41 protein-coding genes, 2 pseudogenes and 1 CRISPR repeat array are annotated in these 52,686 nt (G+C 67.4%); of the genes and pseudogenes, 28 read left to right on the top strand and 15 right to left on the bottom strand.

Annotated elements, in window-relative coordinates; translation table 11 throughout:
* Positions 1-126 precede the first annotated feature (126 nt).
* Positions 127-487 (bottom strand): annotated as a pseudogene (locus tag DFR69_RS35455) (IS3-like element ISAar24 family transposase); the annotation flags it as partial.
* 223 nt (positions 488-710) lie between these two features.
* Here DFR69_RS35455 and DFR69_RS33205 point away from each other — a divergent pair.
* From DFR69_RS33205 to DFR69_RS33180, 6 genes are all read left to right on the top strand, one after another.
* A complete protein-coding gene (locus tag DFR69_RS33205; RefSeq protein ID WP_110041661.1) occupies positions 711-1,496 on the top strand; it encodes an N-acyl homoserine lactonase family protein in 786 nt (261 codons plus the stop codon).
* A 290-nt stretch (positions 1,497-1,786) separates the two neighbouring features.
* Entirely contained in the window at positions 1,787-2,896 is a 1,110-nt protein-coding gene (locus DFR69_RS33200; protein ID WP_110041660.1) for a lactonase family protein, read from the top strand.
* Positions 2,897-3,183: 287 nt separating this feature from the next.
* Positions 3,184-4,341: a lactonase family protein gene (locus tag DFR69_RS33195; RefSeq protein WP_110041659.1), complete on the top strand. Its 1,158-nt coding sequence runs from the start codon at positions 3,184-3,186 to the stop codon at positions 4,339-4,341.
* Between the two features lie 146 nt (positions 4,342-4,487).
* Entirely contained in the window at positions 4,488-4,907 is a 420-nt protein-coding gene (locus DFR69_RS33190; RefSeq protein WP_110041658.1) for an ester cyclase, read from the top strand.
* Between the two features lie 306 nt (positions 4,908-5,213).
* The gene (locus DFR69_RS33185) at positions 5,214-6,680 is read left to right on the top strand and encodes an aldehyde dehydrogenase (protein ID WP_110041657.1); all 1,467 of its coding nucleotides are present in this window, start codon (positions 5,214-5,216) and stop codon (positions 6,678-6,680) included.
* Between the two features lie 36 nt (positions 6,681-6,716).
* Positions 6,717-7,475, top strand: coding sequence for an SDR family NAD(P)-dependent oxidoreductase (locus DFR69_RS33180; protein WP_110041656.1), 759 nt, complete (start codon positions 6,717-6,719; stop codon positions 7,473-7,475).
* 106 nt (positions 7,476-7,581) lie between these two features.
* Here the strand turns inward: DFR69_RS33180 and DFR69_RS33175 are convergent, their stop codons facing one another.
* A complete protein-coding gene (locus DFR69_RS33175) occupies positions 7,582-8,211 on the bottom strand; it encodes a TetR/AcrR family transcriptional regulator (protein WP_167456497.1) in 630 nt (209 codons plus the stop codon).
* A 183-nt stretch (positions 8,212-8,394) separates the two neighbouring features.
* On the opposite strand from DFR69_RS33175, the gene DFR69_RS33170 reads away from it, so the two are divergent.
* The 5 genes from DFR69_RS33170 (at position 8,395) to DFR69_RS33150 (ending at position 13,353) form a co-directional block, all read left to right on the top strand.
* The gene (locus DFR69_RS33170) at positions 8,395-9,480 is read left to right on the top strand and encodes an NAD(P)H-dependent flavin oxidoreductase (RefSeq protein ID WP_110041654.1); all 1,086 of its coding nucleotides are present in this window, start codon (positions 8,395-8,397) and stop codon (positions 9,478-9,480) included.
* Positions 9,481-9,513: 33 nt separating this feature from the next.
* Entirely contained in the window at positions 9,514-10,404 is an 891-nt protein-coding gene (locus tag DFR69_RS33165) for an HpcH/HpaI aldolase/citrate lyase family protein (protein WP_110041653.1), read from the top strand.
* Between the two features lie 176 nt (positions 10,405-10,580).
* Entirely contained in the window at positions 10,581-10,922 is a 342-nt protein-coding gene (locus DFR69_RS33160) for a DUF4286 family protein (RefSeq protein WP_110041652.1), read from the top strand.
* A 163-nt stretch (positions 10,923-11,085) separates the two neighbouring features.
* Complete coding sequence (locus tag DFR69_RS33155) at positions 11,086-12,021, top strand: alpha/beta hydrolase (protein ID WP_110041651.1); 936 nt, start codon at positions 11,086-11,088, stop codon at positions 12,019-12,021.
* A gap of 153 nt (positions 12,022-12,174) precedes the next feature.
* Positions 12,175-13,353 (top strand): lactonase family protein, encoded by a 1,179-nt coding sequence (locus tag DFR69_RS33150; RefSeq protein ID WP_146229486.1) that lies wholly within the window; start codon positions 12,175-12,177, stop codon positions 13,351-13,353.
* A 175-nt stretch (positions 13,354-13,528) separates the two neighbouring features.
* Here the strand turns inward: DFR69_RS33150 and DFR69_RS33145 are convergent, their stop codons facing one another.
* On the bottom strand, positions 13,529-14,725 hold the full coding sequence (locus DFR69_RS33145) for a CaiB/BaiF CoA transferase family protein (RefSeq protein WP_110041649.1): 1,197 nt from the start codon (positions 14,723-14,725) through the stop codon (positions 13,529-13,531).
* A gap of 437 nt (positions 14,726-15,162) precedes the next feature.
* On the opposite strand from DFR69_RS33145, the gene DFR69_RS33140 reads away from it, so the two are divergent.
* Entirely contained in the window at positions 15,163-16,512 is a 1,350-nt protein-coding gene (locus tag DFR69_RS33140; protein ID WP_110041648.1) for an MFS transporter, read from the top strand.
* 52 nt (positions 16,513-16,564) lie between these two features.
* Here the strand turns inward: DFR69_RS33140 and DFR69_RS33135 are convergent, their stop codons facing one another.
* On the bottom strand, positions 16,565-17,995 hold the full coding sequence (locus DFR69_RS33135) for an aldehyde dehydrogenase (RefSeq protein WP_110041647.1): 1,431 nt from the start codon (positions 17,993-17,995) through the stop codon (positions 16,565-16,567).
* A 254-nt stretch (positions 17,996-18,249) separates the two neighbouring features.
* On the opposite strand from DFR69_RS33135, the gene DFR69_RS33130 reads away from it, so the two are divergent.
* Positions 18,250-19,821, top strand: coding sequence for an aldehyde dehydrogenase family protein (locus tag DFR69_RS33130; RefSeq protein ID WP_244198584.1), 1,572 nt, complete (start codon positions 18,250-18,252; stop codon positions 19,819-19,821).
* Between the two features lie 52 nt (positions 19,822-19,873).
* Here the strand turns inward: DFR69_RS33130 and DFR69_RS33125 are convergent, their stop codons facing one another.
* From DFR69_RS33125 to DFR69_RS33115, 3 genes are all read right to left on the bottom strand, one after another.
* Entirely contained in the window at positions 19,874-20,974 is a 1,101-nt protein-coding gene (locus DFR69_RS33125; RefSeq protein WP_110041646.1) for a lactonase family protein, read from the bottom strand.
* A gap of 84 nt (positions 20,975-21,058) precedes the next feature.
* Positions 21,059-21,877, bottom strand: coding sequence for an acyl-CoA thioesterase domain-containing protein (locus DFR69_RS33120; RefSeq protein WP_110041645.1), 819 nt, complete (start codon positions 21,875-21,877; stop codon positions 21,059-21,061).
* A 21-nt stretch (positions 21,878-21,898) separates the two neighbouring features.
* Complete coding sequence (locus DFR69_RS33115) at positions 21,899-23,950, bottom strand: acetate--CoA ligase family protein (RefSeq protein ID WP_110041644.1); 2,052 nt, start codon at positions 23,948-23,950, stop codon at positions 21,899-21,901.
* 103 nt (positions 23,951-24,053) lie between these two features.
* Here DFR69_RS33115 and DFR69_RS33110 point away from each other — a divergent pair, with 103 nt between their 5' ends.
* From DFR69_RS33110 to DFR69_RS33100, 3 genes are all read left to right on the top strand, one after another.
* On the top strand, positions 24,054-25,208 hold the full coding sequence (locus DFR69_RS33110) for a CaiB/BaiF CoA transferase family protein (protein WP_110041643.1): 1,155 nt from the start codon (positions 24,054-24,056) through the stop codon (positions 25,206-25,208).
* Between the two features lie 90 nt (positions 25,209-25,298).
* Positions 25,299-25,778, top strand: coding sequence for a MaoC family dehydratase (locus DFR69_RS33105; RefSeq protein ID WP_110041642.1), 480 nt, complete (start codon positions 25,299-25,301; stop codon positions 25,776-25,778).
* Between the two features lie 31 nt (positions 25,779-25,809).
* On the top strand, positions 25,810-27,762 hold the full coding sequence (locus tag DFR69_RS33100) for an AMP-binding protein (RefSeq protein WP_110041641.1): 1,953 nt from the start codon (positions 25,810-25,812) through the stop codon (positions 27,760-27,762).
* A gap of 137 nt (positions 27,763-27,899) precedes the next feature.
* On the opposite strand, the gene DFR69_RS33095 is transcribed toward DFR69_RS33100, so the two are convergent.
* The 4 genes from DFR69_RS33095 to DFR69_RS33080 are packed head-to-tail and all read right to left on the bottom strand — an operon-like array spanning position 27,900 to position 31,975.
* Entirely contained in the window at positions 27,900-29,096 is a 1,197-nt protein-coding gene (locus DFR69_RS33095; RefSeq protein ID WP_110041640.1) for an acyl-CoA dehydrogenase family protein, read from the bottom strand.
* 20 nt (positions 29,097-29,116) lie between these two features.
* Positions 29,117-29,569, bottom strand: a complete 453-nt coding sequence (locus tag DFR69_RS33090) for a MaoC family dehydratase (protein ID WP_110041639.1) — start codon at positions 29,567-29,569, stop codon at positions 29,117-29,119.
* Complete coding sequence (locus tag DFR69_RS33085) at positions 29,566-30,780, bottom strand: acetyl-CoA C-acetyltransferase (protein WP_110041638.1); 1,215 nt, start codon at positions 30,778-30,780, stop codon at positions 29,566-29,568. The genes DFR69_RS33090 and DFR69_RS33085 overlap by 4 nt, the downstream gene beginning before the upstream one ends.
* A 34-nt stretch (positions 30,781-30,814) precedes the next feature.
* Positions 30,815-31,975: an acyl-CoA dehydrogenase family protein gene (locus tag DFR69_RS33080; protein ID WP_110041637.1), complete on the bottom strand. Its 1,161-nt coding sequence runs from the start codon at positions 31,973-31,975 to the stop codon at positions 30,815-30,817.
* Between the two features lie 177 nt (positions 31,976-32,152).
* Between DFR69_RS33080 and DFR69_RS33075 the strand changes: the two genes are divergently transcribed.
* Complete coding sequence (locus tag DFR69_RS33075; RefSeq protein WP_110041636.1) at positions 32,153-32,947, top strand: enoyl-CoA hydratase/isomerase family protein; 795 nt, start codon at positions 32,153-32,155, stop codon at positions 32,945-32,947.
* Positions 32,948-33,009: 62 nt separating this feature from the next.
* Here the strand turns inward: DFR69_RS33075 and DFR69_RS33070 are convergent, their stop codons facing one another.
* Complete coding sequence (locus tag DFR69_RS33070; RefSeq protein WP_110041635.1) at positions 33,010-33,705, bottom strand: GntR family transcriptional regulator; 696 nt, start codon at positions 33,703-33,705, stop codon at positions 33,010-33,012.
* Between the two features lie 281 nt (positions 33,706-33,986).
* Between DFR69_RS33070 and DFR69_RS33065 the strand changes: the two genes are divergently transcribed.
* The 3 genes from DFR69_RS33065 to DFR69_RS33055 are packed head-to-tail and all read left to right on the top strand — an operon-like array spanning position 33,987 to position 38,152.
* Positions 33,987-35,462, top strand: coding sequence for an aldehyde dehydrogenase family protein (locus tag DFR69_RS33065; RefSeq protein ID WP_167456496.1), 1,476 nt, complete (start codon positions 33,987-33,989; stop codon positions 35,460-35,462).
* 54 nt (positions 35,463-35,516) lie between these two features.
* Positions 35,517-36,395, top strand: coding sequence for an SDR family NAD(P)-dependent oxidoreductase (locus DFR69_RS33060; protein WP_110041633.1), 879 nt, complete (start codon positions 35,517-35,519; stop codon positions 36,393-36,395).
* Positions 36,392-38,152 (top strand): class I adenylate-forming enzyme family protein, encoded by a 1,761-nt coding sequence (locus tag DFR69_RS33055; protein WP_110041632.1) that lies wholly within the window; start codon positions 36,392-36,394, stop codon positions 38,150-38,152. The genes DFR69_RS33060 and DFR69_RS33055 overlap by 4 nt, the downstream gene beginning before the upstream one ends.
* Here the strand turns inward: DFR69_RS33055 and DFR69_RS33050 are convergent.
* Positions 38,137-38,778: a TetR/AcrR family transcriptional regulator gene (locus tag DFR69_RS33050; RefSeq protein ID WP_110041631.1), complete on the bottom strand. Its 642-nt coding sequence runs from the start codon at positions 38,776-38,778 to the stop codon at positions 38,137-38,139. The genes DFR69_RS33055 and DFR69_RS33050 overlap by 16 nt on opposite strands.
* Positions 38,779-39,092: 314 nt before the next feature.
* Here DFR69_RS33050 and DFR69_RS33045 point away from each other — a divergent pair, with 314 nt between their 5' ends.
* The 6 genes from DFR69_RS33045 (at position 39,093) to DFR69_RS33020 (ending at position 48,109) form a co-directional block, all read left to right on the top strand.
* Positions 39,093-39,317: a hypothetical protein gene (locus DFR69_RS33045; protein WP_110041630.1), complete on the top strand. Its 225-nt coding sequence runs from the start codon at positions 39,093-39,095 to the stop codon at positions 39,315-39,317.
* 39 nt (positions 39,318-39,356) lie between these two features.
* On the top strand, positions 39,357-41,411 hold the full coding sequence (locus tag DFR69_RS33040; RefSeq protein WP_244198583.1) for a hydantoinase/oxoprolinase family protein: 2,055 nt from the start codon (positions 39,357-39,359) through the stop codon (positions 41,409-41,411).
* A 2-nt stretch (positions 41,412-41,413) separates the two neighbouring features.
* Complete coding sequence (locus DFR69_RS33035) at positions 41,414-43,381, top strand: hydantoinase B/oxoprolinase family protein (RefSeq protein WP_110041628.1); 1,968 nt, start codon at positions 41,414-41,416, stop codon at positions 43,379-43,381.
* Positions 43,382-43,539: 158 nt separating this feature from the next.
* The gene (locus DFR69_RS33030) at positions 43,540-44,793 is read left to right on the top strand and encodes a CaiB/BaiF CoA transferase family protein (protein ID WP_110041627.1); all 1,254 of its coding nucleotides are present in this window, start codon (positions 43,540-43,542) and stop codon (positions 44,791-44,793) included.
* A 136-nt stretch (positions 44,794-44,929) separates the two neighbouring features.
* On the top strand, positions 44,930-46,543 hold the full coding sequence (locus tag DFR69_RS33025; RefSeq protein WP_110041626.1) for a sigma-54-dependent Fis family transcriptional regulator: 1,614 nt from the start codon (positions 44,930-44,932) through the stop codon (positions 46,541-46,543).
* Between the two features lie 51 nt (positions 46,544-46,594).
* The gene (locus DFR69_RS33020) at positions 46,595-48,109 is read left to right on the top strand and encodes an aldehyde dehydrogenase family protein (RefSeq protein ID WP_110041625.1); all 1,515 of its coding nucleotides are present in this window, start codon (positions 46,595-46,597) and stop codon (positions 48,107-48,109) included.
* A 44-nt stretch (positions 48,110-48,153) separates the two neighbouring features.
* On the opposite strand, the gene DFR69_RS33015 is transcribed toward DFR69_RS33020, so the two are convergent.
* Positions 48,154-49,077: a LysR substrate-binding domain-containing protein gene (locus tag DFR69_RS33015; protein WP_208644086.1), complete on the bottom strand. Its 924-nt coding sequence runs from the start codon at positions 49,075-49,077 to the stop codon at positions 48,154-48,156.
* A gap of 23 nt (positions 49,078-49,100) precedes the next feature.
* Here DFR69_RS33015 and DFR69_RS33010 point away from each other — a divergent pair, with 23 nt between their 5' ends.
* On the top strand, positions 49,101-49,829 hold the full coding sequence (locus tag DFR69_RS33010; protein ID WP_110041623.1) for a GntR family transcriptional regulator: 729 nt from the start codon (positions 49,101-49,103) through the stop codon (positions 49,827-49,829).
* 407 nt (positions 49,830-50,236) lie between these two features.
* Here the strand turns inward: DFR69_RS33010 and DFR69_RS33005 are convergent, their stop codons facing one another.
* Complete coding sequence (locus DFR69_RS33005) at positions 50,237-50,584, bottom strand: histone-like nucleoid-structuring protein Lsr2 (protein ID WP_110041622.1); 348 nt, start codon at positions 50,582-50,584, stop codon at positions 50,237-50,239.
* A gap of 425 nt (positions 50,585-51,009) precedes the next feature.
* On the opposite strand from DFR69_RS33005, the pseudogene DFR69_RS33000 reads away from it, so the two are divergent.
* A pseudogene (locus DFR69_RS33000) lies at positions 51,010-51,445 on the top strand (DUF6283 family protein).
* A gap of 522 nt (positions 51,446-51,967) precedes the next feature.
* Positions 51,968-52,548: direct repeats of the CRISPR family, unit length 29 nt; unit sequence GTGCTCCCCGCGCGAGCGGGGATGAGCCC.
* Positions 52,549-52,686 lie beyond the last annotated feature (138 nt).

Below are 52,686 nucleotides of genomic sequence, written 5' to 3'. Positions count from 1 at the left end.
GCTGTCGATCACCGGTCGGATCTGCCCCCGAGCGACGGCCGGGATCACCTCGGGCAGGAGCGCGGCGATGACCTCGGCCATCTCCTGGTCGCGGGCGGAGCCGAAAGCGACTCCATGAATCGTCAGGGCCACCCCAAGTACTCGGCAGCATCGGTCTACCGGTGCTCCGGCGGCGACGAGGTGGTCGATGATCGGGGAGAACCGGCTTTTGGGCCGGCAGCGTCCTCCCCGAGGAACTCGCGGCGTGACGGATGATCGCCAGCTCGGTTTCCAGCTCGCGGATTCGGCGGCGAGCAGCACGCAATTCTGCCGACTCCGCCGAGGGTTTGCCTGGACGTAGTCCGTTGTCGATGTCGTCCTGGCGCAAATATTTCGACACCGTGACCTGATGGATGCCGAGCTCGATCGCGGGCTGTTTGGCGGGTTTATCTGCCCGGACCAGAGCGATCGCTCGGGTCCGGAACTCGGTGGGGTAAGCGCGTGGCACGCGGGACAGCCTTTCGGTAGGGCTGTCAGTTAGCAACCGGAGTTGGAACCCAACCGGTGGGGCAGGTCACCGGCGTCGCGAGGTAGCGGCGGATGACAGCTGGTGTGGTCGTGTGGCGAGGTGTCCGGTATCCGGACAGTCACGCGACGGGTGTGGCACCTAGCCTGTGCCGCGAGCTCGGCAGCTCGTCCGAAGTACTGACTACAACCAAGGGAGCACCGCCATGTCGGCAGACACCGTGGCGAACAAATTGTGGGCGCTCGACGGCGCCTACTTCACCTTGCCGCTGAACCTCATCGTCCTTGGCGGCCAGGGCGATATCACCGTGCCGATCCCGGTCTACGTGATCGAGCACCCGAAGGGGCTGATCGTGTTCGATACGGGGGTAGCTCCGGAGGCGTGGGATGATCCGCGGGCGGTGTACGGGCCGTTGGTCGATGTCTTCGAACTGACCTGCCCGCCGGAGAATCTGCTGGAGAGACAGTTCGCCAAAACCGGTCACCGGCTCGCGGATGTGACCCACGTGATCGTGTCGCACAGCCACTTCGATCACACCGGTGGGATGGGGTTGTTCCCGCAGGCCAAGTTCTACATGTCGACCGAGGATCTGCGCTACGCGTTCTGGCCGGACGACTTCTGCGCCGGATTCTTCCGGCACGAGGACATCGACCGAACCCGCGGATGGGACTGGAATCCGATCGGATCCGACCTGGATCTGTTCGGCGACGGCAGCATTCGGATCTTGCGCACGCCGGGACACACCCATGGCCAGCTGAGTCTGCTGGTCCGGCTGCCGCACCGAAAGATATTGCTGACCGCCGATGCGGTTCACGTCCGAGCCAACATCGATCAGCGGGTGCCTTGCCCGGTGGACCTGGACACCACGACGGCGATCGCGTCGATCGAACGAATCCGCCAGGTCGCGGCCGCCGAAGGCGCGGACATCTGGGTGATGCACGATCCCGGCGACTGGGAGTCGTTCAAGACTCCGGCGGGATACCTGCACTGAGGACATGGAGCGGGTCGTGGTTCACAACGGCGGACCGGGGCCTTGCTGGTTTGGTCGGGCCACCACCAACATCACCTTCTCGGAGGTGTCCGATTGTTGGACATTTTCCGGGTCACTGTTCTCACTAGCTTGATTGCTCGGAGCACGGCCTCGGTGCTGTTCCCAGTGAAGAATGGAGACATGCTGTGAGAAACCGCTGTTCGCGAGGGCATCTGTCGAGCTTTCAGGCACCGGGCGGCCGTCGGCGATTTGCCGCAGCCGCTGCCGTGTCCGGGGGAGCGGCTGCGCTGATGATCGTGCAGTCGGTGTTCGCCGGGCCGGTGACGGCAGAACCAGCCGCAGCCCGGGTGGATCACCTCTACGTGACGACAGCCGTGTCCGATCAGCTGCTGGGATACGACCTGGTACCCGGTGCGGCGCCGCGGCCCAATATGGGGGCGACGGAGACGACGGGGTTCGGGGCGCTGTCGGTCAAAGCGACGGCTGATGGACGATTCCTCTACGCGCTCGCGGTGGTACCGACCCCGGCGATCTTCGTCTACGCGATCGCCTCCGACGGCGGGCTGGACCCTGTGCCGGGCTCGCCGGTCGTGGTTCCGCAGGCGCCCCTGGGAATGAACGTCTCACCCGACGGCCGCCATCTCGTCGTGGTCAGCGGTCCCGACGGTGGTGGAAATGCTTCTGTACAAGGATATTCGGTGTCTTCCGAGGGGGTTCCCGCTCCGCAGGGATCGCCGGTGTTCGTGGGTTCGCTGGCGTCGAGCGGGCCGGTACCGATGGCGGCCGTGTCACCCGACAACCGGCACGTCTATGTCACGGACTATCTGGCTGGAACCGTGACGATGTTCGACCTGCACGCGGACAGTACGTTGTCGCCGGCACGGGAAAGAGTCGGCGTCGGTGGGGGACCGGTCAGCCCGACCGTGTCGCCGGACGGCCGGTTCCTGTTTGCCGCGTGCGAGCACGCAGGAGGCGTGGCGGTGCTCGGAATCGATCCCGTCACCGGCCGATTGAATCCGGTTGTGGGGTCACCGTTTCCCGCTTCTGGACTGGTGCCGCACGGCATCGGGCTCAGTCCCGACGGCCGGCTTCTGTACACACCCAATGCCTTGACCAACGATGTGACCGGCTACGAAGTGCGCCCCGACGGTTCGCTGCGGGAACTCGCCGGCTCCCCATATCCGGGCGGGGCGCTCGGTTCGCTGCCTGGCCAGGTGCTCGTCTCCGCGGACGGGCGGACCTTGTACGCCGTGGATCTCGCCGGTGGGTCGACCGGAGGGATGGCCGCGTTGCGGTCCTACCGGATCGGGGACGACGGTGCGCTGACCGCGAATCTTGCGACGCCGGTGAACACCGGCAAGGTCTTCTCGGCGGCCTCGGTACTGGTTCCCGGGCGATAGTTCCGCCGAGGAATCCATGCGCGGTGCCGAAATGCGCCGTGTCCCAGGATACAGGTGCCGGGATCGATCGGCACGATCTGCGAAATTGCGTGCTGCTCTTATTAATCCGCCACTTTCGCCCGAGGGGAGAGTGTCCGTATTCCTGAACATTTCGCGGGCCGAACGGTCCGTACGGTCGATCTGACTTCGCACGGCCAGACAATTGAACGCCGCCCACGGAGAAGTCGTGGCGGTTGCGGTGCGGAGGGGATAGGGAGCTCGTTGCTCCGCAATGAAAGGCAAGGTCGATGACGACATCCATGGTCCGCCGGTCCGGTTTCCACACTCGTTATAGGCGCCGCGCGGCGATCGCGCTGGCCACCGTGCTGCTCAGCTCGGTCAGCTGGACGGCCGCCGCGCCCGCCACAGCGGCACCTGCGGCGACGCCCCAATTCATGCTGGTCGGTGGTACTGCGAGTGGGACTGTGTCGGTGCTGCGTATGAACAGGGACGGATCGCTGACCGCGGTGTCCGGTTCGCCATTCGGTGTCGACATCGGGCTGTTCTCGCTGGCGATGGCACCGCAGGGGCGCATCGTCTACGCGACGCAGGCAGGTACCCGGAAAATCACCGGATACCGTATCGACGACAACGGTGCACTCCACCAGTTGCCGGGCGCCGAGGTCGCCACCGACGGCATTCCGATCACCTCGGTCGTCTCGCCCGACGGAAAGCGCCTCTACGCGGCGTTCGGCGGGCTGCCCGGGCGGATCGGCACCTACGCGATCTCTGCGTCGGGCGCACTCACGGAAGTGGGTTCGCTGGCCGTGCCGGGGTTGGACTTCGGCGTCCTGTCCATGGTGACCGTCGATCCCGGCGGCCGATTCCTGCGCTTCGTCGGGCCGGTGGACGGGAAGGTGGCGAGCTTCGCGATCGGTGCCGACGGCGGGCTCACCTCCCTGGGCGCACCCCTGGCCGCTGGCACCATGCCGGTCAATCCTGGCTATACCCCTGATGGCCGGTTCGTCTACATCAGTCAAGAGCAGGGCAACGCGGTCAACGGATACTCGATCGGGGCGGATGGCTCGCTGACCCCGACACCGGGTTCGCCGTACGCGGTGCCCGCCCTGCCGCACAATGCCGAGGTCAGCGCCGACGGTCGGCGGGTCTACATCCCGTCGGTGTTCGCCGGCAAGATCAACGGTTTCTCGATCGGTGCCGACGGTGCGCTGACACCGCTGCCGAACTCGCCGTACAGCACTCCGCTGGGAAGCGGGCCCGGCTGGGTCCTGCTCGGCGACGACCAGAAGCACCTCTACGCGACAGAGACCCTGACGACGGGCATCACCAGCAAGGTACTCATCTACGACGTCGCCGCCGACGGCAGTCTCACGCCCTCTTCCTTGCCTTCGGTCGACACCGGCGCGATCTTCGCCGACGGCCCGGTGATGGTGAAGACGAACTAGTTCATGGGCGCGAGTGTCCGAATACCGGACATTCGCGCGCCGAATTCCCGCGCATCATGATCTCGGGCGGGTCGACCGCCTCACAGTATCCGAATTCATCTGTCGCGCTGGATTATCCGGCGTGATCGAGCGAAAGGCTATCGCCCATGAGCGATCTGCGTGATCTCGTCGAAACGCATTACCAGGGTTTGGAGAAGGGAGATATCGATCTGGCCGCGAGCCCGTTCGGCGACGATGTCGTATCGGTGTTCCCGTCCGGCCCCCTCGAAGGCATCGATGGACTGCGCGGCATGATCACCGCCTTCGTCACCGCTTTCCCTGGCATGAAGATCGAACGTCGCAACGTCTGGGTCGACGGGGACACCGTCATCGCCGAACTCGTATTCCACGGTGTTCACACCGGCCCGCTGGCGACCCCGCAGGGCGAGGTACCGCCGTCGGGGAACACGCTGACCTTCCCGCTGATCGATACCTTCACCTTGCGCGACGGCAAGGTCGTCGAGCATCGGGGCTACTGGGACAACGTCACCTTCCTGACCCAGTTGGGCCTGATGCCCGAAGCCTGATCGCACGTACACCCGGCGAACCCCGGCTCCGTGCGTGCAGGGGTTCGCCGGGTGCTGACTCACCGAATACGAAGGGACTCCGGGCGGGAAAGTTCACGAGTTCGGACATGTCCACCGGGCGGTCGACTGTTCACGGCGACGGCGGTGCTGGTAGGAGCGGGGTCGGACGCCGCTCTGGGCACAGACGACGAACAGCCCAACACTTTGTACTTGATATATTTTCTAACATTTATTTAGAATCTGGTCGTGGGATGGATCACTCCGAGCCCGGTGGTGATCCGCGAAGCACGAGGAACGAGGGATGGAATGACCCCGCAAGGCGAGTATCGCCGGCTGTACATCGACGGTGCGTGGACCGAACCGGCGACGTCGGAGCTGATCACGGTGATCTCGCCGTACACCGAGCAGCCGCTGGCCCAGGTGCCCGCCGGTTCGATCGCCGATATCGACCGCGCTGTCGGCGCGGCCCGCCGGGCCTTCGACGCCGGGCCGTGGCCGCGCATCTCGCTCGACGAGCGCATCGCCGTCGTGCGCCGGCTGCGAGACGCGGTGGTGAAGCGGCACGACACCATCGCCGAATTGGTGACCGCGGAGATGGGGTGCGTCATCACCCAGTCGCGGGCGATGCAGGCGCCGGGCGCCACGGCTCTGTTGGACATGTTCCTCGAGCACGCGCCGACCCATCCCTGGTCCCAGGTCCGACCGGGGCCGGTGATCAACGCGCTGGTGACCAGAGAGCCGGTCGGCGTCGTCGCTGCCATCGTTCCGTGGAATTCGCCGTTCGTGCTGTCCGTCCTGAAGATCGCGCCCGCGCTCATCGCGGGCTGCACGGTGGTGCTCAAGCCGCCGCCGGAGGCGCCGCTCGACTCCTACGTGCTGGCCGAGGCGATCATCGAAGCCGGGATTCCGGCCGGGGTGGTCAATATCGTGCCTGCGGATCGGGAGCCCAGTGAGTACCTGGTCAAACATCCTGGTGTGGACAAGGTGTCGTTCACCGGTTCGACCGCGGCCGGTCGCCGCATTGCCGAATTGTGTGGCGCCGACCTGCGCCGGGTCGGTCTCGAGCTCGGCGGGAAGTCCGCGGCGATCGTGCTCGACGACGCCGACCTCGACGTCGTGATCGCCTCGGTGCGTGCGCTGTCGCTGCGCTACAACGGCCAGGCGTGCAACAACAAGACCCGCATCGTGGTCTCGCCCCGGCGTCGTGGTGAGCTGCTCGACCGGCTCGAGGCGATGGCGGCCGCGATGCCGGTGGGGGATCCGGCCGATCCCGAGACCGCCATCGGCCCCTTGGCCACTGCCCGGCAGCGCGACCGTGTGGAGGGCTACATCGCCTCGGGCCTGGCGGAGGGCGCGAAGCTGGTCGTCGGGGGTGGTCGTCCTACACACCTCGACCACGGCTGGTTCGTCGAGACGACAGTCTTCACCGACGTCGAACCAGCGATGGCGATCGCTCGGGAGGAGATTTTCGGGCCGGTCCTCTCCGTCCTCACCGCACAGGACGAGGACGATGCGGTGGCCATCGCCAACGACTCGGACTACGGGCTGAATGGATCGGTGTTCTCGGCCGACGAAGAACACGCGCTCGCGGTGGCCCGCCGGATCCGCACCGGCACCGTCGAGGTGAACGGCCGCAGTGCGGGCTTCGGCACGCCCATCGGCGGTTTCAAAGCGAGCGGAATCGGCCGTGAGGCAGGCCCGGAAGGTTTCGACGAATACATCGAATTCAAAGCGTTCGGGATCTCTGCCGCGCTGGCGGAGAAGCTCGGTTGACCCGACAGACACCGACTCAACGGACAGGGAAGAATCATGGACAGGTTGAAGGATAAAGTCGCCCTCATCACCGGCGCCGCCTCCGGTATGGGCGCCGCGGACGCGCGCCGATTCGCCGCGGAAGGCGCGTCGGTCGTGGTCTCGGACCTGCGGGTCGACGCGGCCGCCGAAGTCGCGGACGAGATCAAGGCCGCGGGCGGATCTGCGGTGGCGGTCGGGCTCGATGTCACCGATCCGGAGCAGTGGCAGGCGGCGACCGCGCGGACCGTCGAAGAATTCGGCGGCCTCGACATCCTGATCAGCAACGCCGGTCTGCCCGGGGCGCCGTGCACGTGGGACGAGGCGTCACTTGACGATTTCAAGAAGGCTATCGACATCAATGTGTACGCGCACTTCCACGGCATCCAGGCTGTGCTGCCGCACCTGCGTGCGCGCGGTGGTGGCTCGATCGTCGTGTTGTCCTCGATCGCGGGTCTGATCATCTGGCCGAATCTGCACCCGTCGTACTCGGCATCCAAGGGCGCGAGCCGCCTGCTCGCCAAGAATGCGGGCGTTGACCTGGCCAAGGAAGGGATCCGGGTCAACTCGGTGCATCCCGGCATCATCCACACCCCGCAGAGCGACTACCTGGTGTCGGATCCCGACGTGCTGCCCGCGCTGCTCGCCGGCATCCCGCTCGGCCGTGTCGGGCAGCCGGAAGAGGTCGCGAACCTGGTGCTGTTCCTGGCCAGCGACGAGGCCTCCTACATCACCGGTCAGGAGTTCGTGATCGACGGCGGCTACACCGCCATGTGAGTGTGTCTGCCGACGATGGCGGGACGCCCCTGGGGTGTCCCGCCACCATCGGTGTGGCTTCCTGGGCCGCTTGGGGCCCGGAGCGATTCGGCATCCGGGACCGGGCTCAGCCGCCGGGCGGTCCGGCAAGTCCGTTGAGCATCAGTCGGAACATGACGTCGACGGTATCGCCGGTGGACTTGGCCGAGTGCGGCCATTTGGCGATCTGCTCGGAGGTGTGCACCGCGAACAAGTGCAGGGTGCGCGGGTCGATGTCGTCGCGGATCTCGCCGGATGCCACCGCGTCTCCGACGACCTCGTCCCACAGCGCGGAGAAGGCCTCGAGCTCCGGCCGGAGCCGTTCGCGCATGTCCGGCGGCAGTTCGCGGTAGTTGCGGATATGCGCGGTGGAGACGGCGCCGATCTCGAGCCGGACGGCGATGAACGCCCGCAACGCGGCCGACAGGCGTTCGCCGGCCGTGGCTTCCGGCCGGTGCGCCACGGCGGCGCGGACTCGCTCGTGCGCGGTCCGGACGCCGCCGTCGAGTACTTCCTCGACCAATTCTTCCTTGGAGTCGAAGTAGTAGTACAGGCTGCCGGTCTGCATACCGGCCTCGGCGGCAATCGTGGATAGCCGAGTGTGCTGGTAGCCGGCCTCGGCGAGCACTTTGCCCGCGGCGGCGATGATGCGGGCGCGGGTGGCCGCCGACTTCGACATGGGCGCTCCCTCGGCGCTGTCGTGCTCGGTCGCCGTCATATCGCTCGCTCCTCGATGCTCGGGGTCGGCCGCCGAAGCCGCCGATTCTGATTCTGGCATCCGGCAGGTTCCCCGGGCGCCGGCGCCACAAGGCGCACTTGTGATCATGGATAATATAATCTAAGGTTCCGTTAGAAAATAGGTCCGGGCGACGCGCGTGGACAACCATCCGAGGAGAACATCGTGGCCATACTGAAGACCGACCTGTGCGATCTGCTGAACATCGAGTACCCGATCCTGCAGGCGGGCATGGGTGGCGTCGCCTTCGGCCCGCTGGCCGCTGCCGTCTCGAAGGCCGGTGGGCTCGGGACCATCGCGGCCATCTCGCCCTCGCCCGAGCGGGTCGAGGAGGAGATCAAATTCGTCCGCAGTGTCACCGACAAGCCGCTGTGCGTCGACATCGGTTTCCCGCCGCGGGCGCCACAGAACCCGGAGCCGGTTCCCGCCGACGAGGTGCCGGATCCGATCAAGGAACTGGAAGCCGAGATGCGCGCGCTCGGCGTGGATCCGAGGCCGGTCGACGACAAGGCGATGGGCATCGAGGACGCCAAGCGCAAGATGGAGATCTGCCGTGAGTACGGCGTCGAGGTCATCGCGTGCGCGCTCGGCACCCCGGAATGGGCGGTCGAGCAGGCGCACAGCTGGGGTGCGAAGACCATCTCTATGGTGGGCCGGGCCTCGCATGCCAAGCGGGCGATCGCCAACGGCACCGACATCGTCGTGGTGCAGGGCACCGAGGGCGGCGGCCACACCGGTGACGTCGGTCTGATCACCCTGCTCCAAGAAGTCCTCGACTTCGCCACGGTCCCCGTCGTCGCGGCGGGCGGCATCGTGACCGGCGACCAGATCGCCGCCGTGCTCACCCAGGGCGCGCAGGGTGCGTGGATCGGTACACGGTTCATCAACACCGTGGAGTCGAGCGTCGGCCCGAACTACAAGCAGTCGATCGTCGAAGCCGATCACGACACCACGATCCGCTCGTTGATCTTCGACGGCCTGTACGTGCGCCAGTTGCAGAATCGCTTCACCGACGTATGGAAGGGCCGCGAGTCCCAGTTGCTGCCCTACCCGCATCAGCGCGTGGCGATCAGTCCGGCCCGCTTCGCCGCTGCCGCTGCCGATCTCAAGGACCAGCAGGCTCTGCCCGCCGGCCAGGGCTCGGGCCTGATCCGAGATGTCGCACCCGCGGCCGAGGTGCTCGAGCGCTTGGTCGCGGAGACCGCGGCCGCCCTCGACGCCGCCAAGGGGCGAATCCGCTACGGCAGCTGACCGGACAACGACGGAAACTGGAGATCACTGAGAATGAAGCCCTACCGTTCCATGCTCTTCGTCCCAGGCCACAAGGCGGCCTGGGCGGACAAGGGCATCGCCTCGGGCGCCGACGCCCTCATCCTCGACCTCGAGGACTCGGTCCCGCCCGCGGACAAGGTCGCGGCGCGTGATGTCGTCGCGGCGACCATCGACCGGCTTGCGGCCGAGGGGGCGCGCCCTGACCTGTGGGTGCGCGCCAACCCGGACGAGACCGGTCTGCTGTCCGGCGACCTCGAGGCCGTGGTGCGGCCCGGCCTGACCGGGCTGTTCCTGGCCAAGATCTACTATGCCCGCGACATCGTCCGTCTCGACGCGGTCCTCAGCCACATCGAGCGCCTCCGCGGCATCCCGGACGGGGCAGTCCAGCTGTTCGTGTGCTTCGAGACCGCTCAGTCGATGGCTGACTGCGAGGCCATCGCGGCGGCGAGTCCGCGCGTGGCCTCACTGCTGGGTGCGACCGGACCGAACGCCGACGCCGGTCGTGAGCTCGGGATCGAGTTCACCGAGGAGGGGTTGGAGACGCTGTACATGCGCAGCCGGATCGTGCTGGCGGCCCGCTCCAACGGCCTGGACCATCCGATGGTCGGTGTGTGGCAGGACATCCGGAACATCGATGGTTGCCGTCGGTTCTGTGAAGACAATCGACGCCTCGGCTACCGCGGCCTGGTCGCCATACATCCGCTGCACGTCGCGGTCGCCAACGAGGTCTTCGCGCCTTCGAACGAGGCCGTCGACGAGGCCCGGCGGCTGATCGCCGCCTTCGAGGAAGCGCAGGCAGGCGGCAGTGCCGCGGTCGATTTCGAGGGCCAGCACGTCGATATCGCGCATGTGAAGACCGCTCGCGCGCTGATTGCGCTCGCGGAATCGGTCCGGGTCGCCTGACCGGTCGGATCGGCCAAACACAACCGCCCTGCCCGCGAAACCCTCGCGGCTGGGGCGGTTTGCGTCGGCGCGATCACCCGACCGCTCAGCCATTCGGTGACGGGGCCGCCGCGCCTACGGCCTGGCCCCGAGTATGTCTGCCGGTTACGAACTGACGCCACAGTGACAGGAGCACAATGACCCGTTACCAATATGCCGTCCTCACCAATCCCGTCGAGGGTCGCGAGGACGAATTCAACGAGTGGTACACCAACACCCACGTGCGTGATGTCTTGCGTATTCCCGGATTCGTATCCGCGCAACGCTTCGAACTCAGTAGCGACGGGCAACGGGCTGCCGGGCCGCACCCGTGGCGCTACTTCGCGCTCTACGAGATCGAAACCGATGACCTGCCCGCGGTTCTCGACGAACTCGCGCGTCGTTACGACACCGCGGACATGGTCATGAGTTCGGCGCTGGCGCCCGAACGACTCGGGCTGATCTACGAGGCGATCACCGAACGCCTCTCCTCGGTGTAGCCGCCACCGGTCGATTGTTGCTGACGGGTCGGCCACCCCGCGTGCTCGGCCCGATTCCTGGGAAAGATCCTTCCCAGGCACTGTTCGTCCCTTCTTTTCCTGCTGGAACGACCGTAAATGTGTGTCGTAGCCAGTGAATAGCTAGAGAGTGGGAGAGCAGGTCATGGCAGACAACATCACGACTGTGCGGGTCAAGGGCTGGGCCTGGGATATCGCGACCGATATCTACTTCCCGCCGGGGTTCGACGAGTCGAAGGCGTATCCCATCATCATTTCCGCGCATCCGACCGGCAGTTGCAAGGCGCAGACCTCGGGCAATATCTACGGTAAGGCGCTGGCCGAGGCGGGATTCGTGGTGGCGGCGTTCGACGCGAGCTTCCAGGGTGACAGTGGTGGGGATCCGTGTTCGGTCGAGGACCCGGGTTTCCGGACCAGCGATTTCAGCTTTGTGATCGATCACGTGGTGACCCTGCCGTACGTCGACGCGGACAAGATCGGTGTGCTCGCGATCTGTGGTGGCGCGGGTTACGCCGTGGCGGCTACCAAGATCGACCGCCGGATCAAGGCGCTCGGCACCGTCGTTGGCAGCAATGTGGGCCGGTTGATGCGGGAGGGTTTCTCGGAGTACAACGCGATGGGCATGCTTGAGGCCATCGCCGCCCAGCGCACCGCGGAGGCGCGCGGTCAGGCTCAGGTGATCAACGATCTGCTGCCACCGTCGGTGGAGGCGGCGAAGCAGGCCGGTGTCACCGATATCGATGTTCTCGAGGCCACCGACTACTACAAGACCGATCGTGGTCAGGCCGCGGGCGGCAAGACCAGCTTCAACTTCGCCCGGCAGGCCGCGCTGGCCGATTGGGATGCCTACGACCGTGTCGAGGTGTTCCTGACCCAGCCGCTGTGTGTCGTGATCGGTGACAAGCCGGGCGCTTTCGGTTCGCAGCGGTTGAGCATGGAGCTGTTCGGTCGGGCAGCGTCGAAGGACAAGCAGCTCGTGGTGGTCGAGGGTGCCTCGCACTACGACCTCTACGACCAGCCGGGCCCGACGGGTGAAGCACTGGCGAACCTGGTGCCGTTCTATCGCAAGCACCTCGGCTGATCGGCGAGCTACACCTCGACCGGTCCCACCCGTACCGCCCAGCCCGCAAACCCCGCGGTCGGAGGTAGCGCTCGTCGCGCCGTTACCTATTCGGTTCGCAGTGTCCTGATCTTGGACAGTTCGACAGCGATCACCGGACGTACGGTCCTGATCATGGCATCTGATTCAACGACGACAGGTGACGCGGTGACACCCTTTCCGCTGTCCTGCGGCCGCAGTGCCCGCAGGCGAGCCGGCTGGGCGATTACGGTCGCCGCGGCCGTCCTGCCCGGTTTCGCGGTGGCCACACCCGCGGTAGCCGACGACACCGGGTACTTCATCTACGCGCACGGCTTCCTCAGCAACGGCATTGTCGGTTACAGCGCGAGTGACACCGGTCAGCCGGTGCCGGTCCCGGGCCGTGCCGAGTCCGGCGTCCCGAACTGGCCTCAGGCGGCCACTCCGGACGGCCGGTTCCTTTTCGTCGCGCCGACCACCGAACAGCGGCTGCTCACCTATGCCATCGGCCCGCACGGCGAGCTGACCCCGGGTGCGTCGCTGGCACTGCCCGACATCCCCATCGATATCGCCTTCGCCCCCAACGGCCGCGACGCCTACGTGGTGGTCGGGCTGACGAACGCGAAGGTGGTACCGCTGCATGTCGGCGCCGATGGCGTGCCCTCCTTGAACGGCCCGGTGAAGCCCTTCGGTGAGGCGATGGACGGTGTGTCGACGGTTTCGGTGGCGCCGGATGGTACGAGCCTGTTCGTGACCTCGCTGTTCCCTCGTCAGCTCCTGCACTTCGACATTCACGCCGACGGGACCCTGTCCGATGCCCGCCAGCGCATGGGCACCGGGCTGAATCCGATCTTTCCGACGTCCACGCCGGACGGTCGGGCGGTCTACCTGGTCAACGAGCTGACTGCCGATCTGTCAGCTTTCCACCGGGCGCCCGACGGGACCCTGACCGAGATGGCAGGTTCCCCGTACCCCACCGGGCTGTTGCCACACGTCCCGAGTGTGACCCCGGACGGTCGCTACATGTACGTGCCGAACATGGGGTCGAGCTTCATCAGTTCGTACCGGGTCGAGGCTGACGGATCGCTGACCGCGCTGCCGAATGTGGACTTTGCGCCCGACAAATTCGGCACGTTCGCGGAGTCCTCGGTGATGTCGCCGAGCGGCAAGACCCTGTGGGCCCTGGGCACCGACCCCGCACGAGGCGGCGAAGAGATCTTGCGCCGGTTCTCGATCGGACCTGACGGTGTGCTCGACCTGGACGAGTCGGTGACGATCTACACCGGAACGACCGTCGCCGACGGTCGCACGATGACCCTGGTACCCCGCCGTTGACCTGAATCCGAGGACACCAGTGCCCAATCGGAATCCGTTCAGGCGCTGGCGTTTCGGGTGGATCAGGCAGCGCCCCTTCTAGCCGATGTCCGAATCGGACAGGCGAGCGATCCGAACCACGGATCACGATTGGCCGCCGGTAGACACACAACGACATCGGTGACGAGCCAGGCGATCAGGCCTCGGCGGCCACCCCGGCGGCGATCAGCGCGTCCACCGTTTTCGATGCGTAGCCGATCTCGGTCAGCAGCTCGCGCGTGTGGGCCCCGAGCTGGGGAATCGGGCCCATCGCCGCCTCGACATCGGTGAAGGTAGCGGGCGGTAGGAGTGCGCGGATCGGCCCGGCGGGCGTGTCGATCCGGCGCCACCGATCGCGCTCGCTCAACTGCGGGTGGGCGGCGAGGCCGGCGAGATCGTTGACGCGGGCGGCGGGCACTCCCGCCTCGGCCAGACGTCGATCGAGGTCTGCGGTGAGGAAGCGGCGGGTCTGCGCGGCAACAGTCGCGTCGCAGGCCTTCCGGTGGGCGACTCTGGCTGTATTGGTTGCGAAGTCTGGGTGGTCCGCGAGCTCTGGCAGACCGAACACCGAGGTGACCAGCGCGCGCCAGCCCCGATCGTTCTGGATGCCGATGAGGATGTCGCCGTCGGCGGTCGGGTAGCTGTCGTAGGGGGCGATGGCGGCGTGCCCGAGCCCAAGTCGCGGTACCTGGGTGCCCGCGTAGAGCTGCATGTAGAGCGGGTGGCCGAGCCATTCGGCCGTGGCATCGAACATCGAGACATCGATCAGTGCCCCGCGCCCGGTACGTTCGCGGCGGAACAGCGCCGCCAGCACGCCTTGCGCAGTATAGAGCCCAGCGGCGATATCCGCGCTGGGGACACCGGTTTTCGTAGCGACCTCCGGCGTGCCGGTCACCGAGACCAATCCCGATTCGGCTTGGATGAGCATGTCGTAGGCCTTGCGGTCACGGAGCGGACCGGCGGTCCCATACCCGCTGATGCACCCGAGTACCAGCCGCGGATATCTGCGGTGCAGTGCATGTGGGTCCAGGCCGAGCCGGGGCAGCGCGCCGGGCGCGGTGTTGTGCACGAAGACGTCGGCGCGGGCGATCAGCTCACGCGCCACGGCGAGTCCGCGCTCGTCCTTCAGATCGAGGGCGAGTGACTGTTTGCCGCGATTGATCCAGACGAAATGGGAGGCTTGGCCCAGGACCGCCGTGTCGTAGTTGCGCGCGAAATCGCCCTCGCCGATCCGTTCGATCTTAATCACCCGGGCACCGAGGTCGGTGAGCTGGCGGGTGGCCAGCGGGGCTGCGACGGCCTGCTCGACTGCGACTACGGTGATCCCGTCGAGCGGGAGCGATGCTGTGCTCATGCGTCCAGAGTCTCCTCGGATCGGCGGATATGAACATCGGATTCTCGTCCGCGTCGAATGTTGCGGCGATCAGGCGGCCGGTGGAGTCACCGGTTGGGGAGTAGGGCACCGCGCTGGGAGATACGAGGGCCCAGTGCGGTGCCCGGGCGGTCGGTGATGACGGACACCGACTGCTAAGCACTGTATATCATCCATGATCTGCCGTCAGTGGTGGCAGTGTGGGCTCTGCGGAGTGTCTGAATCACGTGCATACTGGGCGCTCAGTCGACATTCCTTCGATGTTCTGCATGTGACCGCCGCTCTAATGTGATCTGAATCTCTCCATATTCTCTTAGAATAATATATTGAACTGTATGCCTTCCGTCCAATCGTGGTGGCGGCGCGCCCACCGGCAGCCATCTCGACGATGGGAGATCTGATGAGGAATCCAGAAACAGATGCTCGCGTACCGGGCGGCGGGGGACACCGTCACCGGAGCGGCACCCGCGCGCCGCAGTGTGAAAGTTCTTGTCGCGCTGTGCTTCGCGGCGCTGGTCTGCGACGGCTACGACCTGGTCGTGTACGGCGCCACCGTGCCGTCGCTGCTGGATTACGAGCCGTGGTCGCTGACCGCGAACCAGGTCGGCGTGATCGGCAGTTACACCCTGATGGGCATGCTCGTCGGTGCCGTGTCCTCAGGTGCGCTGGCCGCCCGGTTCGGAGCCCGTCGGGTCTATCTCGGCTCGCTGTTCTGGTTCGCCACCGTGATGGGTGCCTGCGCCCTCGCCCCAACGCCGGAGGTCTTCGGCCTGCTCCGGTTTCTCGGTGGGCTCGGGCTCGGTGGTTTCGTACCGGTGTCGGTGGCGCTGATCATGGAGTACTCGCCGGCCACGCGCCGTCAGTTCAACAATGCGCTGGCGGCCTGCGGATACTGTGTGGGCGGCATCCTGTCCGCCCTGCTGGGCATCGCCCTGCTCCCGGAGGTGAGCTTCCGATGGATGTACGCCGTCTCGCTGGTCGTGCTGATCACCGTGTTCCCGCTCGCCTGGAAGCTGCTCCCGGAACTGCCGTCCTACCTCGTCGCCCAGGGCCGGATCGAGGAAGCGACCGCCCGGGTGCGTGAATTCGGGCTCGACCCCGCGATTCTCACCCCCGGGCCGGAGCGCTCCTCGGCTTCGCTGCGCGAATTGCTGCGCCCGCAGCGGCTGCCCGCTGTCGCGCTGCTCACCCTTGCCTCGTTCTGCGGGCTGCTCATGTCCTACGGCACGAATTCCTGGTTGCCGCACATCATGAAAAACGCAGGTTACTCGCTGGGCAGTTCGCTGGTGTTCCTGTTGGTTCTCAACGCGGGCGCCATGGGTGGCGTGGCGATCACCTCGTCGCCTGCCGACCGGTTCGGCCCCAAGCGGGTGACGACCGCTTCGTTCCTGCTGGCGGCGGGCTCGATCGCACTGCTGAGCGTGCGGATGCCACCAGGGGCGCTGTACGTGATGGTGGCGCTCGCTGGCGCGGGCGCCCTCGGGACCCAGATCCTGATCATGGGCTATGTCGGCGCGGCATTCGAGGGAACGTTGCGCGCGCCGGCCGTCGGTGTGGTCGTCGGCCTCGGACGCGTCGGCGCGGTGCTCGGGCCGCTCGAGGGGGGGTGGATCGCGGGGTCGGCGCTGGGCTACCAGTGGAACTTCTACGCCTTCGCCACGGTCGCGGTGCTCGGGACGGTGGCCGCCGCGCTGGTGCCGCTCGCACGCGGTGCCGCGGCGAGTGGTGGCGAGCCGCGCACGGAAACCGTTGTGCCGGTGCACGGCTGACCCGGGACGGCAACGGGGGGCCGCGCGGGCGGCTCCCCGTTGCCGTGTGTTCTCAGCCCGCCCGGAAGATCGTCTTGAGTTCGGTGTAGGCGTCCAGGCTGCCCGAGCCCAGTTCGCGGCCGATTCCGCTGTTCTTGATCCCGCCGAATGGTGCCTCCATCGGGAACGACGCGGTGTTCACGCCGACGGTACCGGTCTCGATGCGGCGGGCGATGTCGGTGGCACGCTCCCGGTCCGGCGAGAAGACTCCGCCGCCCAGACCGTAGTCGGAGTCATTGGCGACGGACACGGCGTCGTCGACGGTGTCGTAGGGCAGTACTGAGATCACCGGACCGAAGATCTCCTCACGGGCGATGCGCATGTCGTTGGTGACATCGGCGAAGACGGTGGGCTCGACGTAGTAGCCGCGCTCGAACCCGGCCGGGCGGCCACCACCGAGGACGACTCGTGCCCCTTCCTGTTTGCCGAGCGCCAGGTAGGACTCCACCCGGTCGCGCTGCTGCGCGGTCACCAACGGACCGTAGAACGTGGTGGGATCGGTGGGATCACCCAGCGGCAGCGCGCGGACGGCGGCCACGATGGCCTCGATGGTTTCCTCGTAGCGCGCCCGCGGCGCCAGGACCCGGGTGAGCGCGCGACAGGTCTGTCCGGTGTTCGGCGTGCACGCCGACGCGACGAACGGCGCGAACGCCGTCAGATCCGCGTCGTCGAGCAGGATCGCCGCGGACTTCCCGCCGAGCTCGAGGGTGACGCGTTTGAGACTCAGCGCGCACGCCGTCGCGATTGCCTTGCCCGCCGCCGTGGACCCGGTGAAGGCGACCTTACGGACCAGGGGGTGTTCGACCAGTGCGGCCCCGGTGCCGCGTCCGCCGGTGACGATGTTGAGTACGCCCGCGGGAATGCCTACCTCCGTGGCGATCTCGGCCAGCAGGAAGGCGTCGAGGGAGGTCTCCGGAGACGGTTTGACCACCGCCGTGCAACCGGCGGCCAGCGCGGGCCCGATCTTCCAGGCGATGAGTGGCTGCGGGCCGTTCCACGGCGTGATCGCGGCGACGACGCCGACCGGTTCGCGCCGCACGATCGCGTCACCGGTGGCTGTGGTGATCATGGATTCGCGCGGGGTGGTCTCGGCCAGGCCGGCGAAGTACCGGTAATTCAGCGGGACCTGGGACTGCATCGCGCGCGCGATGGAAATCGGGCTGCCGTTCTGCCGGGTGACCAGCTGGGAGATTTCCTCGGCGCGCTTGTCGAACCCGTCGGCGAGAGCTCGCAGCAGTTCCGCGCGTTCGGCGGGATCGGTGGCCGCCCAGGCCGCGCCCGCGGACGTCGCCGATCGGACCGCGGCATCGACATCGGCCGCGTCGCCGTCGACGACGGAGCCGAAGGTCTCTTCGGTGGCCGGGTCGATCACATCCAGGCTTTCGCTGGCATGCGCTGGGCACAGTCGGCCGTCGAGGAAGTGGGAGTCGTAACGGGTGGTCATGGCTGCCTCCTGGTGCCCAGCCGCAGCGTGACGGACGGGCAGGTAGATAGTCTTCGCTCGTGGACCAGCACATGCAAAGTATGCATAATGTTTTAAGTGTGATCCACAGTACAGGGTGTCGTGACTGTGACGCGAACCGCAGGCATCCATCCGGCGTATCACCGAGGCGAATTCCATTTCTACGGGTCACATCCCACGGAACCTTCCAGGTCAGCCGGTCAGGGATGCGTAGCACCCACCAAGGAGCATGAGCTGTGAAGGCTGTCCGTTGCTATGGCAGAGAAGACATCCGGTTCGAGAACGACGTGCCCGAACCCCAACTGAGGGCAGGCGCGGCCCGGGAACGCGCGACGGCAGGGACGAGCCTGGGCGTGCTTGCCCGAGAATCGGCCTGCTATATCGACGGTGTCTGGCACGGTGGTCGCGCCGAGAGCATCACGTCTGTCAATCCCTCGACCGGCGAGGTCCTCGCGGTCACTGCTGCCGCCGATACCGGCCAGGTCGCCGCGGCCCTGTCCGCTGCCCGCCGCGCGTTCGACGGTGGTGCGTGGAGCCGCCTCACGCGCGCCGAACGCGGGGCGCTACTGCACCGGCTCGCCGACCTGATCGAACGCGATCGTGACCGGCTGACCGCACTGATTGCCGCCGAGGTCGGAACCGCGATCAGCACCGCCGACCAGCAGGTCATGGGTCCGGTGGGCTTTCTGCATTGGTTTGCCGATGCCGCTGTGCGCGGTCCGTCCGACGGGCTCGAGCAGCCGCTGCCACTGCACCATCAGCCGGTGACAACGAGCAGCATGCTGCTGCGAGAACCACTCGGGGTCGTCGCGGCGGTCACGGCCTACAACTACCCGATCATGCTGTGCGCCTGGAAACTCGGCCCCGCGCTGGCATCGGGCTCCTCCACCGTGCTCGTGCCTTCACCCAAGGGATTGTTGTGCACGATCGCTGTCGTCGAACTGATGGAGGAAGCCGGATTCCCGCCGGGGGCGGTGAATCTGGTGTTCGGCTCGCCCGCGGTGACCGAACAGGTCGCCGGCGCACCGGAAGTCGACATGGTGAGCTTCACCGGGTCGGCCGCAGTCGGCAGCAAGATCATGGTGCTGGCCGCGCCGACCTTGAAGAAGGTGGTGCTCGAACTCGGCGGCAAGTCGCCGAACATCCTGCTGCCCGGCGCGAACGTCGACGTGACGATCGCCCCGTCGGCGCTGCGTTTCTGCCTCAACGCCGGTCAGGCGTGCGGGGCGACGACCCGATCGCTGGTACCGGTGGATCTCGTCGAGGAATTCGTGGCGAAGTCGGCTGCCTATATGCGTGGCCTGACCGTCGGTGACGCCAGTGACCCGGCGACCGTGGTCGGGCCGCTCATCACCGACGCGCACCGCGCCAGCGTGGAGGCCTATCTCGCCCGTGCCGTGGACGCCGGGGCGAAACTGGCTACCGGTGGCGGCCGCCCGGCCGGACTCGACCGTGGCTACTTCCTCGAGCCGACGCTGATCACCAACGCGGACAACGACTTCGAGATCGCGCAGGAGGAACTGTTCGCCCCGGTCGGCGTGGTGATCCCCTATCGCGACATCGACGACGCGGTACGAATCGCCAACACCTCCAAATACGCGCTCAACGCCAACATCTGGGGCGCGGTACCCGAAGCGATTGCCGTGTCTCGGCGTATTCGCTCGGGCACCGTGACCATCAATGGCGGTGGCGGCCGCCGTTTCGACGCTCCATGGGGCGGTCCCGGGTACTCCGGTGTCGGCCGGGAGTGCGGCGAGGACGGCTACCGTGAGTTCTTCGAGGTCAAACACGTCCAGTGGCCGCTGTGAGCACGCCGCGCCGGTGCATTCGAATGCTCCGGCGCGGCGTCGTCCGTGGTTCTCAGCTGCTGACGGGAAGCGCGATGGCGCTGGGGCCGTCGGCGAATCGCAGACCGGTCAGCGCTGGGTCGTGGCCGGAGGGGGTCAGTGACCCGTCCTGCTCGATTCGGTAGCTGGTCACCACCACGTGCGATCCGTTCTTGAAGAGCGGCGAGGACACCAGGTACAGCCAGGTGCCGTCGGTGGAGCGGGTGACCGTCGCCGGGCCGACCGGTGTGGCGTACGGCGAACCCGGCGCCGGGACGAGCGCGCCGTCGGGCTGGACCTCGTAGCCGGTGATGTTGTCGGAGAAGGTGTTCGCGAAGTACACGAAGCGACCGTCCTTGCTGAACACCGGGTTGTGCGGAATCTTGCCGGTCGGATACGGCGAGCCGGGCAGCTCGGTGAGGCCGCCGTCGCTGCCGACCCGGAAACCGGTGATCGTGGCGGACTGCTCGTTGGCGACGTAGAAGAACTGCCCGTCGAGGGAGAACACCGGCGTGATCGGGAAGAGCCCGGTCGACAGGGTACGGTCGACCGGCGTCGACAGACTGCCGTCGGCGTGGATCGCGAGCCGCACCACGGCCTTCGCCATGACGCTGGCCACGTACAGGCTCTTCCGGTCGGGGGAGAAGATCGGCTGGGCCGCGCCGTCGAGGATCTTGCCGAGGCTGACCGGGACGCCAGCCATGGCCGGAATCCCGTTCTCGTCCAATCGGAAATGCGCCATCGCACCGAAGAAGAACCCGGCCGGACCACGACCCACGCCCAGGTAGAGGTTGCGTCCGTCATCGGACACCACCATCGAGACCGGGGTGAGCCGGCGGGGGAGGCGCAGCGTGGCCGCCCGCTCGAGGCCGCCATCCGCGCGGACGTCGAAGGTGATCAGCTCGGGTGAGAACGTCTGTCGGAGGCTGATCGGCATGCCGAGTCCCATCCCTGCCGCGACGTAGATCCGGCTGCGGTCCGGGCTCGCGACGACGCAGAAGGTCCCCGCCCCCGTGGGGAACGGCGAATCCGCGAGCGGCGTGAGCGAACCGTCGGCGAACAGGTCGAACGCCGCGATGCCTCCGCTCTGGGCGACCACATACAGGCGATCGAGGGGGCTCTGCTGCTCCGTCATCGGGTGTCCGTTTCTGCTCGATTGATGCTGTCGACAGGAACTTAGGGTTCGCCGGTGATCCGGAGTGTTCAGGTTTTCGGACACTCAACGGCTGTGCGCGGCGGTGAGGTCGGCGGGCTGCGTCGCGGTGAGCGCGGTGACGGTCGCGGTGCCGAAAACGCCGGTGCGGTCGTAGAGCTCGGCCGTGCCGATCGCGATGCCGTCGCGTTCGTGACGGTCCGATGCCGAGACCCCCATCTCGTCGCCGATCGGCAGTCGGCTGAACGCGACGGTGACGTCGGTGTTGATGTACTCGAGTCCCTGGCTGCCGAGGTTGGTGACCACGTTCGTCACGTCGGCCACCGCACAGGCAAACTGGAACGGGGTGGCTTTCTCGCCGTCGACCACGGTGATGGCCGCGTGCCAGACCCGATTCCGGCTGGTGTTATGGTGCCGGGCGGGGTCGGCGTCCCAGCCGGCGTCGCCGCTGTAGTAGATACGGCTCGTGTCCGGGTCGCGATGCCAGGTGGGCGGCGGTGGGATCGGTGCGCTGTCGACCGACCAGCAGCGGCCCGGCCGGGCGTCGCCCGCGGCCAGGTAGAGCGCGCGGGCCGCCGCTACCGGCGTGCCGTCCTGGCACAGGCGGGCGTCGACCAGACACAGCCGCCTGCCCGCGCGCACGATCTCGGTCTCGACGGTGCACGGGCGCATGGCCACCGCGCGGAAGAGGTCGAGGGTCCAGCGGGTGGGACGCAGGCTGGTCGGGCCCTGTTCGGCAACGCGACGCTCGACCTCCCTGGCGAGCGCCGCGCTGATCGCCATACCCCGCATCTGGCCGCCCGCCCAGCCGCTGCCCGCGGCGGGAGTGGGATGTAGCAGGCCGGCAGTGACGAGGTCGGTGTCGAAGAATGCGGTCTGCCGCATCGAATTCCTTTCGGAGAAGGGCTATTTCACCAGCGCGGCGGCGTGGATGGCGCGGGCCGGATCGTCGAAGATCGGAATGCCCGCCGCGCGCAGCAGGCCAAGCCCGCGCGGGGCCAGCTCCCCGGCGATGGTCCACGACACGATCACCGGCTTCCGCGTCGCGGCCACCTGGCGGGCGACCTCGCGGGCAATCTCCTCGGCCATCGGGTCGGCGACGGTAGTCACCAGCACGGCAACGGCGTCGACCTCGTCGGAGGCGAGGATCGCGGCCAGCGCCCGGCCGTAGATCGCCGGTTCGGTGGCGACCCGGCCGGTGACGTCGACCGGATTGGCGATCGCGGCGAACGACGGCAGGATCTCGCCGAGTTCGGTGCGCAGGTCCGCCGAGAAGGTCGGGACCGTGAAGCCGTACTGGTCGCACAGGTCGGCGATCATCGAGCACGCGCCGCCGGAGGTGGACACGATGCCGATCCGGGCGGCCGGCGACAGCCGATGCCCAGCGTCGCGCAGGGCCAACGCGTCGAGCAGTTCGGTGATGGTGTCGACCGGGACGGCGCCGGCACCGGTGAGCAGCGCCCGGTACACGGTGTAGTCCCCGGCGACGCTGCCGGTATGCGACTGGACCGCCCGCGCCCCCGCCTCCGTGCGACCGACCTTGAGCACGAACACCTTCTTGCCCGCCGCGGTGACCGCCGTGACCGCGTCGAGCAACGCGGCGCCGTCGCCGACGCCTTCGAGCACCACCGCGATCGTGTCGGTCCTCCGGTCGCCCGCGAGGTAACGCAGGTAGTCGCTGGTGCCGAGCATGGCCTGATTGCCGACGCTGATGAAGCGGCTGATGCCGATGCCGCGTTCCCATGCCTGCGAGGCCAGGCTGCCGCCGAGCGCACCACTCTGGGCGACCAGCGCCACCCGGCCGGTGGCCGGAATGCTCGCCATGGACTGGGCCTGGCTGAAGCACACGTGGGCTCGGGTGCCGGGGCTCATCAGCCCGACCGTGTTGGGTCCGCACAGCGCGATGCCATGCCGGGTGGCGACGGCGGCAAGTTGTGCTTCGAGTTCGTCGGCGCCGACCTCGGAGAAGCCGGAACTCAGCACCACGGCCGCCCGGACGCCGACCCTCCCGCAGTCATCGAGGACCTCGGCGCAGGAGGCGGCGGGCACGGCCACGCACACCACGTCGATAGACCCGTGATCGAGGTCGGAGATCTTCGCGATGGCGGGGTAGCCGTCGATCTCGGTCGCTTTCGGGTGCGCGACGACGACGCGTCCGGCGTAGCCGTGCCCGCGCAGGTAGCGCAGGACGAGGTTGCCCGGCATGACCGCGCCACTGGCGCTGGCGCCGACGACGAGGACCGATGACGGCTCGAGCAGCGCGCGCAGGTCGAGGTCGACAGCCTGGGGAGCGGTGGCGGCCGGGGCGGGTTCCTCGGCGACAGCCAGGCGCGCGTCAACGACGATCGGGCCGGACGGGGTGACTACGACCGGGTTGAGATCGGCCTCGAGCAGGTCGGGGCGCACCTCGGGCAGGCGAGAGGCCGCCGCGACGACCTCGGCGACCTCGTCGACGACATCGCGCTGTCCCCGGTAGCCGCCGAGCACGGCGCCGATCGCGGTGGAGCGCAGCAGGGTGGCGGCCTGCTCGGTGTCGACCGGACAGCGGGCGAGCGCGCGGTCGGGCAGCAGTTCGACCAGGCTGCCGCCGGCGCCCACGATGACGACGGGCCCGAAGGTTTCGTCGCGTTTGATGCCGACGAACACCTCGGTGCCGCCGCGCACCATCTCCTGCACCAGGATCTGCCAGCCCGCCGTCCCCAGGGCGAGCTCGGCGGCCAGCTCCGTCAGACGGTCGGCAGCGGCGCCGACAGCCTCGGCGCCGATGAGGTCGAGGACGACCGCGCCGACATCGGCCTTGTGTATCAGTGCCGGGCTGATCAGCTTCAGCACCACCGGGACGCCGAACTCCTCGGCGGCAGCCACCGCCGATGCGGTGTCGCCGACCAGGCGTTCCCTGACCAGTGGCACGCCGGCCGCAGCGAGGCAGCTTTCCAGCGTGTCGTACTCGAGCAGCATGCAATCGTCTCCTTCTCCTGAATGCTCAGTATCGCATTCCAGTTACGACTTTAAACATTATGTATTATGTTCGTGTGAGAACCCAGGCAGATGGAGGCATCGGATGAGCGGTCCGCTCGCAGGAGTCAAGGTGGTTGAGGTGGCCTCGATCGGCCCCGGTCCATGGTGCGCCATGATGCTCAGCGATATGGGCGCCGAGGTGATCCGGCTCGACCGAGCCGACGACGTGCGAACCTACCGACCCGATGCGGTGTCGTTGGAAACCGTGACCAAGCGTGGCAGGCGCTCGGTCGGTGTCGATCTCAAGGCGCCCGGCGGAGCCGAGGTCGTGCTCGCGCTGGCCGAGCAGGCCGACATCCTCATCGAGGGATTTCGTCCGGGCGTCGCCGAACGACTCGGCATCGGGCCCGCCCAGACGTTGGCCCGCAATCCTCGGCTCGTCTACGGGCGGATCACCGGCTGGGGACAGGACGGTCCGCTGGCCCAGGTGCCCGGCCACGACATCAACTATCTGGCGCTGACCGGTCTGCTGCACACCATCGGTCCCGCCGGCGGCAGGCCCATGCCTCCCCTGAACCTCGTCGGCGACTTCGGCGGCGGCGGCTTGATGCTCGCCTTCGGCGTGGTGTGCGGATATCTCGAAGCGCAGCGTTCCGGGCGGGGTCAGGTTGTCGACGCGGCCATGCTCGACGGGGCCACCCTGCTCGGCGCGATGGTCCACGGCCTGCGCCAGCTCGGGCAGTGGGGGCAGGAGCGTGAATCCAACCGGCACGACGGCGGTGCTCCCTTCTATGGCACCTACCAGACTTCCGACGGTCACTATGTCGCCGTCGCCGCCAACGAGCCCCGCTTCTATCGGGTCATGGTCGAAGCACTCGGGCTGTCCCCGGATGATCTTCCCGCGCAGGACGACCAGGCGAGCTGGCCGGCGATGCGCGCGCGCTTCGCCGAGGTGTTCCTGACCAGGACCCGCGAGGAATGGGTGAGGCTGATGGCACCCCTCGACACGTGCTTCGCGCCGGTGCTCACGCTCGACGAGGCCCGCTCGCACGAACACAACGTCGCCCGTGAGCTGTTCGTGGCCAACGACGGCATCATGCAATCCGCGCCGGCGCCCCGCTTCGACCGGACTCCGGCGAGCATCAAGGGCCCTGCCGCGCGACCCGGCCAGCACACCGAGGAAGCGTTGCGCGACTGGGGTTTCGCCGAGGCGAGGATCGATGAGCTGCGCGGCACCGGGGCGATCGTGCAGGGCTGACGGCTCGTCGAGCCGACCCCCGCTCACCGAAACGTCACATCTTCTTGGCGTCGCGACAGGTCGCGCGCCGCGAGTGAAAGAGAGAGAACAATGGCAGGTCTGTACTTCGAGGAGTTCGAGCCGGGTCTGGTGATCGAGCACCCGACCCGCCGCACCATTACCGAGGCCGACAACACGCTGTTCAGCGTTATGACGCTGAACCTGGCGCCGCTGCACCTCGACGCGGAGTACTCCAAGAACTCCATCTACGGCCAGCGTCTGGTGAACAGCCTGTTCATCCTCGGCCTGGTCTCGGGCATCACCGTCCCGGAGACGACGCAGGGGACCACATTGGGCAACCTCGGCTACGACAACGTGCGGTTCCCGAAGCCGGTGTTCCACGGTGACACCATCCGGGTGCGCACCGAGATCATCGCCAAGCGGGAGTCCAAGAGCCGCGACGACTCGGGCATCGTGACCTTCCTGCACCAGGGCATCAACCAGCGCGACGAGATCGTGTGCGAGTGCACCCGTGCGGGACTGATGCTCAAGCGCTCCGCTGTGCCGGAGGCCGCCACCTCGGCGTCCTGAGCGCCGCCCCGAATCCAGAGAGGAACAGTCGATGCTCGGACCAGGTCTGTTCGACACCGCTACCGATGCGGCGTGGGTGCCGCCGGACGCCGTGCGCGAACGCAGCAGACTGCTGAACGCGATGCGTCGCTGGAACGTCGCCACCCTTGCCGACCTGCACCGGACCTCGGTGGAGGACCCGGAGTGGTTCTGGCGGGCGGTGGTCGAGGATCTCCACGTCGAGTTCGCCGAGCCCTTCGACCGGGTGCGCGACGACAGCGCGGGCACACAGTTCCCGCAGTGGTTCCCTGGTGGCACGCTCAATGTGGCGTCACTGTGCGCGCAGCGGCACGCCGTCGGTCCCCACGCAGGGAAAGCCGCGGTGGTCTACGAGGGGGACAACGGTATCCGTCGGGTGCTGACCTTTGCCGAACTCGACACCGAGGTCCGGCGTTTCGCGGCCAACCTGGCCGCGCTCGGGATCGGCCGGGGCGACCGGGTGGTGCTGTTCCTGCCGGTAGTGCCCGAGGCTGTGGTGGCGTTCCTGGCGTGCGCGATGATCGGGGCGATCTCGGTGCCCGCGTTCACCGGCTACGGCGCTGACGCCTTGGCGTCGCGACTGGTGGATTCGGGAGCGGTCGCGCTCGTCACCGCCGACGGCACAACCCGTCGCGGCAAGGTCGTGCCGCTCAAGGAAACCGCCGACGAGGCACTGCTGCGGGCGCCCGACGTCGCGCACTGCCTGGTGGTCCGGCATCTCGGCAACGAGATCACGTTGCGTACCGGCCGTGACCGGTACTGGGACGAACTCGCCGCCGATCCCGCTCCGGTAGCCACCGTCGCGGCCGGGGCGAACGATCCACTGACCATCGTCTACACCTCGGGTACGACGGGCAGGCCGAAGGGCATCGTGCACTCGCACGCCGGTTTCGCGGTCAAGGCCGCGGTCGACTTCGCCTACGGCTTCGACGTGCACGACGACGATGTGATCGCCTGGATCGCCGATATGGGCTGGCTGCTCGGCCCCCTGCTGATCGTGGCGGGCCTGCAGCTGGGGGCCACCGTGGTCTTCACAGAGGGCGTGCCCGACCATCCCGACGCGAACCGGTTGTGGGACATCGTGGCCCGGAACAAGGTGACGTTGCAGGGCATCGCGCCCACTGCGGCCCGCCTGGTGATGGCGGCCTCCGGCGGCGCGGCACCCTCGGGCGTGGAATCGTTGCGCGCCTTCGCCTCCACCGGCGAGGCGTGGGACGAACCGACTTGGCGCTGGCTGTTCGAGACGGTCGGCGACAAGCAGCGCCCGATTGTCAACTACACCGGCGGTACCGAGGTCGGTGGTGGTCTGCTGGTCAGCTATCCGTTCCTGCCGATGCAGCCCGCCTCGTTCAACGGACCGCTGCCCGGCGCCGACATCGCGGTGTGCGATGCCGCTGGTGAACCGGTGGTCGGCTCGGTCGGGGAACTGGTGGTGGGCAACACCTTCCCTGGCATGACCCACGCCTTCTGGCAGGACCGCGAACGCTACCTGGAAACCTACTGGAGCAGGTGGGATGGGATCTGGGTCCATGGGGATCTGGCCAGTGTCGACGCCGAAGGCACCTGGCGGGTGCACGGTCGCTCCGACGACACCATCAAGGTTTCCGGCCGCCGCGTCGGGCCTGCCGAGCTCGAGGCCGCGCTGCTGACCGATCCCCGGATCGTGGAGGCTGCGGTCATCGGTGTCCCCGACGAGCAGCGTGGCCAGCGCGTCGTCGCCTTTGTCGTGTTGCGCACGAAGGATTGCGCCGCTGCGGAATTCGGCGATCTGGTGGCCACCGCGGTCGTCAACGTCGGGCGCTCGTTCGCGCCCACGGTGCACGTGGTGACCTCGCTGCCCAAGACCAAGAACGGCAAGATCATGCGCCGGGCGATCCGGTCGCAGCACCTGGGCCAGGCACAGGGCGATCTGTCGTCTCTCGATCCTGCCACCCCGATCGAGGCGATCCCTGTGATCGGTGGGTGATGCGGGCCGCGCCGAGCGGCCGTGAACAGGTGTGCCCCCTACCGGAATCCGGTAGGGGGCACACCTGTTTGGGGCGGACGGAGCGATCAGGAGCCGGTAGGTGGCCTGATGCCGAGGATGCCGCGTCGATCCGAGGGTCAGCCGCGCGACTTGTATTCGCGCAGTAGCCCGCGGCTGATGATCGTCTTCTGGATCTCGCTGGTGCCCTCGCCGATGAGCAGGAACGGAGCCTCGCGCATGAGGCGTTCGATCTCGTATTCCTTGGAGTAGCCGTAGCCGCCGTGGATGCGGAAGGCGTCCTGGGTGACCTCGGCGCAGAACTCGGAGGCCAGCAGCTTGGCCATGCCCGCCTCGACATCGTTGCGCTGCCCGGCATCCTTGAGCCGGGCGGCGTTGACCATCATCAGATGGGCGGCCTCGACTTTGGTGCCCATCTCGGCGAGCTTGAAGGCGATGGCTTGGTGTTCGGCGATCGGTTTGCCGAAGGTCTTGCGTTGCTGGGCGTACTCCACCGCGAGCTCGAATGCCCGGATGGCGATACCGCAGGCACGGGCCGAGACATTGACCCGGCCGACTTCGACCCCGTCCATCATGTGGCTGAAGCCGCGCCCCGGTGTGCCGCCGAGGATCTGATCGGCGCCGATCCGCAGGCCGTCGAACACCGCCTCGGTGGTGTCGACGCCCTTGTAGCCCATCTTGTCGATCTTGCCCGGAATGGTCAGACCGGGGCGGACCTCGCCGAAGCCGGCGGGCTTGTCCACCAGGAAGGTGGTGAGGTTGCGGTAGGGGGTGTCGGCGCCCTCGTCGGTCTTGGCCAGCAGCGCGATGAGGGTGGACGAGCCGCCGTTGGTGAGCCACATCTTCGATCCGTCGACGACGTAGTCGCTGCCGTCGCGGCGCGCACGCGTCTTGATTGCGGCGACGTCGGAACCCAGATCGGGTTCGGACATGGAGAAGGCGCCGCGGATCTCACCGGTGGCCATCTTCGGCAGGTAGTGGCGCTTCTGCTCGGCGGTGCCGTGCTGACGCAGCATGTAGGCGACGATGAAATGGGTGTTGATCACGCCGGACACGCTCATCCATCCGCGGGCGATCTCCTCAACGACCAGCGCATAGGTCAGCAGTGATTCGCCCAGCCCGCCGTACTCCTCGGGGATCATGAGCCCGAACAGGCCCATCTCCTTCATCCCGTCGACGATGTCTTGGGGATAGGCGTCGTCGTGCTCGAGGCGCTGCGCGTGCGGGATGATCTCCTTGTTCACGAAATCGCGTACTGTGCGCAGAATCTCGATCTGCACATCGGTGAGGTCGGCGGTCTGGGCGAGGCGGGTCACTGGTAGTTCTCCATCGGTTCTCAGGGCAGTAGCAGGGTCAGCGTCTCGGCGACGCAGGCGGGTTGCGCGGCGTTCTCGATCTCGATCGTGTAGCGGGTGGTCAGCAGATCACCCTGGGTCGCGGGTTCGAGTGCCAGGAACTGGGCGTGGGCGCGCAGGCGCGCACCCACCGGTACCGGAGTCGGGAAGCGGACCTTATTGAGCCCGTAGTTGATTCGCGCGCTGCCGAAGTCGAGCCGGAACAGCAGAGCGCCGAAGTGGGGGACCAGCGACAAGGTCAGCAGCCCGTGGGAGATGGTTCCACCGAAAGGGCCTGCGGCGGCCCGCTCCTGGTCCACGTGCAACCACTGGTGGTCCTCGGTGATATCGGCGAACCCGTCGACCCGTGCCTGCTCCACCGGGAACCACGATGTGGGACCGAGCTTTTCGCCGACGGCCGCCGAGACCTGGTCGGGGCCGGTGAAGACGGTCACGCGCCGACCCGTTCGAAGATCGCGGTCAGTCCCTGTCCACCGCCGATGCACATCGTCTCGAGGCCGTAGCGTGCTTCGCGGCGCTGCATCTCCCTGGCCAGGGTGGTCAGAATACGGGTACCGGTCGCGCCGACCGGGTGCCCGAGGGAGATACCGGAGCCGTGGACATTGAGCCGGTCGAAATCGGCTGCGCCGAAACCCCATTCCCGGGTGCAGGCCAGGGCCTGGGCGGCGAAGGCCTCGTTGAGCTCGATGAGGTCGATGTCGGCGAGCTTCAGGCCGGCCTTGGCCAGCGCGGCCTCGGTCGAGGGGACAGGGCCGATACCCATGATCTTCGGGGCGACACCGGCCACGGCCCACGACACCAGCCGCACCAGCGGCCGGAGACCCAGCTGCTCGGCGTATTCGCGGTGGGTGACCACGCACATCGACGCCGCGTCGTTCTGGCCGCTGGCGTTGCCCGCGGTGACGGTCGCCTCCGGATCCTGTTTGCCCAGCACCGGGCGCAGCGCACCCAGCGACTCGAGGGTCGCGTCGGCGCGTGGATGCTCGTCGGTGTCGACGACGGTGTCGCCCCGGCGGGAGGACACCGTCACCGGAATGATCTCCTCGGCGAACACCCCTGATCGCTGCGCTGCCACCGCGCGCTGGTGCGAGGTGACCGCGAGCTGATCTTGCTCGGTGCGGCTGATGCTGTAGTCGCGACGCAGGTTCTCCGCGGTCTCGAGCATGCCGCCCGGCACGGGGTAGTCCTTGCCGCCTGCGGTGACCCGGCCCCGGGCCAGCCCGTCGTGCAGCTGAACACCCGAGCCCTTGATTCCCCAGCGCATCTCGGTGGAGTAGAAGGGCACGTTGCTCATGCTCTCCGCGCCACCGGCGACGACGAGCTCGTTTACTCCGAGGCTCACCTGCATGGCGCCCTGGAGCACCGCGTGCAGACCCGAGCCGCAGCGGCGGTCGACCTGCATGCCCGGCACGGTCACCGGTAGACCCGCGTCGAGCGCGATGACCCGACCGAGAGCCGGAGCCTCGCTGCTGGGGTAGCAGTTGCCGACGATGACATCGCCGATCTCCTGTGGGTCCAGGCCGGTGCGATCGAGCAGGCCACGCAGGGCGACAGCGCCGAGTTCGGCGGTGGTGAGGGATTTCAGCGAGCCACCGTAGCGGCCGATGGGTGTGCGAACGGGTTCGCAGATGACGACATCACGCATTGTCGGGCGGGACCTTTCGGGGGAGTGGGGAGGCTCAGGCGCGTTGGTCGCGCAACAGGTTGCCGCCGATGATCAGCTTCTGGATCTCGCTGGTGCCCTCGTAGAGGCGCAGCAGCCGCACATCGCGGTAGATCCGCTCGACCGGGACCTCACGCATGTAGCCGGTGCCGCCGTGCACCTGCACGGCCAGATCGGCCACCCGGCCCGCCATCTCGGTGCAATACAGCTTGGCGGCCGAGGGTGCCAGGCGTCGGTCTTCGCCGGAGACGTACTTGGCGGCGGCGTCGCGCACGAGCGCCCGACCGGCGGAGACGCCGGTGTACTGCTCGGCCAGCATCGCCTGCACGAGCTGGTGATCGCCGATGGGGACACCACCTTGAGTGTTCACCGCGGCGTAGGCGACCGACTCGTCGAGGGCCCGCTGGGCCTGGCCGACGGCCAGAGCGGCGATGTGGACGCGACCGCGCACCAGTGAGACCATCGCGGCCTTGTAGCCGACGTCCTCGGCGCCGCCGACGAGCGCCGAATCCGGCACTCGCACACCGTCGAAGACGACATCGGCGGTCCAGGCGCCCTCCTGGCCCATCTTGGTGTCCTTCGGTCCGACGCTGATGCCGGGGGTGTCGGCGGGTACCAGGAACACCGCGATGCCCGGATCGCCCTTGACGGGTTCGCGGGTGCGCGCGAAGGTGACGAACAGGTCCGCGACCGGGGCGTTGGTGATGAAACGCTTCTGGCCGTCGATGATCCAATCGTCACCGTCACGGCGGGCACGGGTGCGCAAGCCGGCCGGGTTGGAGCCGGCGCCGGGTTCGGTGAGCGCGAAGGAGGCGACGACCTCGCCCGTGGCGATGCGTTCGAGCCACTGCTTGCGCTGCTCGTCGGTGCCGTAGTTGACCAGAACCTGACCGGCGATGCCGTTGTTGGTGCCGAACATCGAGCGCAGTGCGAGGGTCGTGTAGCCGAATTCCATGGCCAGCTCGACATCTTGGGAGAGATTCAGGCCGAGGCCGCCCCACTCCTGGGGGATGGCGTAGCCGAACAGCCCCATCTGCGCGGCGGCGTCCCGGATGTCATCGGGCATCCGGTCGGCCGCCATGATCTCGGTCTCCCGGGGCACGACCGCGGTGCGTACGTACTGCTTGACCTGGGCGAGGATGTCAGCGAAGTCCTCGTCGTCGACTGTGTTGCTCATGATCACCGATTCTGCGAGCGTCGGGGGGTGGCGTCCAATACCAGACCCCACACTATTTATGCAACATCAAACATAATGTCGGCAAAGGGCGGCCTTTGCCGTGCTATCGTAACTTAATATATTAAGTTGCAACAGGCGGCAGCGCTCGGCGCCGGACCGCCACGACGAGAGGACGCCATGAGCGGCTACGAGCGCTTCGAACATCTGCGGGTGGATGGCCCCGACGGCGCCGGCGTCGTCGAGCTGGTGCTGGACGGGCCCAATCTGAACGCCGTGAGCGAGGGCGCGCACGCCGATCTGGCCGAGGTGTGGCGTGCGTTCGACGCTGACCCGGCGGTCCGGGCGATCCTGATCCGTGGTGAGGGCAAAGGTTTCTCGGCAGGCGGGTCCTTCGACATGATCGCCAAGATGGTCGACGATTTCGGGGTGCGTTCGCGGGTCATGCGCGAAGCCCGCGACCTGGTCTACAACCTGCTCGACTGCTCCAAGCCCATCGTCTCGGCCATTCACGGACCCGCTGTCGGTGCGGGCTTGGTCGCCGGCGTACTGGCCGATGTCTCGGTGGCGGCCAAGTCTTCCAAGATCATCGACGGGCACACCCGGCTGGGTGTCGCCGCAGGCGATCACGCGGCCATCTGTTGGCCGCTGCTGTGCGGCATGGCCAAGGCCAAGTACTACCTGATGACCTGCCGTACTCTCACCGGCGACGAGGCCGAGCGCATCGGTCTGGTCTCGCTCAGCGTCGACACCGACGACGAGTTGCTGCCCGCCGCGCGCGAGGTTGCCCGCGAGCTGGCTCTGGGCGCGCCCACCGCCATCGGGTGGACCAAACAATCGCTCAATAACTGGTACCGCCAGGTGGCGGCGTCGATCTTCGACGCCTCCTGGGCGCTCGAGTTCTACGGTTTCGGCGGACCCGAGGTCCGCGAAGGGCTGGCCGCCCATCGTGAGCGCCGCGCGCCGAGTTTCTGAGCTGATAGGCAGGGCCCCGGGGGATCAGCCCTGGGGCCCTGTGCGCATGGCGGGTGTCTCGATCAAGCCGACGTGACTTCCGCTGTCACGCCGGCTGATCCGAGTATGGCGAGGACGGTGTCCGCGCTGTCGAGGATGTGGCGCTGGGTGATCGCCCGCGCGGCCCCAGCGTCTTGGTCGGCGAGGGCCCGGACCAGCCCCCGGTGGTCATCGCGAGAACTGGCGACATGTGCCTCCATCGAGGCGTAGAACCGATTGGGCAGCCGTTTGACGACGCTGTCCAGCAGGACGGTCAGCTGGTGCGAGGCGGCGGCCAGATTGATGATGCGATGGAACCGGTGGCCGAGTTCGGCCACCGTCGCGGTGTCGCCGTCGTGGGTCGCCTGCTCGAATGCGGCGTCGATGCGCTCGAGTTCGACGATCTGCTCCGGCGTGATGACCAGTGCCGCCCGGGCGGCCAGCTCCGAGGCGAACACCGCTTGCGACCAGAACAGATCGCGCACGTCATTCTCCGATACCGAGGCGACGATGAACCCGCGGCGGGGGACCAGTTCGATGAGGCCCTCGCCGCGCAGAGTCAGCAGTGCCTCCCGTATTGGCGTGTTGCTCACGCCCAGGATCCCGGCGATGGGTTCAGGCCGGACGTGTTCACCCTGGGCGATCTGGCCCGACATGATCATCTCCCTGATGTAGGCGGTGACCTCGTCGAGAAGCGGCTGGTTCCGCCTGTCCGGCGGGACCCCGGTCGGTCGGTTCATCCCACTCCTTACTGCTCGTTCGCGAATGCGAACATGGAAAACTTAATATATCAGATTTCCGGCGCTACGCCTGGCTGCGACCTTGTCGTGCCGTGCCCGACGTCTGGTCTGCGGAAACTACTTAAAATCTACGAGTCATTAGGTTACTATCGGTGAAAGAGCCGCTCGGTGGCAGTATGTGCCCAGCGTGTGCTCATCAATGCAATCGGTGATCAGTTAGAAACCGAATCCCTTCCCACAGCGTTCGCGGCCGTTCCAGGCCGAGCCCATGGAGGTGTCACGTGACAACGAAGACGACTGGCGATGGTCTGCGGATCGAGGTGTCGATCCCGCACCCCGACGCGGTCCTGGTCGGCGGGGTGTGGCGGCCCTCGCGCGGCGGGCAGTGGCGGCCGGTGATCTCCCCGGCGACCGAACGTCCGGTGACCGACGTGGTCGTGCCGACCGCGGCCGACGCCGACGACGCGGTCACGGCGGCCACCGAGGCCTTCACCGGGGAATGGCCGCGGCTGCCAGTCGGGCGTCGGGCGGAGGTGGTCTCCCGCTTCGCCGATCTTCTCGAGGAGCGGCTCGACGAGCTGACTCGGTTGTGGGCGGTCGAAGCCGGTATCCCGGTGCGCTGGGGCCGGACACTGCACCGGTTTGCCGCTGTCACCGCCTGGCGCACCGCCCTTGCGACAGCGGAATCCGCGCTCGCGGCCGAGTCCCGCTCCACCCCGGTCGGGCCGGTGTCGATCGAGTACGAAGCCGTCGGCCCCGTGGTGGCGGTGATGCCGTACAACGGACCGCTGCCCACCATCGGGTGCAAGGTGATCCCCGCGCTCCTGGCCGGTTCGACGGTGGTGGTGAAGGCGGCGCCCGAATCGGCATTGACCATGCGTCTGGTGTCGGAATGCGCTGTGGCGGCAGGTTTTCCGCCCGGGGTTCTGAGCATCCTCGCCGCAGATGCGGACGTGTCGGCCCACCTGGTACGCGATCCGCGGGTGGAGGTGGTCTCGTTCACCGGTGGCCCGCGCGCCGCAGCCGAGATCCTGCGGCAGACCGCGGACAATCTGCCCCGCACCGTCTTCGAGCTCGGGGGCAAGTCACCGGCGATCTTGCTCGACGATGTGGATCTCGAGATGTCCCTGCGGGCGTTGGTCGCGGGCTCGATGAGCGGCGCCGGCCAGGTGTGCGCCGCCCTGTCACGTATCCTCGTCCCCGCCGGTCGGCACGACGAGATTGCGGACGCCCTGGCCACCGCCTATCGCGCGTTGCGGATCGGTGATCCCGCCGAGAACGACACCGATCACGGACCGCTTGCCAACCGGGTCGCCTACGACCGCACGGAGGCGGCGGTACGCACTGCGGTCGCCGACGGTGCCGAGATCGTCTGCGGTGGCAAACGACCCGACGCACGGCCGGACGGCTGGTTCTACGAGCCCACCCTGCTGACCGGAGCCGACCCCCGCGACCGGGTGGCGCAGGAGGAGATCTTCGGGCCCGTCGCTGTCCTGCTGCCCTACGACGATGTCGACGAGGCGGTGCGCATCGCCGACGGCACTCGCTATGGCCTCGCGGCGAGTGTGTTCACCGCGGACCCTGAGCGCGGCCTCGCCGTCGCACGCCGACTTCGCTCGGGTTCGGTCGCGATCAACACCTTCGGCCCGACCATGGCGGCGCCCTTCGGCGGAGTGAAACGGTCCGGCTGGGGACGTGAATGCGGTCCCGAAGGGATCCGCGAATTCGCCGCGGCCAAACAGGTTCTTCTCGGCTGATCCGTGGATACGTCGAGAACCGTTCCAGCACAGAGAGAAACCAAGGAGTTGCAGATGACACAGCAGAGCGCATTGGTGACCGGTGGCGCCAGCGGTATGGGCCGGGCGAGTGTGGCCCGCTTCCTCGATCGTGGTTTCGGGGTGGTGATCGCCGACCTCAACGAGGAAGTCGCGCAGCGCACTGTCGCCGAGTTCACCGACCACGGTGCGGGCGACCGGGTCCGGTTCGTCCGCACCGATGTGAGCGAGGAAGCCGACTTCGAAGCCGCGGTGTCGCGCACACGGGCGGAATTCGGGCGCTTGGACGTCCTGGTCAATGCCGCCGGTGTCGGCGGGGCGTTCGGACCGTTGACCGAGATCGAGGTCGCCGACTGGGACTACACCTTCGACGTCGTGCTGCGCAGTGTCTTCCTCGGCACCAAGCACGCCGGCCGGGTCATGCGTGAGCAAGGCACCGGTGGGGCGATCGTCAACTTCGGCTCCATCGGTGCCCAGGCCGCCGGCATCGGCGTTCAGGCATACTCGGTCGCCAAGGCCGGCGTCGAGCACCTGACCCGGATGGCCTCCCTGGAGTTCGCCCCCGACCGAATCCGGGTGAACGCGGTCTCGCCCGGCATCATCACCACGCCACTGATCGGAATGACCTCCGACGACCTCGCCCCGGTGCTGGGCACGATCCAGCCCCTGCCCTACGCCGGGGTCGCCGACCACGTCGCCGCGGTGGTGTCCTTTCTGGCCAGCGAGGAGGCCGCCTTCATCACCGGTGAGGTGATCACGGTCGACGGTGGCATGATGGCAGCAGGTCCCCAGCTCGGTGACCTGGTGAACAACAACCCGGCGCTGCGCGGCTTGGTTGGCGTGAACCGCGGCAGCACCGGTGCCCGGTCGACCATCCACCGCAAGGTCGAGGTGCTCGCGGAAGGCACGCGATGACCACTGAGCTCACAGCATCGCCCGCGCAGCGTCGCGCGGCACTGGAAGCGGAGTTCGCGCCCTGGGTGCCGCGGACCCTGGACCAGCAGTTCGACCATACGGTCGAACGGTTCCCCGACCGGCCCTACGTCATCGCTGGGGATCTCGTCCTGACCTATCGTGAGGTGCAGCGATGGGCCCGTCGGCTCGCCGACGGTCTGGCCGCGATCGGGGTGCGCCCGGGTGATCACGTCGGGCTGATCATGGCCAACTTCCCGGAGTACACCCCGTTGAAGATGGCGATCGCCCGGGTCGGCGGCGTGGCCGTGCCGCTGAACTACCTCTACCGCACCGACGAACTGGGCTATGTGCTGGCCCAGTCCAATTGCCGGGTCCTGATCACTATGACCGGATTCCGGGACATGGACTATCTGGCCATGCTCGACGAGCTGGCCCCCGGTTGGGATCGCACGGGCGTGCCGGTGATCGGCGAACTGTCGCGCGTGGTGATGTTCGATCCGGCCGGTGCCGGGACCGGCCGCGACGGTGTGCTCGACCTGTCGGATGTCGAGCGGATCGGCGAGGAGCACACCGGCCTGGCGCCCGGCGGCCTGCGTGACCCCGGCGACCCGTCCGACATCCTCTACACCTCCGGCACCACCGGCAGCCCCAAAGGCGTGCTGTTGACCCACGACGCGCTGCAGCGCACTTCCTACGGGTCGGCCTACTGCCGTGCGCTGCCCGACGGCAACCGGGTGGTCTTCGCTCTGCCGTGCTATCACCTGTTCGCCTACGAACATGCCATCCAGGCCTCGTTGTTCGTCGGCGGCGCGATCCTCCCGCAACCGAAGTTCGAGCCCCTCGAGTACTTCGCCGCGATCGAGAAGCATCGCGTCACCGATCTGCTCGGCGTGCCGACCATGAGTGTGGCACTGGTGCAACACCCGGAGCGGGACCGGTTCGACCTGTCCTCGCTACAACGCATGCTGTCGGGCTCGGCGGTGGCGCCGAGCTGGCTGTGGGAGCGAATCGAAGAGGCACTCGGTGTCACCGAACTGACCACCGCGTATGGCATGACCGAAATCGGCGCGAGCGTGATGACCCAGCCCGAGGACCCGGTGTCGGTACTGACCAGAACAGTCGGCAGACCCAAACCCAGTGGGGCAGCCGGAATTCCGGAATTCGGGGGAGTCCTCGCCCAATATCGGGTGTTGGATCCGGCGACTGGCGACGAAGTGCCGGCCGGGCAGGAGGGAGAACTGGTCTCCCGTGGTCCGTCGACGATGCTGGGCTACTGGAATCGCCCGGAGGACACCGACGCGGTGCTCCGTGCGGGCTGGCTGCACTCGGGCGATGTCGGCAGGTTCCTGCCCGACGGTTCCCTCGTGATCACCGGCAGGGCCAAGGACCTGTACAAGAGCGGCGGAGAACTGGTGATGCCTAAGGAGGTCGAGGACCTGCTCACCCGACAGCCGGGCGTGAGTCAGGCCTACGTCGTCGGCGTGCCCGACGAGCTGTGGGGGGAGTCGGGCTGTGCCTTCGTCATCCCGGATCCGGGCGCAACCCCGGACCCCGAGGAGCTGATCGCTGCGTGCCGGGCCGGTCTCGCCCGGTTCAAGGTGCCCCGTCACGTGTTCATCACAGGAGCGCAGGACATACCGCAAACCAGTACCGGCAAAGTGCAGAAGTTCCGGTTGGTGCCGATCGCCCAGCGTCTCATCGGGCCCGAACAGGCGCGAACGACAGTGGCCGAGCTGAGTTTTCACGAACGCGGGTGATCACCCGCCACACCCGCGAACAGGAGGGTCCGCATGGTCGCGGAGATGTCGGTGATCGACCGACGGGTCTTCTCGGGCCATTCGGGCACCTGTTCGAGGGTGTGCACGATGAACAGACGCAGCACGTACGGGTCGATATCGGACCGCAGTTCACCGGAATCGATGGCCGCGTCGATCAGTTCCTCCCACAGCCGGCCGAAGGCCTGCCGGATCGGCCGCAACCGGTCCTGGATCTCCGCCGGGAGCTGTCGGTAGCTGCGGATGTAGGCCGGCGACATATAACCGAGCTCGAGAATGGCGGCCACGAAGCCGTCGACCGCGGCGGCGAGCCGCTGGCCGGGGGTCGCGTTCTCCGGCAGCTGATCGACCACGACGCGCACCTGGCCGTGGGTGAACTGGATTCCGTAGCGCAGCACCTCCTCGACCAGCGCTTCCTTGGAGCTGAAGTGGTAGTACAGGCTGCCCGCCTGTAAGCCTGCCTCGTCGGCCACGTCCGACAGCCGGGTTCCGCTGTAGCCGTGGGTCACCAGCAGCCGGGCGGCGGCGTCGATGACTCGCCTGCGAGTCGCCGCGGACTTGCTCAGCCCTCGCGCCGGGCGGGTGGAAGCGGTACTCGAGCGTGGCATGGGCCTGGTTCCCCTCTGTCGTCGGATTGCCGGCGGGCAGCGCGGCCAATATTTCTAACAAACTGAAGAATACATCGTTCGATCCCGGAGCTGCTGTGCCGCGGTTGATGTCGTCTGAGGCCGGCAACCGTCAGATTTACCAGCATGTGCGGTCCAGAAAATAAACAGAGTGTGGTCTTGCGCACATGTGAAGTGCGTTATATTTTTTCCATAACCCGTTAGATTTTGTCCCGCGATACCGACGGGGCCGCGGATCCCGGCCCGTTGCCGTGGCCGACCCGCCGTTCTTCCCACAACGACGTAGAGGAGAAATCATGACCATCGCCCATCCCCGCCCGAGCGAGCCGACACTGTCGGTCGCGCGCGCGGGCGTGCCCGGCGCGTGCCCGCGCTGCGCGGCCGAATCGGTGCAGAGATACCCGGTGCTGTCCGAAGGTGGCTGGTTCGACGTCGTGAAGTGCGCGAACTGCCTGTACTCCCTGCGCCGTGACCCGGGTCCGAAGCTGGGACCGATCGAACTGCTGGCGGACCGGATCTGACCGGCGCCGCACACCACGAAAGACGAAGGGAACGAAGCAGTGCCGCACACCATAGGCATGATCGGCGTCGACGTCGGCGGAACCTTCACCGACATCGTGTCGGTGAAGAACGGCCGGATCGAGACCGTCAAGGTCGCCACGAACGTCACCGAAAGCTACAAGGCAGTCCTGGAAGGGGCCGCCGAGGTCGGTGTCACCGACGCCGCGGTCTTCAACCACGCCAGCACTCACGGGCTGAACGCGATCATCACCCGGCGTCTGCCCAAGATCGCGTTTCTCACCACGGAGGGGCACCGTGACATCCTCGACATGGCCCGCGCCCAGCGCCCGGCCCACGCCAACACCGACCCCCGTTGGCGACGCAGCTTCGGCGACGTCACCGCGCCGATCGTGCCGCGTTACCTGCGCCGCGGCGTCCTCGAGCGAATCGGTGCCGATGGGTCGGTGGTGATCCCGCTCGATGCCGCGCAGGCCCGCGAACAGCTGCGGATCCTCGGCGGCTGCGGGATCGAGGGTGTGGCCATCTGTCTGCTGAATTCCTACGTCGACGGCACCCACGAGCGGCAGCTGCGCGACCTCGTGCGCGAGGAGCTCGGCGACATCGCGTGCTCGATCTCGAGCGAGGTGTCGCCGCTGGCACGCGAGTATCCGCGTGCCTCGACCACCGTCGTCGACGTCCTGATGAAGAAGATCTACGGGCCGTACGCCAAGCAGCTCGAATCCGGGCTCACCGGGCTGGGATTCACCGGTGACCTGAACTTCGCAGACTGCGCGGCGACGCTGGCTCCGATCGATGTCGCCCTCGAACGCCCGTCGCGCATCGTGTTCTCCGGTCCAGCGGCGGGCACGGTCGCGTGTGCCCGGCTCGGCGCGATGATCGACGAGCCCAATCTGCTGTGTGTCGACATCGGCGGCACCTCGGCCGACATCAGTCTCGTGACCGGCGGCGATCCTTTCGTCAACACCACGTTCGAACTCGAACACGACCTGCTGGTCAACACGCTGTCCAACGAGATCGTCAGCGTCGGCGCCGGTGGGGGCAGCATCGTGAGCATCACCCCGACCGGCGAGATCCAGGTGGGGCCGGAGAGCGCGGGCGCCGATCCGGGACCGGCCTGCTACGGACGCGGTGGGACCGTGCCCACCACGACCGACACCTTTCTGCTGATCGGCATCCTCGACGGCACCCGTTTCGCCGCGGGCCGGTCCACGCTGGACCCAGCCCTGTCTGCGGCGGCGTTCGACCGGCTCGACACCAAGGCCACACTGTCGGAGCGGGTCCGCTTCGCCTACCGCATGGCCGTCAACAATGTGGCCGAAGGCATTCTCGACGTCATCGTCAAGGACGGTGTCGACCCCCGCGACTACGCGATGGTCTCCTTCGGTGCGGCCGGGTCGATGATGCTGCCCGCGCTGCTCGACCTGATCAATCTCAAATCGGTCATCGTGCCGCCGTATCCCGGTTTGTTCTCGGCCCTGGGCCTGGTCAGCGCGGACCAGGTGCACGCCGACAGCCGCACCTCCTACACGATCCTCACCCCCGACGCGGCCGAGGACATCGACACCGTCTACCGCGAGATGGAAGCCGAGATGCGCCACGAGCTCGGCAACGATGCAGAGACGGTCACCTTCGTGCGCACCTTCGACGGCCATCTCATGGGCCAGGTCTGGGAGACCCCGTTCGTCGAGGTACCGGGCGGGACCATCACCGCCGAGGCGATCGAGCAGATGATCACCAACTTCCACGACGGCTACGAGAAACGCTCGGGTAACCGGTTCGAGGGGATGCCGGTGCAGGGCGTCACCTACCGGCTCACCGCGGTGGTGCCCACCGCGAAGGTCGAATACCCGCGCCCGGCGCGCCGTCCCTCCGGTGAGCGCCCGATCCCGACCGGCACGGTCACCCTGCACCACCTCGAGGACGTCGACATCGTGGCGCAGGAGTTCGAGCGCGAGCAGCTGCTGCTCGGCGATGTGATCACCGGTCCGGCCGTGATCCGTGAACCGCTGTCGACGACCTTCGTGCTGGCCGGCCAGACGGCTCGGGTCGGCAGCGTCGGCGAAATCGTCATCACCCGTACCGAGGAGAACTGATCATGATCACCCCCACTCTCGCAGTCTCCGCCGGGCTCGCCCCGCCGCAGACCCTCCTGCGGGACCTGAGCGATGACGAATTCGCGAGCCGCTACGACTGCGATCGCTTCACCGCCGGTGTGGTCGCCAACCGGCTGCGCTACTCGGTACAGCACGTCACCACCGGACTGCTGCATCGCGCGTTCTCTCCGATCATCGCCCTGTGCTATGACTTCGCGGCCTGCATCTGCGCACCGCCGGAACAGGACTACGCCATGAGCGCGGTCACCAACGGCCTGTCGGTGTTCCTGGGCACGATGTCGGATGCGGTGCGGGTGACGGTCGAGGAATATGGCCCCGAGCGCCTGGTGCCCGGCGACCTGCTGGTCTGCAACGACGTCTACCGCGTCGGGAACCATTACAACGACGTACTTTTCGTCCGCCCGGTATTTTACGACGAGAAGATCGTCGGTTTCCTGGCGCTGCGGGCACACCAGCTCGACGCCGGCGGTATCTTCCCTGGCGGCTTCTCGGCGATGAAGCACAACATCTACGAGGACGGCATCGTCATCAGCCCGCGCCTGCTATACCACGCGGGCGAGCCGGTACGCGAGACCTTCTCGCTGATCTTCGACAACGTCCGGCTGGGCGAGCTGATGCTGCCCGACTTCAAGACCATCCACGGCTGCTGCACGCTCGGCGAGCGGCTTATCCGCGAGACCATCGACCGCTACGGCATCCAGGCCTACCTGGGCAGCATGCGCTACGCCTGCGACGCCTCGGCCGAACGGATGCGCGGCGCCTTCGCCTCCCTGCCCGACGGCGACTACAGCGGATCGGGGCGGCTGGACGCCGACGGAGTCGACGATGCCGAGGAGTACGTCGTCCGGCTGAACCTGCGCAAACGGGGGAGCGCGGTGGAAGTCGACTTCAGCGGCTCGTCCCGGCAGGCGCGTACCTGTATCAATGCCGGTGCGCTGGATGTGAAGACGGCGGTGGGCGTCGGCTTGAAGATGGTGCTCTCGCCCGACAGTGAGTTCACCTCGGGCACCTTCCGCGACTTCGACATCCTGGTGCCGCCGGGTTCGATCACCAGCGCGCTGCCGCCGGACGGCGCGGTGTTCTGCTATTACGAGGTTCAGTCGCTGATCGTTACCATCCTGCTGCGGGTGCTCGGGCCCGTGCTCGGGGCCGACGCGCTCGGCGGTGACTTCGGCGCCGCCTATGTCCACAACGCCAACGGCGTGGGACCGGACGGCACGCCGTGGTTCTGTTCGGCGATGGCAGGCGGGGAACACGGCCCACGCGGCGGTTCGAAAGAGGGTGACGGCGACGGCTGCTCGTGCGCCTACATCTTCAACCTGATGTCGCCGTCCACTGAATCGCTCGAGGCCGACTTCCCGTTGCGCATCATGCGCCGCGAGTTCGTTGCCGACACCGCGGGACCCGGTGTGGCCCGGGGTGGCGCCGCGATCGTCAAGGACATCCAGTACACCCAGGCCGGGCAGCACCAGACCGTCCCATTGCGATTCCGCGAGGCCAGCGGAGTCGGGGTGTACGGCGGCCGAGACGGGGCACTGGGCGGGGTCTGGATCTTCGGTCAGGACGGTGCGCCGGTCACCGGGCCCGAATCGCTGATCGGTTTCGGTCCCGCGGTATACGCCGGCTCGGTCGCGGTGGCGGGGACGCTCGATCCGGCGAGCCAGGTACCCGATCCGGACGGCGAGTTCTTCTACTACGGACGCACCCCGATCTGGTCGACCGCCACCGGAGCCACGTGGCGCTACCTGACCAACGGCGGTGGCGGATGGGGTGATCCGTTCGCCCGCGACCCCGAACTCGTCAAGCGGGACGTGCGCGACGAGTACATCACCGTCGAAGGTGCCGCTCGCGACTTCGGCGTGGTCGTGGTCGGCGACGCGTACGCCGACCCGGAAGGTCTGCGTGTCGATCTCGCGGCCACCGAGTCGCTGCGCGCCGCGGAAGCCTGACCAACGGCCCGGGCCGCAACTCTCCGCCCCCAGGTGCGGCCCGGGCCACATCGCGCAGCGGCACTGTCCTGATGTGGGCCACAACACTTTAAGTATGATATATTGTGTCTCACACTGCGGCGCAGGCTGCGGCGGATCGTGAACGGGAGTGCGACGTCTTGAGCGAATCGACAACGCAGCGCGCGCAGCCGCTGTCGGGGCTGCGCGTGTTGGATCTGACGGTGGCGCTGGCCGGGCCCTACGGGACGCTGCTGCTGGCCGGCCTCGGTGCCGAGGTCATTAAGATCGAATCACCGGTCGGCGGCGACATCGCCCGGTTCAACCCACCCTTCCACGGTCGGGGCGGGATACACTTCGACGCGGTGTCGGAGGGGGACATCTCGCTGTCGATCCTGGCCAGGGCGCGCCAGAAGAAGTCGATCACGCTCGACCTGAAGTCGCCCGAGGGGCGCGCGCTGTTCTTCCGCCTGGCCGAGGACGCCGACGTCGTCTTCGAGAACCTCAGCGACGGCACCGTGCAGCGCCTCGGCGTGGATTACGAGTCGGTACGGGCGGCCAACCCCCGAATCGTCTACTGCTCGGTGAACGGGCTCGGCGCGCCAAGCATGTACCCGGGTGTTAAGGCCATGGACATCACGGTGCAGGCCCTGAGCGGCTTGATGGACACCACCGGGTTCGCCGACGGTCCGCCGATCCGGACCGGTGTCGCCATCTCCGACATGCTCGCCCCGCTGTATGCGGTCATCGGTCTGCAATCGGCCTTGCTGCAGCGCACGGTCACCGGCGAGGGCCAGCATGTGCAGGTCTCGATGCTCGAGTGTGTGACCTCGTTGCTGCCGTTCGAGCACCCGGATGTGCTGCAGCGGCACGGTTTTCCAGCCCGCTCGGGTAACAGCCACAGTCGGCTGGCGCCCTTCGGTGTCTATCCGACGAGCGACGGTTACGTTTCGATCGCCGCGGCGAGCGACACCTGGGCGCGCTCGATCTTCGAAGCCATCGGGCTACCCGACCTCATCGACGACGAACGGTTCGCCGGTCGCGGGCCACGCGCGGTCAACGCCGCTGTCCTCGACGAGCTGATCGAGGCCTGGACCCGCGGGCACACCTCGGCGGAGGTCATCGAGGAACTCAACGTGCGCCGCGGAGTGCCCTGTGTTCCGGTGCGCACCGCGCTGGAAGCGCTCGCCGATCCGGCCCTGTTCGAGCGCGGTGCGCTGCAGCGGCTCGAAGATCCGCGGGTGGGCCCGATCGACGCCGTCGCGGGCGGCATCCCGATCCACATGTCGGGCTCCCGAGTCGGCCTCGACCAGCCCGCTGCCGAACTCGGCACGCACAACGACGAGGTATACCGGGACCTGCTCGGACTCGACGCCGACGAACTCGAAGCGCTGAAGGTCAAACGCGTCATCTGACGCGGTTTGGCGGTTGTATTCCGATGGGCGGCCTGCGGTTCCACCGACCTCGGATGTTCCCGAAGAATTCCGTTCGACACTCCGGCCGGCACCGCACGACCCACTATCCGGAGCCCGCGAGACAAGGTGGTGTCGCGTGCGCAGCACTACGCAGAGCCCAGAACAACCGTCCTTCCGCACTGACATCGCCACGGCGTGGCGCCGGTCGCGGCTGTACGGAATCAGCGACGACATCGCGTTTCCCGCGCAGACGCCGCCCCGACTCGACGACAGCCTCGCCCGCGCGGCCCTCCCCGTCCTCGACCGGGCACTGTCGGACCTGGACGGCGCCCCGCTGGCGATGGCGCTCGCCGACCGTACGGCCCGCCTGGTCGACGTGCGCAGCCCCGACCCCCTGGTCCGGGCCCCGTTGGTCGAGCTCGGGCTGGTGCCCGGCGCCCAGCTGGCCGAGGACGTGATCGGTACCAACGCGGTGGGCACGCCACTGGAGACGCGTAGCGCGCTGCTGGTCCAAGGCCCCGAGCACTTCAACCGCGCCCTGCATCGATTCACCTGTTACGGTCACCCGATCCTGCATCCGGTGACCGGTCGGCTCATCGGCGTCCTCGACATCGGGGGACCGACCGGCTCGGACCACCGACTGTTCCCGCAACTCGTCCGCCGCATGGTGCGCGATATCGAGGAACGGCTGCAGCGTGATTCTCAGCAGACCCACCACCGGTTGCTCGACGTGTTCCAGCAGGCCACCAAACGCCGTGGCCGTCCGGTCGTGGTCATGGGCGACGAGCTCGTGCTGGCGACGCCGGCGGCGCTGGGGATGCTGGAGCCCCCCGATCACGCGGCGCTGCGTACCTGCGCCGAGCTCACCCACGCCGGTGGGGATCGCAGCCACCGGCTCACCCTCACCTCGGGTCGCGCGATCGAGATGGCGTGTACGCCCATCGACGATGTCGACGGCACGCTGATCGACATCGTCGCCACCGAGATCGCGCCGCGGCCCCGGCGCGCCGTGAAACCCCGCGCCCTTGCCTGGCCCCTGCTCGTGGCCGGCGAGCCCGGATCGGGGCGGACCACCGAAGCCCGGACTGTCGCGGGAACCGACGCCGAGATCATCGACGCCGCCGACGTGGTCGCCCTCGGTGAGGACGCGTGGGCGGCGAACGCGGCGTGCCTGCTGCAGTCGGCGGGGCCCGCGGTGATCGTCGAACACGTTCACCTGCTTTCGGACGCGCTGGTCACCCTGCTGTCGCGATGGCTCGGCACCACCAGCCGTCGGGTCGTGCTCACCTGCGCTCCCGACGACGGGTCTGCTCGCGCGCAAGACAGGTTGATGGCACTGTGCGCCTCGTACCGAGAACTGCTGCCGTTGCGCAGGCGACGGGAGGAAATCCCGCGGCTGGCGCAGCTGATGTTCGCCGATGCCGCTGGTGCCGATGGGCGTGCCCGCATGACCCCCGAAACATTGCGGGTACTGGCCGAGCAACCCTGGCCCGGCAATCTCGCCGAACTGCGGCGAGTGGTGGGTGCGCTCGCGGCCACCCGCACAGCGGGCGACATCGTGCCCGCCGATCTGCCCGGTTCCCACCGCTTCCGTGGCCGCGGATCGACCTCGCCCCTGCGGCTGGCCGAGCGCGAGATCATCGTCAACGCGCTGGAAGCCGCGGGCGGCAATCGCAAGCAGGCGGCGCGAGCCATCGGTCTGAGCCGATCGACCCTCTACAACCGGATGCGTGCGCTGCACATCGACTGAGTATTCCGGTCACCTTCCATCATCCCTTCGCAGAAACAGGTTCGAAAGAGTATGGCTATCAACGACTTCGCCGCCGACCTCGACCGCACTCCGGCGTCGCTGCACGTCGCCTTCGGTTCCTCTGGAGGCGATGGGCAGCTGCTGATCGACGGAGCGTGGCGTGACGCCGCGTCGGGAGCGAGGTTCGACGTGGTCGATCCCGGCACCGGTGACGCGGTCGCGTGTCTGGCCGAGGCGGGCGCGGCCGATGTCGATGCCGCGGTCGCCGCAGCCCGCCGTGCGTTCGAGGAGGAACGCTGGCTGCGCCTGTCCGCAGCCCAGCGCGGCGTGGTGTTGTGGCGGGCCGCCGAGCTCATCGAGGCCGATATCGAGAACCTCGCCCGCCTGGAAAGCCTCGACGTCGGCATGCCGATCAGCCAAGCCAGGCTCATGATCGGCGAGGCGGTCAACATGTTCCGCTACTTCGCCGGCTGGGCCGACAAGATCCATGGGCGCACCGCCGATATCGGCCCGGCCGAGATGCGCTTCCAGGGCCACACCTACAAAGAGCCGGTCGGTGTGGCGGGTCTGATTGTGTCCTGGAACGCGCCGATGGTCGGGATGGCGATGAAGGTGCCCGCCGCACTGGCCGCCGGGTGTGCCTGCGTGCTCAAACCCTCGGAGAACGCCTCACTGACCGCGCTCGCGCTCGGGCGGCTCCTGCTCAGGGCGGGCGTGCCCGACGGTGTGGTCAATGTGGTGACCGGTGGAGGCACCGCGGGTGCGGCGCTGGTGGCCCACGACGACGTGGACAAGATCAGTTTCACCGGATCGACCGCCGTCGGCCGCAAGATCGTGCAGGCGGCAGCCGGGAACCTGAAGAAACTCTCGCTCGAACTCGGCGGCAAGTCTCCTGTCATCGTGCTCTCCGACGCGGACCTCGACCAGGTCATCCCTGGAGTTGCCAAGGGCATCTTCTGGAATTCGGGCCAGATCTGCACCTCCGGTACCCGGCTGTTCGTCCACGACAGCGTCTACGACCGCGTGGTCGAGGGGGTGGCGGCCGAGGGCCGGGCGCTGAAGCTCGGCTACGGCACCGACTCTGCGGCCGACCTCGGTCCGCTGATCTCCCAGCAGCATCTCGATCGCGTCCACGGATACGTCACCGAAGGACTCGCCGAGGGCGCGAGTCTTGTCAGCGGCGGCAGGCGCTACGGCGACCAGGGCTTTTTCTACGAACCGACCGTGGTCGCTGACGTAACACCGGCGATGCGCATCGTGCGCGAGGAGATCTTCGGCCCGGTCATCGGCGCCATGTCCTTCACCGATCTCGACGAGGCGATCACGGCGGCCAACGACACCGAATACGGTCTGGCAGGCAGTGTCTGGACCCGCGACGTCGCCGTCGCCCAGCGCACCGCGCGCCGCCTGCGGACCGGCCGGGTCGGTATCAACGTGCACCGCGCGGGTGGTGCGGCCATGCCCATCGGCGGTTTCAAGCAGTCGGGCTGGGGCCGGGAGTGTGGACCCGACGGGGTCGAGGAGTACCTGGAGACGAAATCGGTGATCACGCTGCTCGACCGATGAGATCGGGGCTGTTGTGCTGGAAATCTGTTCCGGTGCAGCAGTATTCACGAAACCGTCGGAAGCACCTGCTCGGACAGGTGCAGGACGCGGCGCAGCGTGGGATCGTGATCGCCTTGTCGCCACACCAGGTATCCGAGTACTGGAGCGATGGGGATGTCGCCGGCGAGCGGCATGACCCGGACTCCCTCGGTGGGCAGGGTGGCCGCAGCCGCGTCGGTGGTGAAATGCAGCCCGACTCCGGCGGCGACGAGTGCGACGCACGTCCACGAGTCCGGCGCAGTCTGCGCGATCTCCGGCTCGAACCCCGCGGCGCGGCACGCCGCTGTGAACGTCGAGCGAACAGCGGAACCGGAACCTTCCGGCAGCGTGATGAACGGCTCGTAACGGAGTGCGGTGAGCGACACGGCATCCCGCTGTGCGACTGGGTGGGACGCAGGTACCACCAGCACGCCGAGTTCGCGGGCTACCGGTCGGCACTCCACCTCGGGCGGGGCGCACGCGAAACGCGCGATGGCCAGGTCGGTGGACCGGTCCAGGAGCTCGTCGAGTACGCCGGGACCGTAACGTCCCGGCCGCACAGCCAGCGTGATGCCCGCGTGCCGTTCACGGATCGCTCGCGCCAGCCTGCCCACCATCGCCTGAGAGGACGGTCCCGCGAAGCTGAGCCGTACTGTGCCCGCCTCACCCCGATGCGCGGCGGTGACATCGGCGCGTGCCCGCGCCTCGATCCGCAGCATCGCCGCGGCGGAATCGCGCAGTACGTGTCCGGCATGGGTCAGCTCGACCCGACGAGTAGTGCGTTCGAACAACGGCGTGCCCAAGTCGGCCTCCAGCGCCCGGACGGACCGGCTGAGATAGGGCTGGGCCAGATGAAGACGTTCCGCCGCGCGGCCGAAGTGCAATTCCTCGGCGACGGCGCAAAAGATCTCCAGCTGACGCAACTCCATTAAAGTATTGTATATTATCAACCGGACTAGAAGAGGAGGGTCGGATGACCTCGGCGCCCAGCTCGCCGTTCGCGGTGGGCGATGGAACAGGACAGCGCGACCTGGGTGGCGAACGACGGCAGCTGCCTGAAGAAGTGGCGGGCCATGTGCGGGAACGGATCATCTCGGGCCAGGTGCGCCCAGGTGAGTTCGTCCGTGCCGAGGCCGTCGCCGAGACGCTCGGCGTCAGCAACACTCCGGTCCGTGCGGCGCTGCTCATGCTGAGTGCCGACGGCTTCCTGGAACTGGTGCCGCGCCGGGGTTACCGGGTCGTCGGGTTCACCCGTGAGGACGTGCGTGACATGTTCTGGCTGCGCGCCACGGTGTCGGGGGAGTTGGCGGGCCGCGCGGCGACCCGAATCTCCGCCGAACGCCTCGATCACCTCGACGACGTGGTCGAGGCGCACGTGCGCGCCGCCAGGGAGAACATCGATGTGGAGCGGATTCTGGACCTAGGCCACGAATTCCATCGGGTCGTGAACCTCGCGGCCGAGTCGCCGCGGCTGGCGATCGCACTGGGGGCCATGGTCAAACAGCTCCCGAACCGCTTCTACTTCGATATCGAGGGGCATGGCGACGATTCCGTGCGTGACCACCCGGCCATTCTCGACGCGCTGCGGCGGCGCCGGGCCGACTCGGCGACCAGCCTGATGCGCGAGCACATCATGGCAGGCGCCGACGACCTCGTCTCTCAGCTGGAGAAGGTGGGGATGTGGGACGAAGAGCCGGGGTGATCCTCTGGCGGGCACGTCGGTGAATTCGTAGTACCCGGTGATAGAACGCATCGCCCAGGACGAGCACGGGGCCGCAGGAAGAACTGTGGTGCTGCGGTGGGCCGTACCCCTCGCTCGTGGCAATCGATACCACCAGGTGGCCTGGGATGTGTCTCGCGAGTCGAGAAGCCGGAGAATCCGTCGCCGAGGCCCGTGTCCGACTCATTCCAGAGGCCAGGTCGATCCGTCTCGTCGCGGAGGTTGCCGCGGCCGATCCGAGATGGTCATGTCGACGCGGACCCGCGGCCGATCCTTCGGTTTCCCGACTTACGGTCATCTTCACCGCGGCCCGGCGAGGCTGCCTGCGATGGAGACGACGAAACGCCAGGCGACTGGTTCGTGTTGGGTGGGGCGGGTCGGCTGGTTGGCTAGGCCACGGCCTTGTTGTAGGCGTCGACGATTTCGGCGGCGATGCGGCCGCGTGCGGAGACTTTGTGGCCGTTTTCGGCTGCCCAGGCTCGGATGGCGGTGAGGTCGTTGCGGTTTCGGGTGGGTGTGGCCGGTGTGGCGGTGTTGCGGCTGGTCGATTTGGTTGTGCGGCCGGTTTTGCGTGCGTGTGCGACCCAGTGCGCCAGGTTGTCGCGGAGCTTGGCGGCGTTGCTGTCGGAGAGGTCGATTTCGTAGAGGGCGCCATCGATGCCGAAGGTGACCGTTTCGCTAGCGGGGGTGGTGCCGTCGATGTCGTCGACTATGTTGACTACCACTTTGCGTGCCATGCGGGTGTTCCTATCTGGCGGATGAATTGGCCGACACTGCCGCCCGGGTTAGGGGGGCAGTATGGATGACTATCTCACGCCGGGATTTTTTGTGTAGCCCGAGGTTTCGGCGATCGCCGGCCGTGACGAAGCGTGGGCATATAAGGGGACGCCTGCTGGATCCTTTGGAATCTGTGCGCCTGGTGCTAGCTCACGCACAACGTCGCTGTTGTACGGCGGTACACCCATACTGGTTCGGTGGGATGGTCTGATGTCGGTGTCGCGGCTATGTCTGACGGTGGGAGGACTGTGGCGCAGTGGGTGGCGTCCTCGATCGTGCCGGGGTTAATCTTGGCGCAGTTGGTCCGTAGTCACGGATAGTCGGTGGCCAGGCTGCTGCGTGCGAGGGGGATGTTGTGGAACCTGGCGACGCGGTCGGCGACCAGATGGGCCCTCCGGCGCCGCGGCCGTGTGTGAGTTGTCCGTACCGGCGTGATGTTCCCAGTGGGGTGTGGGATTTCGGCGAGTACGAGAAGCTGCGTAACTATGACGGGGACATGGGTGTGCAGGCGCCTCATCTGTTCCAGTGTCACCAGACCGACGCGGACTCGGCTGTGCGGCGGATGGGTGGGCTGCCACGGCGGGGGCGAACTGTTGGCATTGCGCCTTGCGTTGATTCAGGCGCGGATCAGCCCGCACACATTCGAACAGGCGCAGGGCTACGAGTCGCCGGTGCCGTTGTTCACCTCGGGTGCTGAGGCTGCCGGGCATGGTCAGAGCGACAGCGATCAACCCGGGTTGGATGCCCAGCTGGCGATCTGGAAGGTCGCTCGCACTCGATCGGACCTGAATCTGGCCGATTCTGGATTCTCCGACGAATGACGACAGAAAGGGGATCGGTCGCGGTCACTCGAGGATGGTGGCGTGTTCGAGGTGGTCCGCGGCCGCGAGGTCGTGGAGGTAGTCATGCCCGGTGGCGGTTGAGGTAGAGGGTAGTTCGGGATTGAACTGTCGCGACTGAACTGTCGCGCGGTTCGTCCACGTTCATGTGGCGGCAGCGGATGGCTAGGCATGAATGCCGACCGGACCCGCTGATTCTCGACGAACGTGCGGCCGGAGGGCTTGTTTAGCGCACTGTACTTAACACCTACCTCGACACTATCGTCACCGACTTGATGGGGGCAGCGCATCATGGAGATGCTGGACACTGCAGCGCGAATCGAGGATCTTCGACTCAATGTCGCTTAGACATGGCCTTCAGAGTGGGAGGTGGACAAGGTGGTCGAGACTGGCGCAAGGACGGCAGCGGTGCGGCGACCGGGGTGTTGGTTTGACTATTGTGGTTTTGCTCGAAAAGTGAATGTAATTCTGTCGAGTGCTGTGTGAACATGCAGGTCAGTTAGTGTGCTCCCCGCGCGAGCGGGGATGAGCCCGGAAAGAAGCCACCATGTTCGACGCCCTGTTCGTGCTCCCCGCGCGAGCGGGGATGAGCCCCGACTTGATCCGGCCGATGTGAATGCGGCCGGGTGCTCCCCGCGCGAGCGGGGATGAGCCCGGTGGCGACGGCGTCATGTTCATCATCGAGCGGTGCTCCCCGCGCGAGCGGGGATGAGCCCCGATGCTGGCGCCCGAACCGGAACCGGCCCCGGTGCTCCCCGCGCGAGCGGGGATGAGCCCTCGATACTGACGGAGGCGAAAACGTCTGTGTCGTGCTCCCCGCGCGAGCGGGGATGAGCCCTGGAACCGCGTCGAGTGCTGGTCCTGCGGCGAGTGTGCTCCCCGCGCGAGCGGGGATGAGCCCCACGTGCTCGCCGCGGTGCCGCGCGTCGACAGGTGCTCCCCGCGCGAGCGGGGATGAGCCCCACGTCCGAGAGCAGCCGAAGCAACTTCAGGAGTGCTCCCCGCGCGAGCGGGGATGGAGACCTCCCGCATGAGCTGCGCGACGGTCTTCTGCTCGTGCTCCCCGCGCGAGCGAGGATGAGCCCCGAATCGAATTGGCTTGTGGTGAAGAGCTGCTGTGCTCCCAGGCTGAGGTTCCCCCGCTAATCCAGAGAGCGGATTATCTGGTTCCAGTAGGAACCCGGTGATGATAGCTGGCTTCGTACTCGTCGGGTGATCGCCAG

Origin of the sequence: Nocardia neocaledoniensis, from assembly GCF_003182135.1 — a bacterium.
In the GTDB taxonomy this organism is placed as follows: Bacteria; Actinomycetota; Actinomycetes; order Mycobacteriales; family Mycobacteriaceae; genus Nocardia; species Nocardia neocaledoniensis.
This window is presented reverse-complemented; position numbering and strand designations above follow the sequence as displayed.

Excerpts from the sequence above, each read along its gene's own strand:
- DFR69_RS33140 (WP_110041648.1), top strand. The coding sequence starts at position 15,163 with ATGCTCGCGTACCGGGCGGCGGGGGACACCGTCACCGGAGCGGCACCC.
- DFR69_RS33135 (WP_110041647.1), bottom strand. The coding sequence starts at position 17,995 with ATGACCACCCGTTACGACTCCCACTTCCTCGACGGCCGACTGTGCCCA.
- DFR69_RS33115 (WP_110041644.1), bottom strand. The coding sequence starts at position 23,950 with ATGCTGCTCGAGTACGACACGCTGGAAAGCTGCCTCGCTGCGGCCGGC.
- DFR69_RS33195 (WP_110041659.1), top strand. The coding sequence starts at position 3,184 with ATGACGACATCCATGGTCCGCCGGTCCGGTTTCCACACTCGTTATAGG.
- DFR69_RS33075 (WP_110041636.1), top strand. The coding sequence starts at position 32,153 with ATGAGCGGCTACGAGCGCTTCGAACATCTGCGGGTGGATGGCCCCGAC.
- DFR69_RS33005 (WP_110041622.1), bottom strand. The coding sequence starts at position 50,584 with ATGGCACGCAAAGTGGTAGTCAACATAGTCGACGACATCGACGGCACC.
- DFR69_RS33205 (WP_110041661.1), top strand. The coding sequence starts at position 711 with ATGTCGGCAGACACCGTGGCGAACAAATTGTGGGCGCTCGACGGCGCC.
- DFR69_RS33020 (WP_110041625.1), top strand. The coding sequence starts at position 46,595 with ATGGCTATCAACGACTTCGCCGCCGACCTCGACCGCACTCCGGCGTCG.
- DFR69_RS33185 (WP_110041657.1), top strand. The coding sequence starts at position 5,214 with ATGACCCCGCAAGGCGAGTATCGCCGGCTGTACATCGACGGTGCGTGG.
- DFR69_RS33105 (WP_110041642.1), top strand. The coding sequence starts at position 25,299 with ATGGCAGGTCTGTACTTCGAGGAGTTCGAGCCGGGTCTGGTGATCGAG.
- DFR69_RS33080 (WP_110041637.1), bottom strand. The coding sequence starts at position 31,975 with ATGAGCAACACAGTCGACGACGAGGACTTCGCTGACATCCTCGCCCAG.
- DFR69_RS33125 (WP_110041646.1), bottom strand. The coding sequence starts at position 20,974 with ATGACGGAGCAGCAGAGCCCCCTCGATCGCCTGTATGTGGTCGCCCAG.
- DFR69_RS33180 (WP_110041656.1), top strand. The coding sequence starts at position 6,717 with ATGGACAGGTTGAAGGATAAAGTCGCCCTCATCACCGGCGCCGCCTCC.
- DFR69_RS33150 (WP_146229486.1), top strand. The coding sequence starts at position 12,175 with ATGGCATCTGATTCAACGACGACAGGTGACGCGGTGACACCCTTTCCG.
- DFR69_RS33060 (WP_110041633.1), top strand. The coding sequence starts at position 35,517 with ATGACACAGCAGAGCGCATTGGTGACCGGTGGCGCCAGCGGTATGGGC.
- DFR69_RS33120 (WP_110041645.1), bottom strand. The coding sequence starts at position 21,877 with ATGCGGCAGACCGCATTCTTCGACACCGACCTCGTCACTGCCGGCCTG.
- DFR69_RS33100 (WP_110041641.1), top strand. The coding sequence starts at position 25,810 with ATGCTCGGACCAGGTCTGTTCGACACCGCTACCGATGCGGCGTGGGTG.
- DFR69_RS33145 (WP_110041649.1), bottom strand. The coding sequence starts at position 14,725 with ATGAGCACAGCATCGCTCCCGCTCGACGGGATCACCGTAGTCGCAGTC.
- DFR69_RS33035 (WP_110041628.1), top strand. The coding sequence starts at position 41,414 with ATGATCACCCCCACTCTCGCAGTCTCCGCCGGGCTCGCCCCGCCGCAG.
- DFR69_RS33200 (WP_110041660.1), top strand. The coding sequence starts at position 1,787 with ATGATCGTGCAGTCGGTGTTCGCCGGGCCGGTGACGGCAGAACCAGCC.
- DFR69_RS33070 (WP_110041635.1), bottom strand. The coding sequence starts at position 33,705 with ATGAACCGACCGACCGGGGTCCCGCCGGACAGGCGGAACCAGCCGCTT.
- DFR69_RS33165 (WP_110041653.1), top strand. The coding sequence starts at position 9,514 with ATGAAGCCCTACCGTTCCATGCTCTTCGTCCCAGGCCACAAGGCGGCC.
- DFR69_RS33085 (WP_110041638.1), bottom strand. The coding sequence starts at position 30,780 with ATGCGTGATGTCGTCATCTGCGAACCCGTTCGCACACCCATCGGCCGC.
- DFR69_RS33050 (WP_110041631.1), bottom strand. The coding sequence starts at position 38,778 with ATGCCACGCTCGAGTACCGCTTCCACCCGCCCGGCGCGAGGGCTGAGC.
- DFR69_RS33190 (WP_110041658.1), top strand. The coding sequence starts at position 4,488 with ATGAGCGATCTGCGTGATCTCGTCGAAACGCATTACCAGGGTTTGGAG.
- DFR69_RS33045 (WP_110041630.1), top strand. The coding sequence starts at position 39,093 with ATGACCATCGCCCATCCCCGCCCGAGCGAGCCGACACTGTCGGTCGCG.
- DFR69_RS33160 (WP_110041652.1), top strand. The coding sequence starts at position 10,581 with ATGACCCGTTACCAATATGCCGTCCTCACCAATCCCGTCGAGGGTCGC.
- DFR69_RS33155 (WP_110041651.1), top strand. The coding sequence starts at position 11,086 with ATGGCAGACAACATCACGACTGTGCGGGTCAAGGGCTGGGCCTGGGAT.
- DFR69_RS33010 (WP_110041623.1), top strand. The coding sequence starts at position 49,101 with ATGACCTCGGCGCCCAGCTCGCCGTTCGCGGTGGGCGATGGAACAGGA.
- DFR69_RS33055 (WP_110041632.1), top strand. The coding sequence starts at position 36,392 with ATGACCACTGAGCTCACAGCATCGCCCGCGCAGCGTCGCGCGGCACTG.
- DFR69_RS33175 (WP_167456497.1), bottom strand. The coding sequence starts at position 8,211 with ATGACGGCGACCGAGCACGACAGCGCCGAGGGAGCGCCCATGTCGAAG.
- DFR69_RS33110 (WP_110041643.1), top strand. The coding sequence starts at position 24,054 with ATGAGCGGTCCGCTCGCAGGAGTCAAGGTGGTTGAGGTGGCCTCGATC.